Here is a 57671-nt window from a genome sequence, read left to right on the forward strand (position 1 = left end):
GCGCCGCCGCGCCCGCGCGCCCGTACGCCGCGCTGGTGGGCGTCGGCACGGTGACCGTCCTGCTGGCGGGGCGCGGCGAGCCGGAGCCCTGGACCGTGGCTCGCGCCGACCTGCCCTCGGTGACGCCGCAGGCGGCCGACGCCCGCCCCATCGTGGTGGCCGCCGGGACCGTGGATCTCGCCGGCGAGCAGCAGTGCGCCTTCCTGGACCTGGCCGTCGGCCCGCCCGTGCTCTCCGTGACCGGCGACGAGCGTGCCTCCCGTGCCCTGCTCCAAGCGCTCGCCGCCCAGCTCGACGTACGGTTGCCCCGCCCGCTGGTCGTCGTCGCCGAGGGAGTGCACCGGGACCACCCGGGGCAACCGGTCCGCGCCGCCTACCGGATGGCCCGCGAGACCCCGCCGAGGCTCGGCATCGCTCCTGTCCTGGTAGCCGCCGAACTGCCGGACCCCCTGCCCCCGGAGCTGGCCGCCCCGCCCGGTGACACCCCTGCCCTGCGCGTCCTTGTCCGGGGCCCGGGGCGGGGCTATGTACGGACCCTGCTGACCGACCGGCACGGCCGGGTCGCCGTACCCGGCACCCCGCTGCTCGCCCGCTGTGACGCGCTGGGCCGGGCCATTGCCCGGGTGTTGCCCGGCATCCCGCCGGTCCTGCCGCCCGCCCCGTCCTCCGAGGCCGCCACCGGGCTGGGCGAGACGGATCTGTTCGAGGAGGGCGAGGAGCCGGCGCAGGTGTTCCGCGCCGGCCCGCCGAGGCCTGCCGCTGCCGCCGTGGCAACCGCTCCCGCCGTCCGCCCGACCCAGACCGCCGAGCCGAGCCCGGCCGTGAAACGGACCGCCCCGTGAAACTGACCCTCACCACCGCCGACCCCGCCGGGCGCCGGACGGACCATCTGCTGGACCTGCCCGAGGACGCCACTGTCGCCGATCTCGGCCTGGCGCTGGAGAGCCCTCGGCTCTACCTCGGCGAACGGCCTGTCAGCCCCGATGTGCCCGTCGCCGCCAGCGGCATCCGCACCGGGGCGGTTCTGGGCCTTGGCGTTCCCGTCCCTTCGCGCAGCGCCACCCGGTCCTGGGAGCCGCCGTCGACCGACCCGGTGCTGGTGGAGATCCGGCACGTGGGCGGCCCCGGGGCCGGCAGGTCCTGGTGGCTGGGCCCCGGCAGCCACGAGGTCGGCACCGATCGCGGCTGCGCCCTGCGACTGGACGGCGGTGACGCCCCCGAGCAGGGCGTCTGGCTCACCGTGGGCAGCGACGGCGAGGTCACCTTCCGTCTGCCGGAGGACGCCGACCCGGCCCGGCACGGTCTGCGCAGCCTCACCCCGCCGCCCCCCGTCGACCCCGAAACCGGCACCCCGCTCACCGCGGAGGAACCCGCGGGGCCGTACGACGGGGGACCTGGCGGCCACACCCCGCACCCCGCTCCGCCCGGTCCCGACGGCCTGCCGGCCGAGCCCGCGCCGGCCCCGGCCGGACAACTGCCGCCCCCGGACGACGGCTCCGAGCCCTGGCCCGACTACGCCGACCTCTCCCTCGGCGACCATCTCCTGCGCCGCGTCGAGCCCTTCGAGCCGGACGCCGCCGTCAACGCCTCCGCCGACGGTCTCGGTATCGAGTACAACCGGCCTCCGCGCATCGCCCCGCACCTGGACACCGAGTCGATGCGTATGCAGGGCCCGCCGGGTGAACGCCGGGGCAGGCCCTTCCCGTTCATGATGATGATGGCCCCGCTGGTCATGGGCCTGGTCATGATGAGCCTGTTCCGTACCTTCTACTTCGTCGTCTTCATCTTCTTCACGCCGATGATGGCGGTGAGCAACTGGGTCATGGGCCGCCGGTCGGGGCGCAAGGCGCAGGAGGAGGCGCTACGGCTGTACCGGCTGCGCCGCGCCGCCCTGGAATTGGAGATGCGCGACGCCACCGTCGAGGAGCGCGAACTGCGCAACACGACGTTCCCCGACCCGGCCACCGTGCTGCTCACCGCGACCGGCCCCGGCAGCCTGCTGTGGCAGCGCCGCCGCCGCGATCCGGACCACCTCACCCTGCGGCTCGGCACGGTCACCCGCCCCTCCCTCAAGCGCATCGACGACCAGGCCCGTGAGACCAACCACCGCCAGGTCCACTGGCGCCTGGCCGACGCCCCGTTCGGCGTCGAACTCACCGACCTGCGCGTCGTCGGCCTCGCCGGACCCGGGGACACCCCCCGCACGGTGGCCTGCTGGGCCGTCGCCCAGGCCGCTGTCCTGCACAGCCCGCGCGACCTGAGGATCGTCGTCCTGACCGGCGACGAACACGCGGACGCCTGGAGCTGGGTGCGCTGGCTGCCGCACCTCAGGCCCGGCCGCCCCGGCAGCGTCATCGCCCTCGGCAACGACCCCGAGTCCACCGCCCACCGCGTCAACGAACTCGTCGCCGACATCCAGGCCCGCACCGGCGCCCAGGCCTCCTCCGCCCTCGGCCACACCCTGCTCAGCGAACCCGACATCCTGGTCGTGCTCGACGGCGCCCGACGCCTCAGGGACGTGCCCGGCGTGGTCCAACTCCTCACTCAGGGACCGTCGGTACGCATCTTCAGCCTCTGCGTGGACGAACGCGAGCGGCTGCTGCCCGAGGAGTGCTCCACCGTCGTCACGACCGAGGGCAACCGGCTCACCGTACGTACCTCGGGCGCCCCCGTCGTCGAGGACGTCCGCGCCGACCTCGTGGACGCCGACTGGTGCGAGGAGGTCGCCCGGGCGCTGGCCCCCGTACGCGATGTGACCGTCGACAGCGAGTCCGGACTGCCCACCGAGGTACGGCTGCTGCCGCTGCTCGGCCAGGAGCCGCCCAACCCGGCCGCGCTGGCCGCCCAGTGGGCCCGCCGCCCGGCGTCCACCGCGTTCGTGCTCGGCACCGGCTACGAGGGCACGCTCCGTCTCGACCTGGTCAGGGACGGGCCGCACGGACTGGTCGGCGGTACCACCGGATCCGGTAAGTCCGAGCTGCTGCAGACCATGATCGCTTCGCTGGCCGCCGCGAACCGGCCCGACGAACTGACCTTCGTGCTCGTCGACTACAAGGGCGGCAGCGCGTTTCGTGAATGCGCCGAACTCCCGCACACCCTCGGCATGATCACCGACCTCGACGGCCACCTCGTCGAGCGCGCCCTGGCCTCCCTGGACGCCGAACTGCGGCGCCGGGAAAGGGTGCTGGCGGAGGTCGAGGCGAAGGACCACCCCGAGTACCGGGCCAAGCGGGCCCGTGACCCCCAACTGCCGCCGCTACCACGCCTGTTGCTCGTCATCGACGAGTTCGCCACCCTGGTCCGCGAACTCCCGGAGTTCGTACCGGGTCTGATCAGCCTCGCCCAGCGTGGCCGTTCCCTCGGCCTGCATCTGATCCTGGCCACCCAGCGGCCCGGCGGCTCGGTCAGCAACGAGATCCGTGCCAACACCAACCTGCGGATCGCGCTGCGCGTCACGGACCGGGCCGAGAGCCAGGACATCATCAACGCCCCCGACGCGGTCAGCATCTCGCCCGCCAACCCCGGCCGGGCCCTCATCCGGCGAGGCTCCGGAGCGCCCACGCCCTTCCAGAGCGCCTGGGTCGGAGCCGAACGCGGCGGCGGGAGCGGCGCCGAACGCGCCGTGTCCGCCCGGCCCGTGCGCGGCGTCGAACTGACCTGGGCCCGGCTCGGCCGTCCCGCCGAGGTGTCCGCCCACGAGGAGGACGAGCCGGCCATGGCCGTGTTGCCGGGGGAGGAGCCGCTCACCGATCTGCGCGCCCTTGTCGAGGCCATCGGCCGGGCCGCCGACCTGCTCGACGACTACCAGCCGCAGCCCAGCCCCTGGCTCCCCCCGATGGCCGACAGCGTCGGCGTGGGGGACCTGCCGCCGGTCGCGAAGACACCGCCGGGCGCCCTGCCGCTCGTCCCCTACGCCCGGCTCGACATCCCCCAGCTCCAGGAACAGCGGCTCGGCACCATCGACTTCGCCACCTTCGGCCACCTCTACGTCATCGGCTCCCCACGCTCCGGCCGCACCCAGGTGCTGCGTACCGTCGCGGGCGCGGCCGCGCTCGCCATCCCCAGCTCCGACCTGCACATCTACGGCATCGACGCGGCCGGCGGCGGGCTCGGCGCCCTGGAGTCCCTGCCGCACTGCGGGGCTGTCGTCCCGCGCCACGACACCGAGCGGATGGAGCGCCTCATCGCCCGCCTGAGCAGCGAGCTGACGGCACGTCAGCGACTGCTCTCGCAGCACGACTGCGCCGGCCTCGACGACCTGCGGGCCAAGCTGCCCAAGGATCGCCGCCCCGCCCGGCTGCTGCTCCTCATCGACGGCTGGGACGCGCTCGGCGCCCTGCTCGACGACTACGACGGGGGTCGCGTCTACACCGAGATCATCCGCCTGCTCCGGGAGGGCACGGCGGCCGGTGTTCATGTCATCGCCACCTCCGAACGCCTGCTGCTCGGCGGGCGGCTCGCGGCCCACAACGACCAGCGGCTGCTGCTGAGGCAGGCCGACCCCAGCGACTACAACCTCGCCGGCATGAGCCGGCACAAGGTGCCGAAGCACATTCCGGCCGGCCGTGGCTGGCTCGCGCCCAGTGGCATCGAGGCCCAGATCGCGCTCCTGCCGGCCGAGGACGGCGCCGACCAGGGCGACGCGCTGCGTGAGATCGGCCGCCGTACGACGGCCCGGGACGCGACCGTGCCCCAGGCGCGGCGGCCGTTCGGCATCGCGGAACTGCCCGCGCTGATCGGCTTCCAGGAAGCCGTCGACCAGGTCCCCGAGGCCAACCGGCGCCCGCTGTGGGCCCTCCTCGGCGTTGGCGGCGACACCGGCGAGCCGCTCGGCTACGACTTCGCGGCCGGCGGCGGCTCCTTCATGGTCGCGGGCCCGCCGCGCACCGGACGCAGTACGACGCTCGCCTCCATGTGCGTCTCCCTGCTGCTCGGCGGCACCTCACTGGTCGTCATCACGCCCCGCGAGTCCCAGCTGCGCCAGCTCGCCGCGCACGACCTCGCCCAGGTCCTCACCGACCCCGATCCCTCGCCGGATGCCGTCACCGAGGCACTCAAGGCGGTCGAGGGCAAGCCCACCGTGGTCGTCGTGGACGACGCCGACCTCCTGCTGAGCTGCAAGGCCGACAAGGTGCTGCGCCAGGTCGCCGCCGCCGGACGCGACCGCCGCCAGGGGCTGCTGCTGGCCGGACTGCCCGAGTCGATGAGCTCCCTCGGCTGGGTCGGCATGGCCCGCCGCTCCAGGCGCGGCATCCTCCTGGGCCCCAAGAGCATCGCCGAGGGCGACCTCATCGGTGTCCGCATCGCCACCGAACAGGTCCGCATCCCGCTTCCGGCGGGCCGCGGCTGGACGGCGAGCGAGTCGGGCACGCCCATCATGGTCCAGGTGCCGCTGACGGTCCTGGGCGGATAGCCGGGCACACGATGAGGGGTGACGCGACACCGCGTCACCCCTCATCGTCGTTGAACGGCCCGGAGCTAGCCTTCTTGCGCCGCCGCGACGTCGTTCGCGATCGTCTGGTCCGACTCGGCGATGGCCTCGGCGATGTCGTTGAAGCTGTCCGCGTAGGCCTTGATGTTGGCGGCGGACTCGCCCATCTGCTTGCTGAAGTTCTCGTACGCGGACTGCAGTGCCGGGCTTGCCTTCTCGAAGACCAGGCCGTCCTGGAGGAGGTTGCTGACCGTGGTCTGCAGGTTGGTCAACTCCGTGCTGATGTCGGTGAGTTTGGTGCCCATCGTCGTCGCGGTCCGGGCGATCTCGTCGTAGTCGAAGACGACGTCCTGGTTGCCGCTGATGGTGACTGCCATGCTGTGTGCCTCCTGCTGCCCGTGTGCTGCTCAGCCGTTGCTGTTGACCTTGTCGGCGATGTCCTGGTCCATGTCCTGGACGGACTGCATGATCTGGCGGAACTGCTCCGCGAAGCCCTTGATGCTGTCGGTGGCGTCCTTGAGGGACTGGGTGAACTTCTCGTACTGCCCCTGGAGCGCGGGACTGGCCTTGGTGAGGACCAGGCCGTTGTCCAGAAGGGTGTCGACCTCCGTCTTGGCCTCGTCCATGCGCGGGACAAGGGTCTCCTCGACGCTGGTGTCGAGGAGGTTGGAGACGCGTTCGATCTCGGAGTACGACAGGGAGATGTTGGCTGCCATGCCTGACTGACCTTTCTGATGGGTCCTTGGGAGCGGCCCGGCCGGGGGACTACTCCTCGTCCTCCTCGGGTTCGGACCAGTCGTCGTCCGGACCGGGGCGTGTGGAGACGGTCGTGTTGCCGTCCGCGTCGGTGGTGGTCATGGTCCCGGAGCCGTCGTCGTTGATCACGACCTCCGTGGTGGTCTTCGAACCGTCCGCGTAGGTGGTCTCCATCGTGTAGTCGCGGGCGTCGAAGGAGTCGCCGTTCTCCGGCGTGATGAGCTGCGGCGCGGAGTCGTAGGTGGTGACCGACGTGTAGGACTGGCCGTCCGGGGTGGTGATGGTGGACGTTTCCTTCATGACGTTGTAGTCGTCGTCCAGTTCGACGGTGACGTCGACCTTGCCCTGTTCGTCCTCGTAGGTGTACGAGGTCGGCGGGGTGTCCGCTGGCTTCTCCGGGGCAGGACCCGGGTCGGTGGGCGCGTCGTCGTCGTTGATCCACGTGTCGCACCAGCCGGGCGCGTCGTCCGCGTTGCAGACCGTGCCGATGTCGGCGTCCGGGTGCTCGGCGAAGTAGTCGGAGGCGCCGATGTCGTGCAGATAGGCGTCCCAGGCGGTCTTGTCGTTCTGCCAGGCGTCGTAGGCCGCCTTGTCGTTCTTCCACTCGTCCAGGCCGATGCTTCCGCTCATCAGCCCGGCGGCGGAGGAGAGTTGGGCGTCCGCGTTGAAGAAGGCGTCCGCGACCCCGCTGAAGGTGTCCGCGAGCTCCGAGAGACCGTCCTTGGCCTGCTTGGTACGCGAACTGGACCGCGTGTAGAAGAGATTGAAGGCGTAGGACAGGTCGGACGAGCCGAACAGTGCCTTGCGCTCGGAGCTGGTGGCTTCGCCGACCTCCTTGAACACCCCGCTCGCGCCGCCCGAGTCGGCGGCGTCGGCGAGCTCGTGCATCTGCGCCTGCACGTTGTGCAGGGCGCCGTAGTCGATGGAGAAATCGGGCACCACGCCTCCCGCTCGGTCCTGCCCCGGGCGGTCCCGGGATCCCTTCCGTCTCTCCACGCACCAGTGGCCCCGAATGGTTCAACGGCTTCAACGGAAAATGCCGTCCCCTTGGTTGAACCTTTTCACCACCCCCGTGCGTGGACAGGGCGACAGGTCCCCGATCGGAAGGAGTGTTCGACCCGATGGCCCGCCCCGCCGACTGGAGCGCGCTCGGCATGGACAGCGATCCGACGCCCGGCGACCCGGACCGCATCGACGAGCTGATCACCTCCCAGGACGACCTGGTCGAGCTGGCGGACACCATCGACTCGGGTCTGGACAGCATCCTCGACACCACCGACGGGGCGTTCGTCGGAAAGACCGCCGACGCGCTGCGCGATGTGATCGACGGCGATCTGCGCAACTACGTGTCCACCTTCCGGCAGGCGCACGTGGACGTGCAGAGCGCGCTGCGGACGTTCTCCGGTGTGATGCGGGAGCAACAGCGGCGGGCGGACGCCGCGTTGGAGGCGGCGGCAGCACTCGCCGAGGACGACGAGGAGGGCCGCGCGACCCACAAGTCCACCGCCGAGGACGCCAAGGACGCTCTCCAGGACGCGGCGAGCACGGCCGCGGCGGCCATCCGGGACGCGGCCGACAGCATCGCCTCGCCCATCGACGAGTGCGAGGAGTTCTGGAAGGCGCTCGGCTGGCTCGCGCTGATCCTCGTCATCCCGGCGATGATCGTCGGCGGCCCGCTCGCGCTGTTCACCATCGCGCTCAACGTGGCCCTGCTGATCAAGACCGCGGTGGACTTCTCCCAGGGCAAGGCGAGCATCACCGAACTGGTGCTGTCGATCATCGGCGTCATCGCGCCCACCACCAAGGGCATCAACCTCGCCAACGTCTGGAAGGGCCTGAAGGGCGCCGGGGTCGGAGCCTGGGCGGGCGGCAAGAACCTCTTCCTCGGCGGCCCCAACGCGCTCGGGCTCTTCGGCCGCCTCGGCCTCGGCGTCGACGACGCCTTCCGGGCCACCAACATCTGGCTGAGCAACGGGCTGAAGGGCATCGGCGGCCTGCACGTCCCGAACCTGACGTTCATGCCGGGCATCAAGGGCTTCACGATGACCGGCGGTTCCTTCGGCAAGGGCTTCAGCGTCATCCCCGCCTCCGCCGAACTGACCGTGATCAACCTGATGGGCGCGAAGACCTTCTTCGGCCTGCGATCCGTGATCGGCGGCCTCAACGGCATCCGGGGGCTCGGAAGTTCACTCGGCGCGGGCATGATCAACGGCGTGCGCGGCCTGAACGGACTGCGGTTCTTCCTGCCGGTGGCCGCCGACGAGATGGGCAACGGCCTCGCCTTCGCGCTGAAGATCGGCGTCATCGACCGCGGCATCTTCGGCATGTACCGCTACGGCGCCTTCGCCGGCGGCCAGTTCCTCGGCGTGACGAGCAAGGTCAGCGGCGGCATCGCGGCCGGCCTCGACATCCTGCGCCCCGGCGCCGGCCTTGGCTCCCTGCCCAGCATCAGCACCGGACAGTTCACGCCCAACGTCACGGGCGGCGGCATCGCCTCGGGTCTCGGCAACCTCACGCCGACCCAGCTGTCCGGCTCCATCGGCACGATCAACCTCAGCGGCTTTAACGGCCTGGGCGGCAAGCTCTCCGCCTCGATGCCCAGCATCGACGCCCGCGTCGTCGACATCCCGGCAACAGGCGGGACGATCGGCGGCGTCGGCCACCTCGACCTGCCCACGCTGGGCCCGATGTCCTCGGTGACGGCGCCGGGGACGGGCGTCATCAACGTGCCGTCGATGGGCACCGGTGCCGGGGCACTGGACGCCGGGCCCGTCAACGTGCCCAACCTCGGCTCCGTCGGCACCGCAAGCGTGCGCTTCTCACCGCCTTCGGCGGGCGTCGGCCGGCTGGACGGCCTGCCGTCGGTGTCGACACCCTCGGTGGGACACATCAACCTCCCGGCGACCGGGCAGGTCGACGTCCCGTCCGTCGCACAGATCAACGTGCCGAGCCTGGGCTCGGTGTCCTCCGGCTCCCACGCCATCCACATCGACATGCCGAGCGTGGACGCGCGGATCACCGACATCCCGACAGCAGGCTCGATGGCCCACGTCGACATGCCGTCGGCCGGTCACCTGGACCTGCCGGCGGTGAACCTGTCGCGGCTGGACACCCCGTCCGTGCACTCCGGGCGCGTGGACCTGCCGTCCGTGAACATCGGCCGGGCCGACGTGCCGTCGGTCGACGCGCGGGGGGTGAGCGGCGTCAACGTCGACGTCGGCCGCGTGGAGGTGCCTTCCGTGGGCACCGGCGCGGCCAACGGCGCCGACCTGAACATCGCCCACGTCGAGGTTCCGTCCGGGCTGAACGCCACCCACGTGGACGTTCCGTCCGGGCTGAACGCCACCCACGTGGACGTTCCGTCCGGGCCGAACGCCACCCACGTGGACCTCCCCTCCGTCACCGCCGCCGGCGCCCCCGCCGTGAACCTCGCCCACGTCGACGTCCCCGCCCTCGGCACCACCCCCGCCGCGCGCCTCGACGCCCCCMCCCCGGCCCACGTCGCCACCCCGGGCACGGGGCACGCGACCACGCCCGCCGGCGTGAGTCACGTGAGCCCGACCCCGGCACCCACCCCGGCCAACACGGGCGGCTTGAACCCGCCCGGCGCTCACATCGTGGACCTGCCGCGGCTCGGCCAGGTGGACCTGTCCGCGCTGGCCTCCCGGACCATCGAGGTCCGGATGATGACCGGCGTGCGGCTGAACTTCCAGCACACCTTCACCAACATCGACACCTCGCTGCCCGGCGTCAGCGTCCGGGTCACCCCCGGCACGGGCCCCAACGGCACGAACATCCACGTCAACACGGGCGGCGTCCAGGGCGTCACCGCTTGGCACGCCGTACAGAACAGCCAGGACGTCCTCATCGTCCAGCGCGCCCTGCCGAACAACGGCGGCACCGACCAGTGGACCTACTCCCTCAACGCAGCGAACAACTGGGCACCGGTCGGCGGCATGCAGCACTTCCCGCCGGGAACCCTGGCCACCTCCCACGTCCTGGGCCCGATGCCGCCCACGAACGCGGGCCTGACCGGCAACGCAGGCCTCACGGCCGTACACGGCACGGTCAGTCCTCCCCACCTGAACCCCGCCAACCTGCCCGCCCAGGGCCCCGCGGCCCCACCTGTCACGGTGAACGTCCCCGGCGTGACCAACGCCCAGATCCAGGTCCAATTCGGCACCACACCCGGCCGGATCACCGGCGTCACCCCGCTCCAGGCCGCGGGTGCGCCCCCGATCACCACCCAGCACCTGTCCGGCGCGGGCCCGAACGGCACCGACCTGGTCCGCGTCGACCACGCCGTCAGCGCCGTGGAGATCCGCCGGCTCGACCTCACCCTGGGTGCCGCGGGCGGCCCGACCCCCGTCCGCGACGAGCGCCTGATCACCCTGGCCGGCGGCCCCCACGCAGGCACCACGGTCGGTATCGACCTGCTGGGCACCAACGCCGTACGGCACGTGTCCGGGCCTCCGCTGCCGCCCGGGCAGCCTTACTACACTGCCAGCGGCGAGCTGAGCCTTTCGACCCACGGCGGCTTCCAGCTCTACGACCCGGCGACCGGTCTGCCCGGCCGCACCGGCACCCAGCTGACCGGCGGCGGCGCCGGCAACAACCTGTACGTGCTCACCGGCGCCGGCCGTCCCCAGCTCACCGACGCCCTCGCCGTCCCGCACCCCGGCGCCACGGTCACCCCCGTGCAGGGCGTCTACCACGTCCGCACACCCCAGACTCCGGCCGGAGTCGTCGCTGTTCACACCACCAACGGCGCCTTCTCCCACGACGCGATCAGGATCGAGGGCGGCGGCTATCTGAGGGGCCCGGACCTGGTCGACGCCGCGGGCACCCGGATCACCGGCGCCACCGTCACCCCCCAGCACCCGGCCGTCCCGCCCACTCCGCAGCCGCCGTCCGCGTTCCGGATCGAGGACGGCAACCGGCACATCGTGGTCGGTCTCGACGGCGTCCGCACCCATGACGTGCTCGCCCTCCAGGGCACCAACGACCTCGTGCACATCCCCGCCGGACAGGGGCCCCCGGTACGGGTGGACGCGGTCGGCGCGAACCAGGGCGCGATCACCCAGGTCGGCGGCGAGTTCCACGTCCCCGCACCCGGAAACCGCACCACCGTCTTCGACGCGGGCAACGGCAACCACACCCACGACCTGCTGGACATCCAGGGCGGCCCGCTCGCCGGCAGCCGCCTCCACGTCGACCTCACCGGCACCCCCGGCCACGCGCTCGACGGCACCGGGACCCCGACCCACACCGCGGTCCCGCTCCAGGGCACCGGCGACGTGGCCCTCGTACCGAACACACCGGGCGGAGTGCCGGCCCGCACCGACCTGACGGGCGTCGACCAGGGCGCGATCACCCAGGTCGGCAACGAGCTGCACGTACCGGCCCCGAACAACCGCACCACGGTCTACGGCGCCAACGGCACCCACACCCACGACCTGCTCACCCTCCAGGGCGGCCCGCTCGCCGGCGGCGAGATCCGGATCGGCCTCGGTGGCACCCCGCCCCGCCTGGACGGCGCCGTCGTCGTCCCGCAGCAGGGCGGCGGCTTCCGGATCCACCAGGGCGACCACCACATCGCCGTCAACGCCCAGGGTGTGCACACCGACGACATCGCGACCCTCACCCCCGCCCAGGGCAGCGGCCTCGTCCACACCCCGACGACCGGCGCCAACCCGGTCCCGGTGCTGAAGGACATGAACGGCGCCCCGGTACCGCACGCCTCCGTCACCGCCGGTCCCGGCGGCAATTTCACCGTCAGCCGGGGCGTTGTCGACGGCGGCGGCGCCCCCGTCGGCCGCACCCTGCAGATCCACCCGGCAGGCGGCGTCGACCTGCTCGACGCCAACCTGGTCCGAATGGACGACGTACGGGTCGCCGCCAGGCCAGGAGGCGCCGGCTTCCGGATCACCCAGGACGGCGAGATCCTTTTCGTCGACGCGGGCGGCCGGGTCGACCTCGCCGCCGTGGACACGGCGGGCACGGGCGTGTTCCGCGTCCACGACGGCCAGGGCGCCCACCAGTTCGACACCATCCAGCTCACCGACTCGGTCGGCACCCGCTTCATCCGCACCGACACCCACACCCTCCTCGACGGCGAGCTGACCCCGGTTCCCGCGGGTGGCCACACCATCACGCCCCAGCCGGGCGGCGGTTACCGCGTCGACGGCTTTCCGGGCGCGCGGGCGGGCGAGTACAAGCTGTACGACAACCTCGGCAGGATCACCGAGCAGCGGATCAACATCGTCAACAAGGGCACCCTCAAGCCCACCGAGTACCTCAAGGTCACCCACCCGACGGACGGCGTCACCAAGCCGACCTGGGAGCGCGTGCGCCTGGACGGCACCGGAAACCCCCAGGCGGTCACCGGCGCCCGGGGCTGGTACGACGGCGGAACCCTGAACGCGAAGGGCCTCGGCGAGGGACGTGTCCAGCTCGTCAGCCACTCCGGCGTCGAAGTCTTCGAGCGCAGGCCCCTGCCGAACGGGCACGTGCTCGACTCCTACCACTCGCCCGCCGGAGCCGGCGACTTCGGCCGCTTCAACCAGCGCGGCGGCTGGACCGAGTACGACGGGAACGGCGGGGTCGTCCGTTTCGGCACCCGGCACTGGGGCGAGAGCGGCCGCAGCTGGTTCGACGTGACGACGAACCTGGGCGTCGACACCCGGATCCGGCACTTCCAGGCCACCCCCGACGGCGGTCACGTCCTCGCCCAACTGGACAACAAGCCGCTGAGCCAGAGCTTCGCGAAGACGACCTGGACCCGCTACGACAGCGAGTACCGGCCGATCGCGAACGGCACCCGCGACTGGGGCCCCGGCCGGGGCTTCACCGACACGATGGTCCATCCCAAGTCCGGCGCGAACGTCGTCGTCCACGAGAAGTGGGGCCGCTTCACCTGGTCCGCGCACGACGTGCGCCGCTTCCACCAGACGAAGATCGGCGCGGACGGCGTGCCGAAGGCGGAGTACACGTCCTGGTCCGCGCACGGCAAGGAGAACGGCGCCGGACTGACCCTGAAGAACGGCGACTTCCTGGAGATCCGCCGCTTCGCCGAACAGCGGCCCCCGGTCGCCTGGCGCTCGCTGATGAGCAGCGACTACCGGGCCGTGAACCTCGACCACGTGCCCTGGCTGAAGAAGGACGGCAAGCTCCAGGTCCACACCTTCACCCAGACCCCGGCGGGCGGCGGCCCCTCCGCCTACGGTGTACGGCTCGTCAGCGGCGACACCACCACCGACATCCTGCGGGGCGGCATCGTCGTCCGCGAGAGCCGCAAGCTGCTCAACGGAGACACCCTCACCGTCGGCGACGTGAAGATGCCCAACGGGGTGAACCTCCACGACGGCTACCTCCCCTGGTCGCAGGGCACCGGCAAACCACAGGGCCATCGGACCTACAGCGGCGCAGACTTCACCTCGGCCACCATCGACGGCCGTCGGGTGGTCTGGCAGGACCGGGTCGCCGTGAACCCCACCGGCAACGACTGGTACACGCCGAACGTGCCGGGCCGCCAGTGGAACGTCGTGCGGTCCGGACTGGACGACGGCACGGTCGTCGAATACCGCCCGGCCCCCGGCCAGCAGACCCCGGCCCATCTGAACAACGGCGACTGGACCCGCTACGACCACCACGGCCTCGTCGTCGCCCGCCAGGACACCTGGCCCGACCCGGCGGGCACCGGCAACCCGATCCAGGTCACCTCCACGGGCATGCTCGACGGGAACGTGCGCTGGACCGACAGCCTCGGCAACGGCGGCGTCCGCAAGCTCAACCACCACCGCGGTGACGTCACGGCCTGGGGCTGGGACCGGGAGTCCTTCCAGGACTTCGACCGCGCGGGCCAACTGGTCCGCGACCACCGGCTCCTGGCCAAGGGCACCACGATCGACTCCTGGTCCGTCCCCAATCCCACCGGCGGCCGGACCTGGCACTGGAACAAGATCGAGGCGAACGGCACGATCAAGACCTTCGGCACCGGCCCCGGCGACCGCATCCGCCAGTGGATCGACGCCCACGGCAATCCCCTGCCCGACTGGCAGTCCGGCGCCGTCTGGAAGGACCAGGTCACCAGCGTCAACCACACCGTCCAGGAGATCCTGGCCAAGCCCGCCGGCACGTCGTGGCTCACCGACGTGCCCCACCGGGTGCGCGAATACGCCGCCAACCCGGCGGGGCTCACCACCATCGACCGGCACGTGTGGAAGGAGTACGACAACGGCGTCGAGATCGGCCGGAAGATCGAACTCCGGGACGGCACCTACCTGGAGAGCGAGGACTGGCACAAGCAGTGGCGCCGCTACGGCACCGACGGCGTGACGATGATCGACCAGCGGACCGTCTCCGGGTTCGTCTGGCACACCGACACCTTCGGCCGGGTCTCCCTCGCCGGCCGGGAGACCAACTTCACCGGCGCCCTGGCCGACTTCCGCGGCTTCAACCGGACCTGGAAGGAGGCGAACATCTGGCAGTGGGGCGCGAGCATCGACGGCGCCTCCACCGTCAAGCCGTTCGCCTACCGGGCCGGGCGGCAACTCCTCGTGGAATTCGTCCAGGAGTGGATCCTCGACTTCACCATGAACCTGGCGGTCTACGGCATCGTCGCGGCCGCCACCGGCACCCCGTTCACCGTGACCGACGTGGCCAAGGCCGCGTTCGGCGCGACCATCAGCGCCGGAGTCAAGGGCACCTTCTCCGCCGGCCACCTCGCCGCCTACCGCGGTGGCCCGTGGCGGACAGGGCTCGGCCAGGTCGACGAGGGCAACCCGTACAACCGCCGCCCCAACGACAAGAACTGGGGCGACGAATGGGGCGGCAACGAGAAGGTGCTCCGCTGGCGGCTGGGCAGCTACGACTTCGGCGTAGGCCTCACCAGCAGCGTGGTGGCAGGCTTCGTCGGCGGCGCGGCGACGGCGGCGGTCTTCGGCGTGAAGGACAAGGACGGCAACACCGTCAAACTCCACGGCACGGACGCGCTGTTGGCGGGCGCGATCGGCGCGGCGGGCGGCGCGATCGCCGGTGTCAGCACCGGCCTGGGCCGCACCCTCCTCACCAACAACCTCGGCGGGCGCTGGTTCCACCGCGGCGGCTTCCTGGACACCATCGCGATCGGCGCCACCGGCAAGCTGATCGACAAGACCTTCTACCAGCTGTTCCTCATGAAGGACCTCACCGTTTTGATCGGCCCCGGCTACTACACCCACCCGGTCGACGGCTCGAACGGAGGCACCCCCGCATGACGGTGATACGCGTGGCCGCCAAAGGCAGGGGAGCCCACCGGACCATCACGGCCGCGCTGGCCGCCGCCCCCGCCGGCGCGGTCGTCAGCATCGAACCCGGCAAGTACCCGGAGCCGCTCGGGCTCGCCCGCCGGGTCGTCCTGGAACCCGAGGGCGGCGTCGGCTCGGTGGTCGTCTGCCCGCCCGCCGGACCCGCCGTAACCGTCACCGCGCCCAACTGCGCGCTCACCGGACTGGTGCTGCGCGGCACCGACCCAGCCGAGCCGCTGGTCCGGGTCGAGGACGCGGCGGCGCTGACGCTTGAGGAGTGCGAGCTGAACGGCGGCCGCATCGAGGTCGTCGGCTCGGCGACGGGCTCCTCCACGGTGGCCAACGCGAGCCTCTCACCCGACGCCGACCTCGCCGCCGAACTGGCCGACCCCGTCAACGGCGGCGGCGTCCTGCTGCTGCGCCGCACCACGCTCGGCAACGCCCGCAACACCGCCCTGCACCTGACCGGCGACGCCCGCGCGCGGGTCGAGGACACGCTGATCGAGGAGGTCGACGGCATCGGCGCGGTGCTCTCCGGCACCGCCGTACTGCTGGCGGAACGGCTGCGGGTGCGGGGCGTCTCCGGTTCCGCGCTGCGGGTCCGCAGCGCGGCACGGCTGCTGGCCCTCGACTGCGCCCTGACCGGCGCCGGGCGCAACGGCCTCCTGGTCCAGGACGATGCCGAGGCCGTGCTCGCCCAATGCCGGATCGAGGAGGCCGCACGGTCCGGGGTACGCCTGTCCCACGCGGCGCGGGCGGAACTCGTCGACTGCCGGGTCACCGAGCCCGGCGGCAACGGCGTGGAGGCCACCGACACCGCCCGCCTCACCGCCCGCGGCTGCCAGATCGCCACGCCGGGCGGACATGGGGTGCTGGCCGTGGGCAAAGCGACCGTGCTGCTGGAGGAGACGACCGTCGACCACGCGGGCGGCACGGCCCTGCACTTCGGCGGGCATGCGGTCGCCGTGATCAGTGGTGGCCGGGTGCGCCGGAGCGGCGACCACGGCATGGCTGCGGTCGACGGCGCGCAGGTCGAGATGGCCCACAGCACCCTGGACGGCTTCCGTACCTGCGGAGTGCACATCGAGGGCGAGGCGCGGGCGGTCCTGGACGCGGTCCGCGTCACGGGCGGCGAGACCGGCGTCCGTATCCGCTCCACCGCCGAGCGGCCCGCCGAACTGCGCGACTGCACGGCCCTCGGCCAGCGCCGCAGCGGTGTCGAGATTGGCACCGACTCCGCCGCCGTCCTGCGGGGCACCAGGATCGCCGAGGCGGGCGCCGCCGGCGTCACCGTCGACGCGGGCGGCCGCCTCATGATGACCGGCGGCGGCGTCTCGGGTGCCGCCGGGAGCGGCCTGGTGCTGGGCCGGGGAGCCACGGCCGAAGTCAGCGGGGTGCGCGTCGACCGCAGCGGCAAGAACGCCATCCTGGTCGGCGACTCGGTGAGCGGTACCTTCGACCACTGCGACCTCACCGGCTCCGCCTTCCCCGCGCTGCACATCGGCAAGGGCTCCAAGGTGCGCTTCCGGGGCTGCCGCGTCTTCGACTGCGGGCAGGACGTCGGCCTCGCCGACGGGGCCGAGCCGCTCTTCGAGGACTGCGCGGCCATCCGCGTGCGCACGGCCGTACTCCCGACGCTGACCGACCGGCCCGCCACGCCGCCCCCGCCCCGGCCCACGGCCCCCTTCGAGCCCAGCACCCCGAACACCCCGGGCTACCCCACCACACCCGCCGAAGCGGAACTGTGGCAGCAGGGCGAACCCGAACCCGAGCCGGAAACCCTCGAAGACCTGCTCGCCGAACTCGGTGAACTGGTCGGCCTCGACACCGTCAAACGGGATGTCGGCGGCATGGTCAAGCTGATGCAGACCGTGCGGCTGCGCGAGCAGGCGGGACTGCCCGCCCCACCACTCAGCCGGCACCTGGTCTTCGCCGGCAACCCCGGCACCGGCAAGACCACCGTCGCCCGCCTCTACGGCCGCCTCCTCAAGGCCCTCGGCCTGCTCACCCGGGGCCACCTGGTCGAAGTCGACCGCAGCGCCCTCGTCGGCGAGTACGTCGGCCACACCGGCCCCAAGACCACCGAGGCCTTCCTCCGCGCCCGTGGCGGCGTCCTCTTCATCGACGAGGCCTACGCGCTCGTCCCGGCCGGAGCCGCCAACGACTTCGGCACCGAGGCCATCGCCACCCTCGTCAAGCTCATGGAGGACCACCGCGACGAGGTCGTTGTCATCGCCGCCGGATACCCCGACGACATGAACCGCTTCGTCGGCTCCAACCCCGGTCTGTCCTCCCGCTTCACCCGCAGTCTGACCTTCGCCGACTACAGCTCGGCCGAACTCGTCAGCATCGTCGAACACCACGCCCAGCGCCACCAGTACGAACTCACCACCGCCGCCCGCAAGGCACTGGCCGAATACGTCGAACGCATCCCCCGCAACGCCCAGTTCGGCAACGGCCGCACAGCCCGCCAGCTCTTCCAGCACATGACCGAACGCCAGGCCCTGCGGGTGTCCGAACTCACCGCGCCCGACTCCGCCCAGCTGATCCAGCTGGACGAGCAGGACCTGCCGTAACCCACCCCCCCCGGAGCCCGTAGCCATGCCCGAGCCCAGCCCGCACCAGTCACCGCAGCCGCAGCCGTCGAAGTCCGCATCACCGCCCGGCGATCCCGGCTCCGGGAAGGGTTTCGCCGACACCTTCCGGCGTCGGCCGGCCCGCGCGCCACGCGGCCTGACCCCCGGCTCCCGGGTATGGGCCGTCACCGGCTGGACGGCCGTCACGACCGCCACCGCGGTGACCGTCCTCATGACCGTGCCCCCGCTCCTGGCCGACAGGGATGATGACAAGCACGAGACGGGCCAGACCGTGATGGCGGCACCCGAACCCGTCACGCCCTCCCCGTCGCCGAGCCCCAAGGCCTCGAAGAAGACCGCCTCGCCGAGCCCCTCCAAGAAGGAGACCGAGCGCGAGGAGCCCGCGCCCGTGGTCGTGACGACCACCGTCAAGGCCGCCCCCGTCAGCAAGAAACCGGCCGCCAAGCAGACGAAGAAGGCGCCGAAGGCGCCCAGCACACCGGAGTGGACGCAGACGGTCATCGCGGCCACGAACATCCTCTCCACCGGCGAGTCCTGGAAGACCAACCGCATCCGGATGGTCATGCAAGGGGACGGCAACCTCGTCGTCTACAACGAGAACAACAAGGCGACATGGGCGTCCATGGTCTTCGGCGAGGGCCACACGGCCCGCTTCCAGACCGACGGCAACCTCTGCGTCTACAACGGCGACGACAAACCCGTCTGGGCCACGGGCACCTTCGGCCACCCGGGCGCGAAGCTCGTCCTCCGCAAGGACGGCAAGGTGGTGATCGTGGACGGGGGCACCGTGCTGTGGAGCACCTGATCCGGGCCCGCGGCTCGCGCTGCTGCTCCCTGATCGACAGCATCGTCCGCGAGGGACAGCGACGGATGCTTGTCGCTGCTCCGGAGTCCGAAGACGACGCCTCCAATGCCGAGTTGGCCGGCCGCGACGAGCGCGGTCGCCGCTCGCCGCCTGACCGCCGAACGAGGTGGCTCTTGGGTTGACGCGGTGCGAGCCTTGTGCCGGACCGCAGAGGAAGGCTCGCACCGATGAATCTGGTTCGTTGGTGACTGGTCTCCCGCCCTTGGCCGTGGACGTCACGCCAACAGGAACCGACTGGAGATGAGTTCCCCACAGGCCCTCTCGCTCGGCGCGTGCGTCGAGATGATGGCCGCGGATCTCGCCGTACTGCGCACGGCAGCCGAGCAGCCCGATCTGGCACTCGTCGGCCGGGGCCTCGACCCCTACCGTGAACCGCCTCGCGCGCTGGACCACCCCCGCTACCGGCCACGGAGAGCTTCTTCGACCGCGAGGGCCCCTGGGGACGCGACATGATGGGCCGCACCGCATCCGTACAGATCAACCTGGGCTCCGGCGAGGACTCCCGCGGCGTCGGCGGCTACCGCTGCCGCTGGGAACTCGCACACCGTATCGGTCCAGTGCTCGTCGCCGCATTCGCCAACTCCCCGATACAGGGCGGGCCCTCGGCAACTACCGTTTCGCCGGCCTCTACCCGCTCTCCCTCATCGTTGGAGAGAGGAAGCGGACGGAGGAGGCAACGGCGGATCCTGTTGAACGTTCCTCCGCCCCTGCCGGAACCATCCTCCGTATCGGCCATGCCACAAGGCCCTGTCCTCGTGTGCTGGTGCCCACCCGCACGGTCAGCAGGCCTCGTGCAGGACCCGGATGCCGTCCTCGCCCGGGATGGCGGCATACGCCTGCTGCTCATGCTCCACGCGGGCGGTGCGGAGGAGACGCCACCACGACGTCACAGTCGGCCGACGGCGAAGGAGTGCCCGCCGCTCGCGTTCGGTCATCCCGCCCCAGACGCCGTGCTCGACGCGCTGATCCAGGGCATAGGCCAGGCATTCGGTGCGAACAGGGCAGCCGGTACACACGGCCTTCGCCCGGTTTTGCGCGGCTCCCTCAACGAACAGTTCGTCCGGGTCGGCGCTCTTGCACAGCCCCCGGTCGCCCCAGTCAGTATCCGTTATCACCTCGGCACCGTCCCCTCCCCGAATCCGCCAGCAGCTACGCCCGGCCATGCGGCAGGCATGTGACAGTACGCGAGGCCGGTGCTGCGCGTTCAGCAGCGGAAGAGCACCCAACTCCTTCGAGTGACGCGGACTTGCCACAGCGTGGGCCGGGGCGATAATGGCGATCCAAGCGGGGATGTCGTAGGCGAACCCCTCCCTCGCTTTCCGGCCATCGCAAGGCGTGGCGACTTCGGGCATTCTGGGGGCGTGCTCAACGACGGCCACGAACCATCGACTGGCCATTGCTGGCTCGGAACATGTTGTACGGTGGTCCAACCGACGCGGGGTGGAGCAGCTCGGTAGCTCGCTGGGCTCATAACCCAGAGGTCGCAGGTTCAAATCCTGTCCCCGCTACTGGAGTTCGGCCTCCGCCGCAGTGAGCGGCGGAGGCCGACGTCTTTCTCGGGCGCGTCGGCCCCACCGCCGAAATCACTCCTAGATGTCACACACATCTGGGTGGCACCCCCGTAGCGCCGCGAGGTCGTCCGGATCGCCACCTTGGGTAGCAGTTCAGTGCTCGCCCCAGCAGGTCCACGGCACTGGGGTGAGACCGAGCCGGTGGGCGGCCCGATGAGCGACCTCGACAGCACACGGTACGGGGGCCGGAAGGGTGTGGGCCGGGCTCCTGTGATGTCGGCGACGGTGTCGCGGGCGCGGGGGAAGTCGGCGTAGGCCGCGCAGGAGCAGTGGGCGATGCGTTTGGCGGCTGGACACAGGTGGCCTGCACAGCCTCCTGGCGGCAGCAGAAGGCCGTGCGGTGCGCCCGTCGGTCGAGCGCCGTGTCCGACCTGCTCCGGTCGGGGCCGGTCGGACACGGCGACGTACAGGGAACTCGCCCGGGCTACACCTTGCCGTCCGCGAGCTTCCACTCCCGGTGCAACGTGCCCAGGGGGATGGGGTATTGGAGGACGGAGGTGCCAAAGACGGACAGCTGGAGCACCAGGGTGCCGCTCAGGTCGACGCCGCCGTAGAGCGTCCAAGCACCGGTTACTCCGATATGGGGCTTGGTGTGGGAGCCGGCCGGGATGGTTCCGGTGACTGTGCCCGCGGCTTCGGCACGCAGGTAGGGAGCCAGGTCGGCGGAGACACCCACGGCGCCGTACAGGCCGACAGAGGGCTGTACACCGAGGGCCGCCTTCACGCGTCCGGCGGCTGTGACGGACGTACGGACCGGGGTGCTTGCCATGTGGGATTCGCTGACCGGTGTCCAGCCCTTGCCCGTGACGAAGGTGCCGCCCGCCTTGAAGTCGCCCTTGAAGTTCTGCTGGACGTCGACGGTGACGCCGCCGTCCGCACTGACCTCGAAGTAGCAGGTCAGGTCGAGGTTCACCACGACGGGAACGGGGCCCACCTGGATCACGGGGTCGGCGTGCAGCTTGGCGAACGGCACCCGGTACGGCTTCGCGGAGGCGGCGACGCGCCCCTTGAGCGCCCACTGCGAAGACCAGTCACCGGAGACGCCCAGTGAGGCCGCCCCCGGTCCGGAACCGGTGGAGCGGGCCGAGGCCCCTCCGTCGTAGGAGAAGTCAACCTCGGGTGCGACCTGGACGAACCCGGACACCGATGCCGCAGCCGAGGCTGGTGCACCCTCGGCCGTGGCGACCTTCGTGGCGACGTCGACCCGCAGGCTGCCGAGCGGCACCCTCGTGCCCTCGGGACCTGAGTGGATGTCTCTCGTCTTCGCCCAGGAGACCTTCACGTCAGGCAGCAGGCGCTCGACGTCGAAGGAGGCGGGGTCGACGGGGACGGTGCCCTTGGCCTGGCTGTCGCCGAGCAAGGTGTCCAGGGTCGTCGGTGCGGTCTGCACCTCGGTGCCCTCGGCCGTCTCGTCGATCACCTTGGTGACCTTGACGAGGAGCCCGTCCGGTGCGCCGGGCGCGGGTGCGCTGGCGATGACGTCACCGATGGCGGCAGGGCGGGGGGCCGCGGTGCCGCCGGGCGTCACGTTCGGCGACGGCGAGGAACCCCCGCTGCCGGCAGCGGATATGACGGCCCGTCGGGTACGGCTGTCGTACGACCGGACCTTGAGCGAGCTCTTGTGTGCTCTTCCACCGCCCGTGCGGGGCCGCGCGACGGCCGTCGAGGCGGGCGCCGCCGCGGGGGCGGCGGCCACGGCGAGGGGCTGGTCCTTGTCCGCAGTCGCGGTCGCGGAGGTGCCGGCGTCCGGGATCCGTTCGGCGGCGGGGGAGTGGGAGCCGGGGTCTGCGGAGCAGCCGGCTGCGAGGAACAGGGCGGAGGCGGCGAGGGCGGGCACGAGGGCGCGCAGGGGCCGCTTGCGAGGGCGCAAGATCAGTCCTGAGGGGGGGTGGAGGGTATCTGGAGTTACCGGTGAGTAACTGTCGATCGGATGTGAGCATGCCATGAAGGCTGTCGGGTCGCCACTCCATCCGGAGTGACCTGCACCACGGCCGCAGAGACACGAACTCTCGTAACCAGCAAGCAAGTTGAGAACAACGCAGAGTTCGAGACCGCCTACCGCCACGCGTTCGCTCGACCTCGTCGAGGCGGCCGCCCGCGCCGGGCGGACGGCAGAGCGAACCCGCACATGGCCGACATCCACCACTCAGGCGTCGCCGACCTCTCGCCCCGGCTCGCTATCGTCGCGGCCGCCGCAACCGGGAGGACGGCCCCGGCCGCGTCGTTCCGTGAGGCATTCGACTCCGCGCTCGCCACCCCGGCAGCAAGCCGCTGGCCGTTCGCACAGGCGCGGATCCGGCTCGCCTACGCTGAACGCCTACGCCGAGCACAGTCCGCCTCCGAAGCCCGGCACCAACTGAGGAAAGCCCTCGACACCTTCGAACGCCTCCGCGCCGCCCCATAGGCGGCTGGGCGGCACGCGCACCCGCCGAACTCCACGCAAGCGGCACACCCACCACTCACCTGGCCCCCGGGCCGACCGCTCCGCTCACCCCGCAGGAACGCGAGATCGCTGCGCTCGCCGCAGCGGGCCTCACCAATAAGCAGATCGGCGAACGGCTCTATCTCTCCCCCCGCACCGTGAGCACCCACCTGGACAACGCGTTCCCCAAGCTCGGCATCAGCTCACGAGCAGCACTACGCGACGCACTCGCAGAGCAGCCACCCGCCAGCGCCTGAACGGCATGAACACCACGACAGCACCGGGGCGCGATCGCGTAGGCGCAGGTCCAGGAGAAAATCCGACGGCGCGCGGGTGCCCCGGATCGGCGTCGGCGTGCGTCCGCCCCATCCCGGTCAGCTGCGCGACGAGGCTGTCCGCTCCGAGCAGGTCTGGTTGGCCTCGGAGCGCGGGAGCAGCGCTGGCAGGTTGCGCACCGTACGGGGCTGGTCGCTCGACTCGTCCGATAGGGCACCGGAGAGCAGGCTCCTGGTGGTCCGGTCGTCGCACGTCCCGGTGCGTCGGGTTGCTGATGTTCTCTGGCCGGTGTGCCGATCGGACCGGGAGTGTGGCCGGTCGGCCGACGCGGTGTCGCGGTGGGTGCCTCTAGCGTCGTTCGGACCGGGCCACCGCGTTTTCGAGGGGAATGTTCGATGGATCAGCCAGGAACGACCGCACCACACGCCGACGCCACGGCCGTGATCGGGGCGACCATGGAGTTCGAGCCGGATGTCATGGACCTCCTCGTGGGGGCACTGCGCCGTGGGGTCAGGCACGAGTTGCCGGCCGTGGGGACGGACACGCTGCTGGGAGAGCTCGTGATGGGGGACACGGACGCCGGTGCGGCGATCGCCCCAGGGATGCGGAAGGCCGGTTCACTCAGCGGCATGATCTCCGGCCGGGCGGACCGGGGTTGGGTGAGCCACGACGAGACCTACGATGCGCCGGTCGCGGCCTGCGCGGAAGCCGACGGGGTGGAGGTCGATGCCGCCTGGCGTGAGGCGGGATGGCGCTTCGGCCTCGGCTCGCGCGTACCGGCTTCGCAGAGCCCGGTACTGCCCGTGATGACCGGCGCCATGCGCGGATGCCTGCTCCTCGCACTCAGGTCGGCCCGCGCCGAGGGGACGATCTCGGTGCGCTGCCGCCATGTTGCCCGTGCCCTGCTGGATCTGCCGGGCAGCAGGGCACAGGAGGCCCTGCTGCTGCAGAAGCTGGATACGGCCGCTGCGGCAACCAAGCTCGACGCGCTGGACGCGAGCGCCCCGGCACGGACCGAGGGGCCGGAATCCCGCGGTGTCACCCTTCTGCGCCGGGCCGGAACGCTGGGCAGGAGCGGCAACCGCCTGACACGCGCGCTGACTTCGTGGACCTCCGGTACCTTCGTGAACGGCTCACCGCTGCTGTTCGCGGTCTCGGTGGAGGCCGTGCGGCAAGCGGTACGGTGCGGGCGCGCGGCGGCGGAACCGGTGGATCTTCTGCTGGGGATACTGGCCCTGGACCGGGCCCTGTCCGTTGCCGGGCACTCGCTTCCCCGGAGTCTGGCGGACGCCAACGCTGCCGCAACCCTGATGCGCCGGAACGGTGTGCGGCAGATTTCTTTGGTCTCCTCGGCTTCGGCAATCCCGTCCGCCGTCGTTCCCGACGGTGACCGGGTGCGTCTGTCCGCTGCCGCCGACCGGATCATGGCGGCCGCCCGGCTGTCCGCCGCCGAGCACGGATCGCCCACGGTCGGGACGCTCCACCTGTTGTCCGCGCTGCTCGACGAGCCGGCGGCGGACGTGGACGCCGGGGATGGCGGCGCGATCGTACGGCTGCTGGCCGCCGGCCAGGTGGACATGGCCGCACTGCGGGCAGAGCTGAGCCTACGGCTGGGCGCATGACACCCGGGGCCCGCCATGCGGCGACCACGACCACCGCGGCTACCGTTCTGCCCGGGAGATCGACGGTGGCCGGGCAGGGGTGATGATGAGTCAGGTGTCCGAAGACGTACAGCCGCCGCGTCCGTCCGTGCGGCTGGCGCGCACGCTGACCGGCGTGTCGGGGTGGGTGCGCCGGGAGGCGGCCGAGGGCTGGGCCGCTGTACGTACCGCTGAGCGTCGTACGGTCGCCGGCGAGGCGCTGGCTTGTGTTCTGGCGGCAGCTTTCTGCCTGCTGCCGCTGCTGACGGTTCCCGTGGAAAGGCCGCTGTCAGCGATACTTGAGGGCGTGTGGGCGGCGCTGGTCGTCCCCGCTCGACGCGGTCGGCCGGCCGCCGCCGTTGTGTCCGCCTCCTTGCTGCTCGTGGGTGCCAACATATGGACGCTGGCGGTGGTACCGCTGATCGTGCTCTCCGCCACCCGTCGAATCGCGCCGCCGCGACGCGCGTGGCAGGTCGCGGCGCTGGCCTGTGCCACCGTCGGCGTTCTGACCGTCGCCTCCGCCCCGGTCCACTCCGAGTCCCTGCTGTTGCAACTGGCCGGCAACGCGGTCTCAGCGCTGCTGCTCGTACTGCTCCCCACCCTGGCCGGAACCCTGCTGGGGCAGCGGCGGCCCCTGGTCAGCCTGCTGCGGGAACGCAACGCCTATCTGGAACAGACCCGCACGCTGGCCGCCGCTGCCGCCCGAACCCAGGAACGGACCCGGATCGCGGGAGAGATGCACGATCTCCTGGGCCACCGCCTGAGCCTGATCTCGGTGCACGCCGGGGCCCTTGAACTCACCGCCGCGCGACAGGCACCCGCCCTCGTGGAACAGGCCGAGCTGTTGCGTACAACCGCCGGAACGGCCATGGGGGAACTTCGCGAAATCCTCGGTGTCCTGCGGCACTCGGACCTCACGGACCCGACGGACAGCACCGGGGAAGAGAAGGGAACGCGTGAGGACATCACCGCTCTGGTGACGGAATCCCGGCGGACAGGCAGCACCGTCGAGCTCGACTGGTCCGTCCCCGACCTGCCCGAACTCGACCTCCGTACGCGTCAGGCGATCCACCGGATGGTCCGCGAAGGACTGACGAACGTGCTGAAACACGCAGCCGGCGCCCCCACCAGGGTAGAGGTGAAAAGCACCGACAAGGGGATCGAGGTGTCCGTCAGCAACGAGGCACCGCGGGCGGCGAACCACTCCCAGGGCGGAAGCCGCAGCGGGCTGGCCGGCTGCCAGGAACGGATCGCCTTACTCGGCGGCACATTCTCAGCGGGCACCCTGACGAACGGCGGCTTCCGTATGGCGGCTTGGCTACCCAACCACGGCAGGATCCCTCAACCCACCGCGCATGAGGGGGCCTTCGTCGAAACTCCTCCAGACACGGTCCGCCTACCCCCCGCAGGCATCGGGCAGGAAGGCGCCCGTGCCCCGTTGTCGGACGAGATCCTGACCTGGCCGAGGGTCCTGGGATCGGGTTGTGTGGCGCTGCTCGTGGTCCTGCCGACGGTGGGCTTCCTCGTCGTACTGCTGACGACTGCGGCCCTAAGATGAGCTGATGATCCGAGTCCTGATCGCCGATGACGAGGCACTGATGCGTGCGGGAATCCGGCTGATCCTGCAGAACGCCGAGGACATCGAGGTGGTCGCGGAAGCAGGCGACGGTCGCGAAGCCGTTGCGGCGTGCCGGGCCCAGGACATCGACGTCGCCCTCCTCGACATTCAGATGCCCACCCGGGACGGAATCTCGGCTGCCGAGGACATCGCCCGTCTTTCGCCCCGCACCTGTGTCGTGATGCTGACGGCGTTCGGCGAGGAAGCGAGTGTGACGCGAGCCCTGCGGGCCGGGGCGAGCGGCTTTCTCCTCAAGGACACCGGTCCCGCCGATTTGATCCGCGCCGTGCAACTGGCCGCGAAGGGCGAACCGGTCCTGGCACCCAGGATCACCCGGCAGTTGCTGGAACGCCACGTACGGTCCGGCCGGGACACCGAGGCAGCTGTGCGCAGGACCCAAGAGCTGACCCCGGCCGAACGGGATGTCCTGCGGCTGCTCGGCGCGGGCTTGTCCAACGCGGAGATCGCCGATCAGCTCTACCTGAGCGCCGGCACGGTCAAGGCGCACATCAGCCGGATCCTCACCCGCACCGGCTGCGCCAACCGCGTACAGGCCGCCGTCCTCGCGCACGACGCGGGGCTGCTCGCTGGGTGATCGGCACGGGCGGACCGGCCCCGGCGTAACCGGGGCCGGCGGAGCGTGGCGGCTGTCAACCGCCGTAGGTGGCTCAGCGGTTGGGAAGGATGACCGCCCGGCCGTTGACCTTCCCGGTGTGCAGGCGCTCGTAGGCGAGTGGGGCCTCGTCGAGGAAGTACGTCTCGGTGTGTACGGACACGGCTCCCGAGCGGGCCAGGTTCAGCACCTCGATGAGTTCGCTCCGGCTGCCCCAGTAGGGCGCGGCGACCGACACCTCGAAGGGCAGGGACCCGAAGCCGACGGGCAGGGCGCCGCCGCCGATGCCGACGATGGTGACGTCGCCCTCCACGGCGGCCAGGGCGCCCGCGGTTCGCAAGGTGGGCTCCGCGCCGACGAAGTCGAAGACGGCCTCGGCGCCGAGACCGCCGGTCAAGGTGCGTACGGCGGCGGCCGCGCCGGCATCGGAGAGCACCGTCTCGTGGGCGCCGACCTCCTTCGCCAGCCGCAGCTTGTCCTCGCTGACGTCGAGGGCGATCACGCGGGCCGGCGTGAGCGCGCGCAGCAGTTGGATGGCGACGTGGCCGAGGCCGCCGGTGCCGATGACCACGGCCGTCGAGCCGGGGACCAGCTTCGGCATCGATCGCTTGATCGCGTGGTACGGGGTGAGGCCCGCGTCGGTCAGCGGGGCGGCGGCGACCGGGTCCAGGCCATCGAGCGGTACGAGGTGGCGCGGGTCGTCCACGAGCAAGTACTCGGCGATGGCGCCCGGCCTGCCGAGCCCCGGCGGCCGGATGCCCAGGGCGTCCGCACGCAGGCAGTAGTTCTCCTTGCCCTGCGCGCACTTGGCGCAGGTGCCACAGCCCCAGGGCCCGTACACCGCGACCGCGTCGCCCTCGCGTACACCGCTGACGCCCGCGCCCAGCGCGGCGACCGTGCCGACACCTTCGTGGCCGAGGGTGAGCGGAAACTCGTAGGGGAAGTTCTCGGCGGGCCAGCTCATCACCGCGATGTCGGAGTGGCAGACGCCGGCGGCGGTGACCTTCAACAGGACCTGGCCGGGGCCGGGCTCGGGGTCGGGGACCGCGACCACCTCGGGGGCGGCGCCGATCGTGCGGTACTGCAGTGCCTTCATGGTGCGAAATCCTTTCTGTGCCCGCGGCTCAGAGGGCGGTGTAGGCGCCGTCGACCAGGTGGTAGCTGCCGGCCACGAAGGAGGCGCGGTCGGAGAGCAGGAAGGCGATCAGCTCGGCCACCTCCTCGGGGCGGCCGAGGCGGGCGATCGGGTGGAGGCCGACCAGGCCGTCGTACGCCTCCTGGTCCATGTCCTTCAGCAGCGGGGTCTCGATGAAGCCGGGGCCGACGACGTTGACGCGGATGTTCTTCGCGGCGTACTCGGCGGCGGCGCTCTTGGTCAGGCCGACCACTCCGTGCTTGGCGGCGACGTAGGCGGAGGAGCCGGCGAAGCCGACCGAGCCGAGGATGGACGCCACGTTGACGATCGCGCCGCCCTGCCCGGCCGCTTCGATGGCGGGGAGCTCGTAGCGCAGGGAGTAGAAGACTCCGTCCAGGTTGGTGCGGATGACCCGGCTGTAGGCGTCGAGGTCGTACTCGCCGGTCGGGGCACTCGGGCCACCGATGCCGGCGTTGTTGACGGCGAGGTGCAGTGCGCCGAAGGTGTCCACGGCAAAGGCGACGGCGGCGGCAACGGACTCGGGATCGGTCACGTCGAGCTTCACGGCGGCGGCCTTGATGCCCTCGGCCTTGAGGTCCTCGGCGGCCTGCGCCGCGCCCTCGGCGTTGTAGTCGGCGATGACGACGTTCGCGCCGCCGGCTCCGAGACGGCGGGCGGTGGCCAGGCCGATGCCGGAGGCGGCGCCGGTGACCAGGGCGGTACGACCGGCGAACTCACTGTTGTAGGTGAACTCACTGCTGGGGGTGGTGCTCATGTGCTGTTCTCACTCTTCGGAAGGGGGTTCGGTGGCCGCGGAGGCGGCCTCCGAGATCAGGGCGTCGTAGGCCTGCTCCACCAGGGCGGCCAGGTCTGCGCCCGAGTCGTGGCTTTCACTGCCGCGCGCCCAGGCGCGCAGCGCTGCGGTGAGGACTCCGGCGGCGGCGTCCACGACAACGGCTGGGCGCATGTCCCGTACGTCGTCCGTGTCGAGCCGTTCGGCGATGATGCGGATCGACTCCTCCTGGGCGTCGACCCGGATGCGTTCGTAGGCGGCGAACAGGGCGGGCTCGGCGTCCACCAGGGTCAGCAGCCGCCGCATCCGGGGCCGCAGATGATGCGCCGGGTTCTCCTGGTCGGTGAGCCACGCGCGCACCGCCCGCCGGTATGCGAGCAGCGGCGGTTCCCCGGCGGGCCGGACGCGCAGCAGGTCGTTGATGCGGTCGCCGTCACCCCGGACGAAGTCCAGGGCCGCGTCCTCCTTGCCGGTGAAGTGCCGGCTGAAGGTGCGGCGGGTGACGTCGGCCTCCTCCACGATGGCCTCCACGGTCGTGGCCGCCAGCCCGCGCTCCAGGATCAGCTCCACAGCGGCGCTGGCCAGTGCGTTCCGTGTCTGCTGCGCCTTGCGCCGCCGTCGGTCCTGCGTCGGGTGGACTGGCTCCGTAGCCTTCATGGTTGCCAGCATACGCCTTGATGTCCCATTGGGACACATGTCCCACCGGGACACTGAGGCGGGCACCGTCCCGGCGGCCTCCACCGACTGCGCGCCGATGATCCCCGCAGCGGGCTCGGCCTCGCGGACCTCGCGCTCACGGACAGTCCCGCCCAGCCGGCCGTGGAACTCGGCGATCAGCCCGTGCTCGCGCCAAGCGCCAGAAGAAGGCGTTGACCCAGGCCCATGTGGGGAAGTCCGCGGGCATCGCCCGCCACGACATTCCGCCCGCGACCAGGTAGCGGACCGCGTCCAGCAGATGCCGGCGGCAGTGGTCCTCCGGCCGTCCGCCCCGCTCCTAAAACCAGGCCGCACCGACAGCAACGGCCGGAGGGCCGCCCACTCCGCGTCTGTCATGTCCGACGGGTACCGGCGCACCCGGTCCGGATGGTCGGCCGCGTTGTCGTATACGTGCGCGAGGCAATCACACAGTTGAAGTCAACGTGCTGGGCACGTACAACAAAGGCAACGGGGCCTCCGGGAACCACCCGGAACGGGATTGCACCCCCGCGATCTACCAAGAGGCCCTGCTTTCACGCGCGGAAACCGCCGCCGTCGCCCGATCGAGACTCCCGTTCGATCGACAGCCTTCGAGATCGGTACGGGCAACAACCACCTACGTGTCGGGATGCTCCGGCAGGGCGAGCCAGCCCGACCAGGAGATCTCACGGCCGAGGAAGCGCGGCTGCTCGAACGGCCAGTCGGCGGCGATCCACTGCGGCACCAGCGCGTCGAGGGCCCGCTCGACCTTGCTGCCCACCAGCTCGTCCACCACCCACCAGGAGATCTCACCGTCCGCGCCGGCCCTGTCCGGTGGGTCGACGTAGACACAGCCCAGCTGTCTCCGCCGCGTCGAACAGCCCGTGGTTGAAAGACTGGTGGGCGGCGATCTCCTTCTCGTGCCGCAACAGGCCGGCCTGGTCTGCCTCGTAGGTCATGGTGGTCACAGCCGGATAGTCGAGCGGGGTGTCCGCCTCCCGGATCGGCCGCAGGTGATGACCACTGCCCGGCAGCGGTACCAGGACGGGGTGGACGAAGTCATCGGGAAGCCAGACGGGCAGTCGCCCGCCACGATTCATTTGCAACGAGGCAGAATGCTTGACGCCAGGCAGCCGACGAGGAGTCACTCACGCTACCCTCCCGCACCGAACTCCCGGGCTCGTGACCCGGGTCATGGTCCGCCGAGTGACACCTTGGCCGCCTTGGTCCACCCCAGATCCACCAAGGACACCGAGCCGCCGGTGCAGGCGCCCCGGGTGGAGGACCCGTATGCCGAGGTGTACTGGTACCGGCCGCCTCCCAGGGCATTGGCCGCGGGCTGAGTGAAGTACGCGACCGACAGCGGGACCCTATTGCAGGGGACGGCGTCGCCGTAGTACTCGCTGAAGTTGGACGGTGTGCCCAGCAGCCGCTGACCGCCCGGCACGCGGAGACTTCCGATGGGCGTGTCGACGCCGGTCTTCAGGTTGCGCACCCAGGCGCCCCACCACTGGCCCCCGGAGTCGGCCGTCAGTCGCCATACGCGCAGGCGGTAGTCGGTCTGCCGGTCGATGGCGTACGGGATCCTGCAGCTGAGGCCGGTCCCCTCGCCGCCGAAGGATCCGCAGTGACCTCCCCTGCTGCCGTTGGCGTTCCACAGCGAGAAGATCGCCGTCTCGCCGGTCGTGTGGTTGAAGCGCGTGCCGTTGGTCTGCAAGCCCATGTAGCCGCCCTTGCCCGGCGTGGCCGTGAAGTCCCACAGCATGGCCCAGTACGAGTGGTGGGCCTTGCGCGTGATCTGCACGCGCTGGTCGATGTTCCAGAACCCATTGGCACCGTGGAAGTCCCACAGCGCGTATTCGTTGGCGTCTTGGTGCTGGGCCGCCTGTGCCGGCGCGGTACTCATGACGACCACCGTGCAGACGGCGGCGACCAGGCCCAGCAGCCTGTCGCAGAGACGAGCCCGCCGACCGCGCAGATGTCCTCTTGTGTGGTGCATCCGTCCCCCCATCGCGGCCACCTGCGGTGGCCGATGCCTCAGAGTGGAGGTGGAGGGCGGTATCCAGAAGGGGCGTGAAGGAGCGTTGCCCGGCGCTGGGGCGCCACTTCCCGCTTTCCCACTGTGAGCGTCCATGAGGGAAGTTTGTGGGGGACCCATCGGCCCATGACCACCGGGCGTACAGACCCCGCCTTCCACCCGGGCCGGTCCGACGAGCCAGGCGGCGCAGGTGCCCCCGATCGGGTCCTTGCGCCGCGCGGCGTTCAGTCGCGGTTCAGTCGTGGGAGAAACGCACGTCGGGCAGGATCCGGCGCAGCCAGGCCGGGGCCCACCAGGCGGCGCGGCCGGTCAGGCGAAGCAGGACCGGCAGCAGGACCAGTCTGATGAGGAAGGCGTCGAGCAGGACCGCGACGCCGAGCACGATGCCCATCTCCTTGGGTGGCAGCGGGTCGGCGAGGGCGAATGTGAAGAATACGGCGACCATGACCGCGGCGGCGGCGAAGATGACGCGACCGGAATGGGCGAGCGCGCCGACAACCGCATGCTTGGGCTCACCGGTGTGCTCGTAGTGCTCCTTGGCCGAGGACAGCAGGAAGACGGTGTAGTCCATGGCGATGGCGAAGATCATCGCGAAGAAGAACACCGGTCCCCAACCGTCGAGAAAGCTTTGTGGTTCGAAGCCGAGCAGGCCGGAGAGGTGCCCGTCCTGGAAGATCAGCTTGGCGACTCCGAAGGCGGCGGCGGTGGCCAGGAGGTTCGTCAGGACGGCCAGGGCGGAGATCAGTGGGGCCTGCAGGGCGATGAGCAGCAGGATGAAGCCTAGGGTCAGGATGACTCCGATGACCAGCGGGGCCTTGTCGTCGAGGGCCTGTTTGAGGTCCAGGTTCTCCACGGCCGCACCTCCGACCAGGGCATGGGGAGGGAGTTCGGCGCGCAGGTCGGCGACGGTGTGCGCGAGTTGGCCGTCGGACGGATCGACGGACGGCATGGCCTGGATCATGGTCCAGCGAGAACCGTCGACGGCCGGCTGGGCCGGCGCGGCGGCGGCGATGCCGTCGGTGGACGTGAGTACCTTGACCGTGGCGTCGGCATCAGCGGAGGGGACGACCACCTGGAGCATGCCCGGGGCGCCCTTGCCAAGGGCTGTCGAGACGAGTTCGTACCCCTGACGGGAGCTGTCGTTCTCCGGTACGACCTTGATGGAGGGCATCGCGGTTTTCAGGCCGAGGACGGGCACGGCCAGGGCGATCAGCACGGCGAGGGCGAGCGCGCCGAAGCGCAGCGGCTGACGCCACAGACGCTCGCCCCAGGCCGCGAAGCGCGGTGAGGACGGCCGGTCGGCCCGGGTTCGGGGCAGCGCGAACTTGTTGACGCGCGGGCCGAGTTTGCCGAGGACGGCCGGGAGAAGCGTAAGCGTGGCGGCCAGGATGAAGACGACCGAGAGCATGATGCCGATCGCCATGGTGCGTACAGCGGGGGCGGGTACCAGGGTCACCGCGGACAGGCTGACCAGGACGGTGAGGCCGGACAGCAGGACGGCCTTCCCGGCCGTGTCCATCGTCTGGATGACCGCGCGGCGACGGTCGCCGGTCTCTGCCAGGGCCGCGCGGAAACGGACGACCAGGAAGAGCGCGTAGTCGATGCCCAGCGCCAGCGCGAACATCAGGGCGAAGTCCATCGCCCAGATCGAGATGGGCATGACGTGGCTGAGCAGTACCAGCGAGCCGACCGAGGCGGCCAGGCCCGCCATCGTGAGGAGCAGGGGGAGGCCGGCGGCCACCAGTGAGCCGAACGCGATGGCCAGCACGACGAGCACGACCGGCCAGGACAGGATCTCGGCGTGGATCATCGCGTCGAGGTTGGCGGTGTTGAAGTCGCTCCACATCGTCGAGGCGCCGGTCGCGCGCACGGTGATGTCGTCGGTCGACAGCTTCCGCAGGGGGTCCTTGAGGTCGTCGGCGGCGCGCACCATGTCGTCTGGGTTCGCGTTGGCGCCGCCGAGGACGACCGCGGTCTGCCCGTCCTGGCTGATGCTGACCCCCGGCTGGGGTGCGATGACCTCGCCGATCCGGTGGTCGGCCTTCAGCTCGCGGGTGACCTCGGCGATCACTTTTCGCACGGGCGCGTCGGTGACCCTGTCGTTCTTCGAGCTGACGACCACCTGGATCGCGGACGAGGCGTTGCCGCCGAAGTGCTCCTGGGCCAGTTCGCGCACCCGCACCGACTCCGAGCCGTTGCTCTGCCAGCCCGCCCCGGACAGAACCGACGTGACCTGCGGCGCGAAGGCGCCGAGCCCGGCCACCACGACCAGCCAGCCGATCAGTACGTGTTTGAAGTGCCCCGCGGTCCAGCCACCGAGCCGCCCCAACGGCCCGGACCGTCCTGGCCGCGGTGGCTCCGGCTCATGCCCCGTCACCTGGGGGAACGTCGTGCTGGTCACATGTCCTCCTCGCATTGAGTACCCCGGGGGGTATTGGTGAGGGTAGCAGGTATACCCAGGGGGGTATTGGAGGAGTGCGCCGCTCGGCTTCAGGCACCTCGGGCAGTACGGGGAAGGGCGGGTTCCCCGATCGGTTCGGGGAGAGGAGGAGCTTCTTCAGCCGGGCTTGTGCCCGTTGGAGAGGACCGCGCTGACGGTCACGCCTGCCATGCGTCCGGGAGCCTTGCGTGCACCATGTGCCGGTGCCGCCGGGCCTGTTCGTGAGCAGCGTTCACGACTCGTCGACCTTGTGCTGAGTGGAGTGCATCACCCGGGGGGTATGGCGAGTGATGATGGAGCTCGAACTCGCGGGCGCAGAACTCCGAGCGGTCCTGAACCGGCTGCGGCGGGCGCAGGGGCGGCTTTCCGGGGTGATCCGGATGATCGAGGAGGGCCGTGACTGCGAGGACGTCGTCACGCAGGTCGCCGCTGCCTCCCGCGCGCTGGACCGCGCCGGCTTCGCCATCATCGCCACCGGCCTGCAACAGTGCCGCGCGGAACAGTGCCTGCCACAGCAGATACCTCACCGCGCGGCTGGCCAATCCGCCTGGCTCGCTGGATGCCATCGCCTCCATCGCCGCCACGAGCGCAAAGCCGTGGGGGTCTCCGAGGTGTTGACGTCTAAAGGTGATCCGAACCCAGGTTCGGCGACCGCCGACAGTCGTGCCGGGGCCCAGGCGTGCGCCGACCCCGCTCCAGTGGCGAGGTGGCGCGGGCCCCGCTCGCAGGCGCTGGTTGAGTTCCAGCCCGGAGCCGGCCCCGGCCGACTCACAGCACCGGTTCTGCGCGGCGAAGAACGCCAGGGTGTTGTTCCTTTCGCCGCTCTGCGGGACGAGTTGGTGAATCATCCGCGAGCTGGTCCGTCCAGGCGGCTTCGGTGCAGCGGCCGCTGCGGCCTCGGAGCCGGCGTGTACGTCGGTCGACGCACTGGACATGTGCCCTGTTTCAGGCGTTCTGCAATCCGTAGACCCGGTCGTAGTGGTGCGCCACCAGATGTCCGTCTCGGTCACAGGAGATCTGCCAGCCGTTGACGCCTGTGTCGCGGCCGTCCGTGAAGTTCCACTTCAGGCGCCCAGAGGCAGCCTCGATGGCGAAGAAGCCGTTCTTGTTCTCGAGGGCGGCAGCGTAGACGGCCTGCGGTCCCACGGCGATGGGATGGTCGCCGTCGAGGCGGGGCGTCTCGCAGAACCAGCGCTGGGAGCCGTTCGCCGCGTTGAAAGCGTAGACGCCGTGGGGGTCGTTGCCGATGGCGTAGACGGTGTTGCCACCCACTCCCAGGGAGGCGAACAAGCCGTGTTTGGGCTTTGCCCGCCAGCGGAGCCTGCCGGTGCTCAGATCCAGGGCGATGAGCTCGGAGCCGATGGCGAACACGGTCTGGCCGAGTACGGCGAGGCCTGGCCGGAGGTCGTAGCCGACCGGGTGCCGCCACCGCAGGGCACCGGCGTCGCGGGTGCTGCGCACCGAGACGTTGCGCAGACCGTCGGCGTAGACGAAGTAGTCGGACGTGACGACCGGCTGGAGACGGATGCCGACGTCTTCCGGGCTGATCGGTATGACCCGGGCTTGGCGGGCCTGGAGGTCCACGCCGAAGACGGCGTCGGTGGATGTCGCGACTCCCTGTTCGGCCGACTGGCGCTCCAGTCGAGCGCCGAGCACGGAAAGGCTGAAGCCCTCGTAGGCGCCCAGCAGTTGGTCGAATTGGAAGTCCGCGCCGAAATCGAGGGTGAATCGCTCCGACCCGCTGGCCGGGTCGACGCCGATCACCGTGGCGCCCGTACCTAGTGCGACGGCCGCACCGTCGGTCAACAGGACAGGAGTGGGCGAGAGACTGATGCCCTGGTAGATCCACTTGGGGCGGGAGCCGTTGTCGAGGTCGAGGCAGATCATGGTGCCCGGCCGGGCCTTGAGCAGGGCGGTGCTGTTGCTGAAGACCGCCGGAGCCTGCAGCAACGGGTCGCTGAGGTAGACCCAGCTCGGCTCGGGCGCCGGGACCAGTGAGGACGCAGGGTGGGCGCGAGGCTTTTTGAGCGCGGCGACGAGAGAGGCGACACCTCCGACGACCGCCACTCCCGTACCGGCGGCCAGGATCGAGCGCCGGGAGGGACCGGAGTGTGCGGGGGAGCGGCGGTGCATGCGCGGAACCGAAGTCTCCGGGTCGGACTTCCCGAACTTCTCGGACTTCTCCGGATCCGTCGGGCCGAGGAAGTTGGCCTCTGCCCGGGGTCCATGGCCGCCGTCCGCCCCGGCCCTGCTGTCGGCGGTGTCGGCGGTGTCGGGGGCGTCGGGGGTGTCGGGGGCGATCGGAACGACGGTCGGATATGACACGAGATCCATGACGGCGCCCTGATAGCGAGCGACGGTCGCCGCCACCGGAGCGGGCAGCCAGGACTCGGTCAGCAACTGTTCGACGCCGCCCGGAGCGCATGCCGCGGACAGCCGGTCGGGGCTGATGCGCAAGGCGGGGTCTTTGGCCAGACAGAGACTGATGAGCTTGTCCAGTGGCTCAGGCACCCCGGCCAGGTCGGGCCAGCCGTGGGCCACCTGGTAGAGGAGAGTGGCTGCCGCGGCACCATCGAAGGGCGGGTGCCCGCAGGCGGCGAACGTCAGCACCGAGCCGAGGCAGAAGACGTCCCCTTCCGCTCCCATTGGCTCGCCTGTGGCCTGTTCCGGGCACATGTATTCCAGGGAGCCGAACACGCCGCCTGTGGTGGTGAGTTGATAGCCGTCGCGGGCGCGGACGATGCCGAAGTCGATGACGCGTGGTCCGTCGGCGGCGAGCAGTACGTTGGAGGGTTTCAGGTCACGGTGCACGAGCCCCTGGGCGTGCACCGCGGTGAGCGCCTCGGCCATGCCCGCGCCGAGGGCGAGAACCGACTGCACCGGCAGCGGCCCATGTTCGGCGACAGCCTCGGCCAAGGTGGGACCCGGAATATACGTGGTGGCGAGCCACGGTGTTTCCGCGTCGGGGTCAGCGTCCACCACGGATGCGGTGTAGGTGCCGCCGACGGCCGCCGCGGCCGCTACTTCGCGTCGGAAGCGGATGCGGAAGTTCTTGTCCTCCGCCATCTCGGGACGGATGACCTTGACCGCGACGGTTTGGCCCGCCGGTGAGGTGGCCAGGTACACCCGGCCCATACCGCCTGCTCCGAGTTCGGCCACGAGGCGGTAGGGGCCCAGGTGTCCGGGATCTTCTGGACGCAATGGCTTCATACCCGCGGCTGCCTGTTCTGAGTGGTGGCAGACGGGAGTCCCGCCCGCTGAGTGGGGGAGGGGCCCGGCAGGGGTCTGGCAACACAGTAGGGGCTGGAGTGTCCACTGAGGTTCATCTCAAGAGGTGCTCCACGCTACCCGGAAGTAGCTGACCAGCCCTTCTCCCTTTCAAACGAGCTCATTTGACAGGGCGTCAAGATATTGGTGACACGTGCCTGTACAGCGGGAATAGTGCACGATACGCAACAGCGGTGGTACGGAATGCCTGTATGCGCCAAAGACCTCCGATGTGTTCAAGCTCACCCGTTCCGTCCGCGACTGCTGGCCACGTCGACGGAAACGAGGTGCCGGCAAGCGGCGCCGTCATCGCCGTGGTGTACGACCTCACCGCCGGCAGGCGAGCATGCGCAGATGGTCACCGACCAGACGAAGAGCCTTCTCGTCCTCGGCAGTCAGATGCCTGAGCGGGGTCGCGGACCGCCGCACCGGACGGCCCCAGGGCGACGAACGGCGCCGCCATCTCTCGCAGCCTGCCCATATGCCTCCACCCTCTCCGCCCGGCGCACCTCTGACTGGCGGGGGAGGGGGAACACGTCCTCGACCGATTCCTCGGCGAGGGTCGGGCCACCGGCGGCGATCCGGCCGACGAGCGGGACGTACGACGTGCCGGGCTTGCCCGCGGTGTCGGTGGGCTGCACGGAGGCGCCCTGGGCCGCTGTCGTGACGCTCATCCATGCAGTCGGCTACGGAGCTTCCTTACGGAAGAGAGACAGCAGGGTCCGGGCCGGCAGGGCGCACGGGTCGAAGAACTGCGTGGCCAGAGCGGGCGGCACCGCCGTTCCCTGCATGCGGACCTCGTGGCAGGTGAAGCAGAACGCCGCCTCGAACAGCGCCGGATCGAGAGAGTCGTCGTAGGCCCGGACGCTCCAGCCCGGCGAGAAGCCGCAGCGGTGCTGTTCACTGCCGGGCAGGCTCTCGATCAAGGCCAGGGCGGCTGCGGCCTCACTCCCGGCCCAGTGGGCAACCGCCGTGCCGGAGTAGGGGACGTCCCGCCTGGTGGGAAGGGCGGAGATCCGTACGACCTCGATCAGCACAGTGGCGGTAAAGGCTTCTGCGGGCAGCTGCATGAGCGCAGTCTGCCCGTCAGGCTCGCGGGTGGGTAACGGGCACAGACGCCTTCGGCAGGCGCAGGCCGGTGTCGGTTCGGTCGGCCCGATGCCATCCACGGCGGAAGTCGCACCGGCGCCGAGACTACAGAGGACGCCGTCATTTGCTCATTGACCAGCGAACGCTGCCGGGTAGGGGCGTCGGTCGCGGGCCTTTCCACAGGCGGGGAGCTCCCTTGTCACGCTGGTCGATCACCGGTACAACAGGGCCGTGACCGACCCTTTCGCGCCACCTCCGGACGGCCAACCCACCCGGCCGGCCACGCCCGCCCCGGCAGGCAGGAGGAGGTGGACCAAGGAGTCGGCCGGAGGCGCGTTCGCGGGCTTCGCGGCCTTCTGGGGCACCCAAATGCTGGTCTTCGAGCCAGTCAGCCAGATGCTTCCCGAGTACGAGCACACAGTCACCGCCCTGGCGGGATGCCTTGCCGCAGCGGCTGCCTATCCGCTCGCCAGGTGGTGGCTCAAACGCCTGCCGCCCTCGGACTCATCCGAGGGGTAGCCTGGCTAAGGATTTGCAGGGAATCAAGGTGTTGCTTCCCGTTCTGAGGCTCGTTGGTGTAGTACGCGCATCCCCGATGAGGCTCGTGACCAACTCGCCGTGAAGTTCGCGGGGTTGTTCCCACATCTGGACGAGCGGCAGCGGCGGCTGCTGATGGCTGCGGAGGCCCGCAGTCTGGGACACGGCGGTGTCCGAGCCGTGGCACAGGCCGCTGCGGTCAGCGAGGCGACGGTCCGCAAGGGCGTGTTCGAACTCGAGGCCGGTGAGGAGCCTCTGGGGCGGGTGCGTCTTCCGGGCGGGGGCCGCAAGCGGGTCGCGGATCTTGATCCGGGGCTGCGGCCGGCACGGTTGGCGCTGGTTGAGCCGGATGTGCGAGGTGACCCGATGTCGCCGCTGCGGTGGACGGTGAAGTCCACCCGCACTCTTGCGCGGGAGCTGACCCGGGCCGGGCACCGCGTCAGCGCCGACACCGTCGCCGGCCTGCGCCGGGAGGAAGGGTTCAGCCTGCAGGCCAATGCCAAGACCATCGAGGGCAGCCAGCATCCGGACCGGGATCTCCAGTTCCGCTATCTCAACGAGCAGGCCCGCGAGCACCGGGGCCTGCCGCCGGCCAGCCGGTCATCAGCGTGGACACCAAGAAGAAGGAACTCGTCGGCGAGTTCAAGAACAACGGCCGCCAATGGCGGCCGACGGGTGAGCCGGTGCCGGTGAACGTTCATGACTTCGCCGACCCGCAGCTGGGCAAGGCCGTCCCCTACGGCATCTACAATCTGGCGGCGGACACCGGCTGGGTCAACGTCAGTACCGATCACGACACCGCCGCGTTCGCGGTCGAGTCGATCCGCCGCTGGTGGCACGGCCAGGGCCGGGCTGCCTACCCGCAGGCGGCACGACTGCTGATCACCGCCGACGCAGGCGGCTCCAACGGCTACCGCACCCGAGCCTGGAAACTCGAACTGGCCCAGCTCGCCGCCGAAACGGGACTGACCATCACCGTGTGTCATCTGCCGCCCGGCCCATCGAAGTGGAACGTCCCGATGGCCCGGGCTCCGCAGGAGCCGGCCCCGCAGTGGGACCAGGCCTGGTGTCCGATCCCGCCCTGACCGGCATGTCCCGGCGGCAACTGGACGCCCTGACAGGGACTTTGGCCCTCGAAGGCGATACCCGGCGCGGCCGTCCGCCCAGGCTCGCCTTCCCTGAACAGGTCCTGGCCACGGTTGCTCCATCTGCGGCTCGCCCTCGCCGCGGAACCTCTCGCCGTGCTGTTCGGCAGCAGCCGGACGGCGATGCACCGCACCCTCCTGAAGAACAGGAAACTCCTCGAAGCACACGGCATCACCCTCCCACCCGCGACGACGCCACCCATCGTCCTCGCCGCCCTCAAGGCTCGAGTCCTCGCCCGCCCGGCGAGCCCCACACCAAGATCAAGACGACGTGTCAAATGATCTGCAAGCCCTTAGTGTCATGGCGACGTGCCGGGCTTGAGGAGTTCAGGTCGACGGGTCCTTGTCCGTGAATGGCGCCGACGTAGCCCGATTACGGATTAGGCTGCGCTACCCCGACCTAACAAAGAGGATGTTGCCATGGTTCAGCGCACCGTAACGGTCTATACCGATGACCTGACCGGAACCGAGGGTGAGGACATCGCCACCCATATCTTTAGCCTCGATGGTGTCAACTACGAAGTCGACCTGAACCCTGACAGCTATCAGAAGTTGCTGGATGCCCTTGGGCCGTTCGTCCAGGTGGGCCGCAAGGCAGGTGGCAGCTCACGTCGTGGGGGCGGAAGGAAGCCGGCTACGGGGCCGGACGCCGTGAAGGTGCGTGAGTGGGCCCAGAGTCAAGGCATCGAGGTCAATTCCCGTGGGCGAGTACCCCGGGACGTCATCGAGAAGTATGAGGCCGCTCACTGATCTATTGGCGTTCTGTTCGACCGGAATGAGGAGGCGTTGGAGATGCGTGGCGCCAGGCGCGTCCCGAGCTGACTGAACCACTCCGAGATTGGTGGAGGCTCTCCTTGAATCCGTTGGTTCGTCGGGTGATTGGTCAGTAGCGTGAAGGTCTTGATGACGGAGACCTGGGACACGATGGCTGATTGGTATGCCGAGCGGGTGCGGACCGGCTCGGCGCTGCACGAATTCGTCCGCGACGCGCTCCTCGACGGGCTTCCTGCTGACCTTCATGGTCGGCGCCTTCTGGATCTGGGGTGTGGGGAAGGGCTCATCACACGCGTCCTGGCCCTGCGAGGTGGGTCCGTTGTCGGTATCGACCCGTCCCCTCGCATGATCGGCTATGCCCGGGCCGCCGAGGAGGCCACCCCGAGTGGCGCTCGGGAGCGGGAACTGCTGCTGCGCAGGGCGGCCGACTGAGGCTCTCCCCAGGGGGTGTCACCAGCCGCCGTCGCTGTCAGAATCAACAGAGGTACATAGGGGACACAGAGGGGCAGGGGGGCCTGTGTCGCTGTCGTGTTCGTGGCGGGCTTCGGGGGAGTACCTCGCACTGGACGGCGCGTCGGTCGTCACGGCGCTGGGTGGGCTGTTGGTCGCGATGATCGCGGCGACCGTGGCGTTGTTCCAGGTGCAGCGGGCGCAGAATCTGGAGCGGGAGAAGATCCGGCTGGAGACGGCTGCCCAGATGCGCCTGAAGGAGCAGGAGTGGGAGCACGAACGGCACCTGACGGAGCGTGAACGTCGGCGTGCGGACCGGGAGGCGGAGCAGGAACGGGAGAGGGCGGCCGAGCGGGTGGCCGCCCGGCGTTCCACGCTGGACGCGGGGGCTGCGGCGTATTGCGGGCGCATGGTGCAGGAGTTGTCGACGCTGCGGATTCTGGACATGTCCCGGCCGCTCCGGCTGGAACGGCTGTATGTGCAGGTAGGGGTGCAGGAGCAGCAGCCCCTGCGGTTCCTGTCCGCGGACGAGGTGGACCGGCGGACCCGGCGCCTGGCCCCCGACCTGACCCGCCCGTACCGCGAGGCATCGGCGGAGCAGGAGCACAAACGCCGACGTGCCGAGGCGCGGGAAGCGGCGGCCGAGGCACAGGCGGCAACCGTCCACACCTACGCCCCGATCGACGCCCTGCAGCGCTACCGGCGGATCGTGGTCGTCGGTGACCCGGGCGCCGGCAAGACGACGATGCTCCGGCATCTGGCCCTGCGCATGGCCACCCAGGCCGAGCACGAGACGCTTCCGGAACTTCCGGCCTACGTCGAGCTGTTCCGGTTCGTCGAGAGTGGTCACGAATCGCTGCTGGACCACCTCGCCGAGCAGTGGGCCGAGCAGTACGGGTTCGAGGATGCGCGCGACTACATAGTGGAGAGGCTCACCGACGGCAGCGCGGCACTGCTGCTGGACGGTCTGGACGAGGTTCTCGGTGGGGAGAGCGCGCAGGAGGCGGAGAGCGCCTACCGCAGGGTCACCGCCGAACTCGCCCGCCTGGCCAGCCGCTTCCCCCGGGCGCCGATTGCCGCGACCTGCCGTCGGCAGGGCTGGCGGGGCGGGTTGCCGCAGTTCCAGGTGCTGGAGGCACTGGACTTCGAGTGGCCGCAGATCGAGACGTTCGTCGCCAACTGGTTCGGTGCCGCCGACCGCCGTAGAGCCGGGCTGGTACGGGCTCTGTCTGCGAACGGCCGCCTCCAGACGCTCGCCGCCAACCCCCTGCTGCTCAGCCTGATCGCGATTGTGTACGAACGGGACCTCGAACTCCCCGAGCGGCGGGCTGCGTTGTATCAGCGGTGTGTGGAGGTGTTGCTGAGGGAGTGGGACGCGCACCGGAAGATCTCGCGGTACAGCCGTTTCACCACCGACCGCAAACAGGACCTGCTGAAGGAGATCGCCTGCCACTACCACCAGCGCGGACTGCGCTACTTCCCCGAGGACGACCTCCTCGACCAGATCGCCCGCTTCCTGCCGACCATCGACCTCGCGCCCGAGGACAGCCGCGCGATCCTCGACGAGATCGCCGCCCAGTACGGCCTGCTCAAGCCCCAGGCGCACGGCTGGTTCGGCTTCCTCCACCTCACCCTCCAGGAGCACTTCACTGCAGCCGCGCTGCTGGAGCGGGGCGCGGAGGGGGTCCGGCAGGCCACCGCGGCGCGGGACGATCCGTGGTGGGAGGAGGTTATCCTGCTGCTCGCGGGGGTGCTGCCGGACGCGACGCCGTTGCTGGCGGGGCTCCTGCAGCCCGACAACGACACCGGTGACCTCCTCCACCTGGCCGGGGACGACCTCTTCCACACGGACCTCCTGCTCGCGGCACGCTGTCTGACCGGCAGCCCGCGTATCGCGGACGTCGTGCTACGGCGACGGATCGTGGCAGCCGTATGGGATCTGCTGGACCGGTCACCGCACACGGACGAGAAACGCCGGGCGGCGGAGGTACTGGTGAGCGTGTTGCGCTCCGACGAACAGACGGACGAGATCATCGCCTACGTCTGTGACGCCCGGCGTGCCGACGACGCGCGGCTGGCGCTGGTCGAGGCGCTGGAGGCGCACGGCGGCCGGCGCGTGGGGGAGCGGCTACTAGGGGCTTTCGCGCTGTGCCGGGGAGAGGTGCGGCAGGCGCTGGTCACCGCGCTGGGCACGCTGCGGGTGGAAGCGGCGGTGCCGATGCTGTGCGACGAGCTGGATCGCGAGCTGGAGTCAGTGACCCCTGGAGTCGGTGACGAGTGGGCGCAGGGCCGGCGCATCGGTCTGCTCGTGCGCGCTCTCGGTCCGGCGGGTGCTCCCACCGACCTGTTTCTGCGCGTTCTGGAGGAGTGCGTGGGCCTGCGTGACCATACGCACGCACTGCTCGAGGACCTGCGCGACCAGGTCGAGGCGGCGGTGCGAGACGCACTCAAGGACCGCAGAGAGCCGGGGCTCGCCGAGCGTCTGCTGGCCCACCTCGACCGGCACCCGGCCACCAGGGCAGCCGCGCGGGCATATCTGAACGCGGCCGACGACGCGGGCATCGGGACGCTGATCGACCGAAGCCGGGCCCCGGACAGCGGCATCGAACTGCTTGCGGCAGTCCGCGACCACATCGCCGACGGCCACGGGCATGGTCACCGTGAGGACCTGCTGGCGCTCGCCCACAACCGGACCGCGAACCCCCGGGTCCGCACTCTGGCACTCGGGTGTCTGGACTACAGCCCCGGCACTCCCGACGAGCTCACCGGACTGTTGACCGCGAGCGACGGGCGCGTACAGGTCTCCGCCGCGGTGACCCTCGCCGCGTGGGGTATCCCCGTGGGCCTCGACGTGATTCGCCGAGCGGTCTTGGAGGGCCGGGTGGAGCCGGGCCAGCGATGGGGCGGCCTCGCCGAAGCCCGGGACGCCGACCGGCTCGTCGCCGTGCTGGTGCCGTACGGTGTCGAGGGCATCGTCACGAGCCTGCGCGCGCAGGCCGAGGAGCCGGGGCGTCAGGGCTACGTCTCCCGGGCCTGGTTGAACGTCTTCTCCCCCGAGGACGCGGTGGACCACTGCCTGCGCCGGCTGGAAAGCGGGGAGCGCCTGCGGCCGTACGAGGTCCCCGACCGGGTTCCGTCGTCACGGGTCCAAGCGGTCTTCCGGTACTTCGAGCTGACCCCGAGCGCCCGCTTCACCCCGCGCGGGGACTACGAGAAACTTCTGGCCGCCGCAGCGGCCGCGGTCGAGAACGCCGACGAACTCGCGTGTCTGATCCGCTTCCTGCCCGGCGGTGACCTCGCGGGCGCCCACTTTCCCCAGGCCCATCACCACGTCCACCAGGCGAGTCGCCGCGCCCAGGTCCGTGTCCTGCGCGACGGCACACTCCACCCCCTCACTCTCGGGCGGGATGTCCGACCAGCATCACCGGCGCCCCCGCCGCCCGAGTGAGGAACACGGTCGCCGCGTTCGGCCCCTGCGTGTTCACCTTCTTGCGCAGTTCCTTCGGCTCCACCGCCGACCCAGCGTGGCTCCTTGACCGGAGTCAAGCAGCTGGTCGATCACCTCCCGGCAGGCATCGCCGACTGCGAGGGTTAGCCGCGGCACCAGATCGGCGTTCTCATCTGGAAGGCGATCTTTTCGGGCGGGTAGTCGTTCTTGTGCGTTTGCCCTGCTCCAGGGCGGCGTGGGTCTTGACCAGCATGCCCTCGTGAAAGATCTGCACCATGGTGGCGGTGGAGCGGACAGCGACCCGGCGGCCAATGAGCTTCCAGGGCGCCGAGTAGAGCGTGCGAATGACCTTGACGTGTTCTCTGAACTTGGCGGCGACGGGATCCGGTGAGCTCAGGCGTGGTTGTGCTCAAGGAAGAGGCGGGCCAGTCCGGGGAAACGGGCCTGCATTTCCAAGGCGCCGTTGAAATCGAAGCTCTCGCCCATTTCGGCCCGTGCCTGGTCGGTGCGGGGTCCGCAGAACTGGTCGTAGTCGTCGTAGAAAGGTGCAGTCGTCGTCGTCGCCGTTGATGCGCTCGTAGGCGTGGGAGGCCGCATAGTTGACGGTTTCGTTGAACAGCGCCTCGTCGGTGCCTTCGACCGCCGCAGCGATGACGTCTGGATGCTGGGCGAGAACATCGGGTGCGGTGGCGGCCCGCTCGTACCACTGTCGGCCCCGCGCAATCAGTCCGGCGCGGAAGTCCATGAAAGCGTCGTCGGAGCATCCTCCACCGATCAGATGGCCAGCAGCCCACATGTCTCGTCAGTAGATCGCCCCGTGCAACTGATCGAAGCACTGCTGGTATTCGAGGATCGTCTGCTTCCAGGTCGCCGCAAGCCGCTCGACCAGGGCCGATGCGAACGCTTGGCTCGGGTCTCCGGAGGCCGAAGCGGCGTCGGTGCGTGCTGTTTCGATGACGGTCCAGAAGTCGTCGATGTTCATCCAAGCGCCGTCGCATCCCGAGCTGAGAGCGCGAGTTCGATCCTCACCATGCGAACCCCAGGCCGGCGGCCCGGACTTCGCAAGCGGTCACGTCCCTGCGGCCGGGCCTGACCGAAGCTGGACCGGGCGGCCCAGTTCTGGCCGCGGCCCCGTGCCGGTGGGCGTCGGTCGGCAGGCCGTGGGCGGGCTCGCGCAGGTCCGGTTGGGACCGCGACCGGTGTCGGGGCTCTTGCCCGGCCCGTGAGTTCGACGTACTTCACGCCACGCTCCTCGCGTTCCGGACGAGGGGCACCCTGGCCGCGACGAAGTCGTACAACCGCGTTCCAGGACCCGGGACACCGCGCCTATGGGTGCGGGAATCCACGGATCGGCACCACCGGCTCCTCGTTGTGGAGGACAGTGAGGCCGTGGTAGCCGCGGTGGCGAGGTCCACCGGTGGCATGTCAGGTCGGCGCGGCACCGCGTCGGCCCTTCTGCAGCAGTGTGCGCCGTTTCACGTATCGCACAGGCTCCCAAGTTGCCCAGATCACAGCGCAAACGCCCCTGTGGCATCCATGCTCGAAACGGACATGGACTCCCTAACCGGAGCGCACTGCCATGGACTTGGGTGAATAGCTCACAAGTGATCTATGGCACAGCCCCCGTGACAATTCATCTCGTTCTCTGCAGAAAGGCGCCAAACGTGACCGCTTACCTGTGCCCGCCCGCCGTGATACACGGCAAGCACGCCGTGCCGACCAGTCAGATTGTGGACGAAGTGCGTGGTCGGCACCCGAACGCGGCGTGGGCGCCGCGGATCGACGGCATCGCGGCCAGTACGGGCATCGAAACCCGTGGCTGGATGCTGCCGTTGGAGGCCGCCGTCGCGCCCGGCAGCGGAAGCGGCCTGCCGGCCGCCGGCATCGGGCCGGCCCGAGAGGCGCTGGCCGGTGACGGGTTCAGCGAACAGGATGTGGATCGCGTGATCGCTGCCCTTGAGGCGATACCCGCGCCGCAGACCGTCCAGGAACGCACTGCGCCGGCCTGGTCGGCAGTGCAGTCCTACGGTGAGCGTGCGGCGCGCGGGGCCCTGCAGATCGCCGGGCTGGACGCCGCGGATGTCGACTGTCTGATCACCAGTCACTCCACCACCCCGGCGCTGCCGGGGCTGGACGTCTCCCTCGCCAACAGACTCCCGCTCCGGCCCGACGTGCTGCTGCTGCCCGCCACGCAGTGGGCGTGCATAGCCGGGACCCGCTCCCTGGCGCTGGCGGCGGATCTCGTGGCCGCGGACCCCGACCGGGTGGTCCTGGTCGTGATCGCGGAGGCACTGAGCACGACCTACCAGCCCGCGGACGACACTCTTGAATCCCTGATCGTCCGGTTGCTGTTCGCGGACACTGCGGTTGCCACGGTGGTCACGGGCCGCCCGAGGCCCGAGTCGACGCTGCGGCTGGACACCGCCTGGCACCACACTCTGCCCGGCACCCAGGACCTGCACCGCCTGGAGACACGGGAGGACGGCACGCACTTCGTGATGGACCGGCGCGGGCCGCGCGCCGTGCAGGAGACGGTCACCGCTATGTGGGAGTGGTTGCGCCTGCGATACCAGGACGACCCCGGCTCCTGGCACCCTGACGTTCTGCTCGCCCATCCCGGCGGGACGCGTGTGCTGGAGTACATGGAGCAGACGATGCCCGACGGGTGGCCGTCGGGGCTCCTGCGCTACAGCCGGGACAGCTACACCAGCGGCAACCGCGGAGGCGCCGCCGTGTTCGACATCATGCGGAGGGCGTACGACGCCGGGCAGAAGGCGGGCAGCCGTGCCGTCCTGTACGCGGCTGCCCCGGGCCTCACTGCCACCGCCCTGGAAGGGGAGTGGCTGTAGTGCGGACTCGCGCCCCTCGTCACGCAGGTGCCGCCGCCTGACGAACAGCTCCCGCGCCGCCCGGCCGGCGCCCCGTCACCACCCGGCCGAAGCCCTGTCACCGCCCGGCCGGGGTCTCGCCGCCAGCCCGCTGACGCCTCATCACCGCCGAGCCGACACACCGTCACCGCTCGACCGAAGCCCACACCACCTTCCCGGTGTCCGTCCATCGCACCCCCCACCGGGTGGTGAGCCCGTGCACTACGTGCAGGCCACGGCCGGCGTCGTCGAGGAGCCCGCTCGGGCCCAGCCGCGGCCTGCCGTTGCCGGTGTCGCCCACCTCGCACAGCAGCCCGTGGCCGGTCCTGATCAGCCGTACCGTGATGGGTCCGCCGGCGAAGCGGACCGCGTTGGCGACCAGTTCGTCGACCACCAGCAGCACGCTGTCCCTGGTGTGCTCCCTGGCGCTCCACTGCCCCAGCAGCTTGGAGACCAGTGTGCGGGCCCGGGCGGCCGCATCGCCGCGGGCGGGCAGACGCCACGTCGCGGTGTCCTCCTTGCGGTAACCGATCATGCGGGCGATCAGCAGAGTCACGTCGTCGCGCCGACGCGTCGGCGCCACCGCCGAGACCACGCGCCGCGCGGCCTGGTCCAGGGCGTCCCACGGGTGCACCGAGGACACGGCGTCCGTCAGCCTGTCGATGCCCTCGTCGATCGACAGGCGGGGATCCTCCACCAGGCCGTCGGTGTAGAGGACGAGCAGCGAGCCCGGGGGCGCACGGAACGCGTGCACGTCGTACGGCTCCCGCAGCGCGAACTCGGCGCCCAGTCCGGGGTGGGGACGTATCGCGACCGGGCCGGCGGGTCCGTCCGGGGGTACCAGGACCGGGGGGAGGTGACCGGCGCTGGCCACCGCCACCTGGTGGCTGACCGGGTCGTACACGGCGATGCAGCAGGTCGACCCGAGGGCGCTGTAACCGGCCGCCAGCCCGGAATCCGCGTCGTCCAGCAGCGCCACTGTCTCGTCCAGGTGCTCCAGCACCTCGTCGGGCGCCAGCCCCGCCGACAACAGCGCGCGGGCCTCCATGCTCAGCTGTCCCATGGTCGCCGCGGCGCCCAGCCCGTGCCCGACGACGTCTCCGACCACCAGCGCGGTACGGCCGTCCGGCAGCGGAAAGCTGTTCACCCAGTCGCCGCCGACACCCGCACTGTCGGGGGTGGCGGGCTGGTAGACGCTCGCCGTCTGGATCGTGTCGCCGCCGGACCGTGGCAGCAGTCGGCGCTGCAAGGCCAGTACCTGTGTGTGCTCGCGCTGGTGCTGACGGGCCAGGTCCACGTGGTGGGAGGTCCTGGCCACCAGTTCCTGCAGGTCGAAAAGCTCGCTGTCCGCGAAGGGGCGGTCCGCCCGCCGCCAGACCTCCGCGACACCCAGGACGACGGGCGGCGTGCCGTCCAGGACCAGCGGTATGCACACCACGGCCGCCGCCTGGTCGCCGGGCACCAGAGCACGTACCAGCCGAGGACTTTCGAGCACCCGTTCGATCGCCGTTCGGTCGGGTATGACGATGGCCTGCGCGGCATCGTCACGCCGTATGGCCTGGGACAGCAGTCGACTCGCATCGCCGGGAAGATCGTCGCCCGGGGTCACGTAGCCGTCGGGCCACGCCCGGTCCGGCACCAGGGCCGCCCGCCGCAGCCGGAGGCGCCCCTGCGGCTGCTCGGTGACCGCCTCACCCGTCCACACGGCGAAGTCGAGGTCGACGGCCGTCACGTCACCCCAGGCCAGCAGGGACTCCGCCAGCGACTGCGCGGTCTCGCCGATGTCCAACGAGGTGCCGATCGCGGTCTCGGCGGCGTACAGGTGCAGCCTCCTGGCCATGGCGATCAGTGAGACGGTCAGGCCCTCCTGAGGCGCCGCGGCGGCCAGGATGCTCATCGAGACCACCAGCTCCGACCCGTCGCCGCGTCGCAGGCGCTGGACCCGGGCGACGTGCGGCTCACCGGTCTCGAGGACCTGCCGCAGGCGCCGGGTGACCGTCGGTACGTCCGAGGGAGGCAGGAGATCGACGAAAGGGCTCCCGGCCACGGCCTCCACCCCCGCGAAGACCGGGGCGTCCAGATTGGAGCGGGTGATTCTCAGATCCCGGTCCAGATTGACCGCGCCGAGGATTTGCTCCTGACCGGCAGCAGTCGGGTTGTCGGATACGTCTCGACGGGCGGCGTCGTCCCCCTGCGGGTCGGCGGAACCGGCGGCCGCTGCCGCTCCATCGACTGGCATGTACTGCCCCAAAGCGCTGCTGACCATGTCGAACGGTGACGCAGACGAGGGGGGTGGGGTGGAGTCCATGCGACTCTCTCAGCTTGCTCGCCGACCCCGGCACCACGTCGGAGCCGTACCAGAACCCGGGCGACAGAGTCCCGGGATTCTTGACCGCAAACCTCATTCAATAACACCCGGGGCCGCTACGCCCACACCAGCGGGCCGCACGGTGACGCGGTGCCAGCCGACGACCGGTCGACGACCGGTGTTCCTTCGTAGTGGTTCCATGGTCGTCGCCGCGCTGTACCGGCCGGTTTCGGCCGATCCGCGTCCGGTTGGCCTTCTGGTCCGCCCGTTCGGGGATGACGGCTCGGATGCCCCGGCGCCGCAGCGTCTGGCGGATCGCCCGTGACGAATACGCTCTGTCGGCGATGACCGCGTCGGGCCTGCGGCGCGGCCGACCGACGCCGGCCCGGGGCACTCTCACCGCCTCCAGGACCGCGTCGAAGGCGGTGGAGTCGTTGACGTTGCCCGGCGTGACGAGGACGGCCAGGGGCAGGCCCCGGCCGTCACAGGCGAGGTGGACCTTGGTGGTCGGTCCGCAGCGGGACCGGCCGAGCGCCTGACGCTCCGCCGCGCGTTCCGCGGCAGCCGCGGCGGGCGTGCTTTGACGGTAGATCTGCCGGTCGAACGCTGGTGGCACGCCCTGACCGCACGTGCTGTGGGGGAGACCGTCCCCGAGGACCAGCAGCTGGCACTCGCCACACGCAAGGTCGGGATGGGGCTGGTCGACCTCGGGCCACAGCTCCCAAAGAGCATCAGCGGCCGCACATCGTCGAACGCTGCTTCAGCCGCCTCAAAGGCTTCCGCGGCATCGCCAAACGATACGAGCAGACCGCCACCTCCTACGAAGGAGCGGTCACACTCGCGTCATTCCTGCTCTGGGCAAGATCCGTTTGAAGACGGACCCTAGTTCCCACCGGAGGCGGTCATGCGCACATCGTCGACATCGATGTCGTGCTCCCCGGGTGCGCCCCGCCGATTGGAGGAGCAGCGCCCACCCGATCGGTCACCGTCTGTGCGCCCCACCGTGCCGGCTCCCCGTATAGCCCGGGGGCGACGGAGATGCTCACCAATCTCTGGAACAACCGTTCCTCAGGGCGAATAGGTATCGGAGGCGACCATGCCGCAACTCACCCTCGTCGACCACAAGGTCAAGCACAAATCATCTATCCCGGCGAACGCCGGCGAGGACGTCGAGCTCTTCGTGCGGGAATACAAGACTGCCGGATCCAGCGGTACACCCAAGCCGGTTCTCATGCTCCACGGCAGGAGTGTTCCGGCTCTGCCCGGCTTCGATCTCGTGCTCCCGCCGAAGGGCGGCTCCACGCACCCGGACACCAGCTACAGCTGGGCGCAGTTCCTGGCGGGCAAGGGCTACGACGTGTACATCATGGACCTCCAGGGCTCCGGGCTTTCCCCCCGCCCGAAGATGGAGGACCCGTGCAACGCCAACCCGGCCCAGCGGGGCCTTTTGGAGACCAACCCCGGCACGGGGACCTGCTCCCCGACAGCGCCCTACCCGCACCAGCTGGGCAACTCGCAGAGCGAGTGGGACGAGCTGGCCACCGTCGTCAAGTTCATCAGGGCGCGGTGCGGCAACGAGAAGGTCTCCTTCATCGGCTGGTCCGCGGCCTCGTTCGTCATGGGCCCGTACGCGCTGCAGAACCCCGGGGACGTGGCGAGAATGTTCCTTCTCGCGCCCATCTTTCCTCCGGCAGGCCGGTGGTCGACGCACCCCGAGGCACCCTTCGCTCCGCCTCCCGGTACGGGCCTGCCCACGCAGCCCGAGTCCAAGCCGCCCGCGGGCTTCGGCTTCCCGATGAACCTGACCAGCAAGGCGGGCCTGCAGGCCACCATCAGTGACAAGGACCTGGCCGGCCACGTGTGGCAGTCCATCATGGACTGCGACAGCGTCGGCCAGAAGTGGGGCGGTACCACCGCGGGGGCGCCGGAAGGCGTCATGCGGTGGCGCAACTCCTACTGGTGGGGCTGGAACACAAGCACTGTGCCGTACGGCTCCACGCTCGGCACTTCTGTGCCGGTGTGCATCGTCTACGGAGACCAAGACACGACGGCCAACACCGCAGTGGAGCTGGGACCGGTGCTGCACTTCTCCGTTCCGGACCTCTACCAGGCGATTCCGGGCGCCGACAAGCTGATGATCCGGGTCGAGGGCTGGGACCACCAGCCTGTCTGGGACCGCCGGCCCAACCAGATCCTGCAGCAGATGTCCTGGAAGTGGCTCGACGACAAGAAGGTCTACGGCGTCGAGGGTGGAAGCTGGGTCATGGACGCGGACGGCGTGGTAACTGAAGTGGAGTGAGCCCTCCCAGGGCCGCAGATGGCATGTGGGGCGAGCCGGGGTCGGTCCGCGCAGTGATGAGGAGCGCGGCCCGGTCCCGGCGGCCAGGGCCGATGATTAGGGGTTGTCCGGCGGATCATGTGACCGTCGTGGCTTCGGGTCGTTGCCATGAGCATGGGGCGGGGAGATTTAACGTATGAGGAGTGGGCCCGGCTGAAGCCGCATCTGCCGAAGTCCGCTAAGCGGGGCGGCCGTTGGGCCAGCCACCGCAGGGTCATCGACGGGGTCCTGTACCGACTGCGCACTGGAGTGCCATGGCGGGATCTACTTGCGCGTTTCGGTCCGTGGAAGACGGTGTACGAACGGCACAGACGTTGGTCGGCGGACGGCAACTGGGACGGGATGTTCGCGGCCGTCCTGGCCGACGCCGATGTGGACGGCCGGATCGACTGGTCGATGATGAGCGTCGATTCGACGTACTGCCGGGCCCATCAGGACGCCGTCGGGGCTCGTAGGAATCGCCACGAGTGCCAGGAAAGGAGGCACGCCCCGGCAGCGCCGCCCCGACGAGGGGCGGGGCCTGGTGGCCTTCTCTGCGGTTGCGATGTCGGGGAAGTCGTAGAGCGGGCGGCCGTGTCCGTCGAGGGCGGCCGACCGCGGTTGACCCAGTTGCAGATGGCGGGGCGGGTAACGCGGGCCGCGTTGGCGCTGATGAGGCGTCGCCATGAGGTGGCGAGGGCTGCGGCTTCGGCGCCGTTGTAGAGGCGGTTGTCCATGTGCGGCACCTCTTCGGGACGTGCCACAGCCCCGGGCCGGGGTGGGCTGGCTAGGGCGGCATCATTTGGCTCCACCCAGGGCAACTCCAACTGGCCACAGTTCGCGGGTGATTCGTAAACATCAGGCGTCGTGCGGTAGCCCCGGAGGGCAGCTTGATTTTGGGGCCACTGAGCGGCGAGGGAGGAGTGACGGCCGCGCGAGGGCGTCGGCATAATGGCCGCATGGCGGATCGGACATCTCTGCAAACTGAGCTCGCCGCGTTCATCGGCGAGTACGAACGGGCCAACAACATTCACGACATCTCACGTGTGGTGCCGTTCATCGCCGAGGACGCCGTGTACTGGTTCTCGGACGGTTCGCATCGGGGCATCGAGGAGATCCGATCCGCGATCGAGAAGACGTTCGCGGGGATCCTCGACGAGGTGTATGAGGTGCGTGAACTGGAGTGGCCTGTGCTCACCGCTGATGTCGCGGTGTGTCGTTATCTGTTCGCCTGGACCGGCGTCGTGAACGGCGAACTCCGCTCTGGCCAGGGCCGGGGCACTAACGTCATCGTGCGGCGGGACGGCAAGTTGAAGATGCTGCATGAGCATCTCAGCTCCTGATCCTTGGCAGGCGCTCACCTCAGGACGTTCGGTTGACCGTGAGCCGGTCCACGATGGCCGCGCAGCGCCGCGGATCGGTGAACGTCGTTGACCAGCCGGTGAACGCCTCGTTGGAGGCGATGGCGATGCTGTTCTTCTCCTCGCGCTCTGTCAGAACCTGGAAGAGCATCTCCGCGAGGGCCATGCGGTGCTCCAGCTGACGGCCGACGGGCTCTGAGGACCTGTCACCCAGCCGGTGCCGGGCCTGAAACTCCCGCACGGATGTCAGTGGCGGTGGCAACACTTGATCCATGACGCTCGACCGTGCCGATGCGGCACCGCCTCTGCTGATCCCCTCCGGGTCGGCGTTCAACCCGATGGGGGTGACCGGCGGATGCTGCTGCCCGTCCTCGACACCAACGCGCTGCTGGTCGAAGCCTGCGCCCTGGCCAAGAGCGGCGGTCGGCAGGACCGGGTCACCGCGCTGGCCGTCACCGGCCGTGCCACTCCGTACATCGCCGCGCACGTCCCCGGCGAAGTCGACGAACACCTGGCCAAAGTGGCCGCCGGCCTCGAAGCGTCGGAACGGCAGGCACGCCGGGTACTCAATGAGCAGATCCTGCCCGCCCTTCGAGTGGTCGACCTGGAGATCCGCGACCACTTGGCCCCGCAGACCGAGCACATTCTGCGGGTCGACCGGGAGATGCTGAAGCGGCACCGGGGCGACCCGGACGACGCGCCCACGATGGCGCTCGCGGAGTTCCTGGGACGGTGCGTCATCGTCTCCAGGGACAGCGTCTTCTCCCGCTTCGGGTTCGCCGTCATTGACTGGATCCCCGTCGCGGAGAGCGTGCTGCGCCTGGAGGCCACCGCCGCGAACGCGCTGGTACTCATCGACATCGCGTTCCAGCTGTTCGGTGCTGGCGTTCACCGCCTGGTGGTCCTCGCCGCGAAGAACCCGCTGGCTGCGACGGCCGCCGTGGGCGGGCTGCCGTGGTGGTGCCATTCTGAAAACGCTCAGTGATCCCACCGGGTTGGGTTTCCTTAGCGGAGTGGGAAAGGTATTCGACGCCTACGACTACGGCAACCTGGGCGCAAGTCTCATCAAGGGCGATTGGAAAGGAGCTGCGTCGACAGCCGTCGGCATATGGGCGGGGCAGTCACCCAGGTCGTATGTGAAGCCGTTCTTGCTGGTCTTTCTGTCCCGACCGCCGGAGTCGCCGAGGTCGCCGGCCAGGGAGTCTGCCTCGGAGCCTCATACGGTGTGGGCACCTGGGCACAGGGCCAACCAGAAGAATCGCTGTAACAGCGGCTAACACAATGAGGCGGATGGCTGCTGATCGGAGCATTGGTGGAGCGAGTTGTGCGTTCGGCTGGGAGTGGGGGTCCCGTCTGTCGGGAGGGATTGCTACCTCTCCTGTGTGCTCCGCGCTCTACCCTGCTCAGCACGGAACTCGTCCAAGAGGGAGAAGAACATCTCCATCGGTGGCGTGCCCGCCGACTCGGCTGCCCGTTCGATCTCGACAGCCCAGCCCAGGTTGCTGGGGTGCGCCATGTTCGTCCGCTTCCACAGCCACTGGGAGAAGGGGCCGCCGTTCCAGAAGTCAAAACTCTCGTCGTTGTCGTGGATCTCGCAGGCGACCGCGTAGCCGACAAGCATGGAGTCCAGATGCTGAAGAGAGCCGCGGCGAACCCACATTCCCGGGCGCAGCCTCACCTGATCCAGGAACTCGTGGACATCACGCAGTTCTCGCGGCTTGCGTGGCCCGGGCCTGCTGGCCGCCAACTCGGTCATACCTGCAGCCTACTGACAACAGCTAACACAGGAAGCGAATCTGTCGTTGGGTGATGAGGCAGCAGGCGAGTTGGAGGAACGCTTCGTGGATGTCGGCTCTGCGTTCCCAGCGGATACGCAGGCGGCGGAAGCCATGCAACCAGGCGAAGGTCCGCTCCACCACCCACCGGTAGGTGCCATGCCGGGTGCCGGGGCGGGCGATGGCGGGCACGATGCCGCAGGCGCGGACCTGGTCGCGGTAGATGTCGTGGTCGTAGCCGCGGTCGGCAAAGAGGGAGTCGGGTCTGCGGCGGGGGCGACCGACTCGGCCGCGGACCGGTGGGATCGCGTCGAGGAGGGGCAGGAGCTGGGTGACGTCGTTGCGGTTGCCGCCGGTCAGCAGGACTGCGAGCGGGGTGCCGTGGCCGTCGGTGATCACATGGTGTTTCGAGCCGGCTCGCCCCCGGTCGACCGGCGACGGGCCCGTGTGCTGCCCCCTTTTAGAACTCCTAACGAAATGATCTTCGAGGTGGTTGGATCACTCTGAGACTGGTGATCTGGAGGTGCGGGTGGCCCGGCCGAAGCCGTGGGAAGTCGATGACGAACTGTGGGCGGTGATCGAGCCCTTGCTGCCGAAGGTTGAACGTCGGATGCGGCATCCGGGTCGCAAGCGACATCCAGACCGGCTGGTGTTCCAGGGCATCCTGTTCGTCCTGCACACCGGAATCGCCTGGGAACACCTGCCACAGGAACTCGGCTTCGGCTCGGGCATGACCTGCTGGCGCCGCCTGTCCGAGTGGACCGAGGCTGGCGTGTGGCCCCGGCTACACGAGGTCCTCCTCGCCGAGCTCCGGGGCGCGAACGCCCTGGACTTCTCCCGGGCGGCGGTCGACGGCTCACATATCCGGGCGTTAAAGGGGGAGCCAAGACCGGACGAAGCCCCGTTGACCGGGGCAGGACGGGCAGCAAGCATCATCTGATCACCGACGCCACGGGCATTCCGCTCGCCGCGACCCTGACCGGCGGCAACCGCAACGACGTCACCCAGCTGATCCCTCTCCTCCGGGCCGTACCGCCCGTGCGAGGCAAGCGCGGCCGGCCTCGACGCCGCCCTGATGTGGTGCTGGCCGACCGCGGCTACGACCACGACAAGTACCGCCGCATGGTCTGGGACCTCGGCGTGAAGCCGCAGATCGCTCGTCGCGGCACCGAGCACGGCTCCGGCCTGGGCACCCAACGCTGGGTAGTCGAGCGAGCGTTCGCCCACCTGCACTGGTTCCGCCGCCTGCGCATCCGCTGGGAGATACGCGATGACATCCACGAAGCCTTCCTCAGCCTCGCCTGCAGCATCCTCTGCTGGCGACGGCTGAAGAAGCTCCGTCCGCGTTAACTTTCGTTGTCCTGAGCAGCCATGAAGCCGCGATCCTGGATCACCGGGAAGACTTGCTGTGTGGTGGCGATCCAGGCGTCGATGTCGGCATGGGATGACCTGATGGCGCTGATCAGCGCCTCGATCACGTCCAGCTTCGGCTTGCCGACGTTCAGGCTGAGCTCGTCCATCGACACCTCTTGGTACGACATGACCAGCTGCCACCAGAACCGCATGAGGAAGCGGCATTCCTGCGGGTCACGGTCGTCTGCGAGGCGATCATGAATGACCCTCTGCACGCGCCGCCGCTGCTCATCGTCACGAAAGCCGTTGTTGAGGTCAGTCAGGGTCACGTCCGGACAGTAGCAACCGCGTTCGTTCACCGCCCCCGAGTTAGCTCCCAAGTCCACGTAGAGCATTCCGTTAGGGGTTCTTAGCGACCTGACGTGGGAGGAGTCGACCACGCAGCGGGACCAGTCCAGGCGCGAGGCCGCATTGAGCTCGGCGAGCAGGACCTCGTGCAGCCGTTGCCAGACGCCGGCCTCGTTCCAGTCCCTCAGCCTGCGCCAGCACGTCATGCCCGACCCGAACCCCAACTCTTGCGGCAGGTACTCCCACTGGATGCCGGTGTGCAGCACGTACAGGATCCCGCACAGCACCTCGCGGTCCGGCAATGCCTTGCGGCCGGGATACCGGAACCTGCGCGCACGCTGCGGCAGCAACGGTTCCAGACGGTCCCACAGCTCATCCGACACGATCCACGGCGATGTCCCCACGTCCAGCCGAACGCTCAACTCCCGCCTCGGACACGGCCATCAGGACCGAGCCACCTCATTGTGTTAGCCGT

General features: G+C 70.1%; 36 protein-coding genes, 1 tRNA gene and 12 pseudogenes. 25 read left to right on the plus strand and 24 right to left on the minus strand.

Features of this window, described 5'->3' with window-relative positions; genetic code table 11:
- The coding region (locus BFN33_RS53565) for a hypothetical protein (protein WP_069766303.1) at positions 1 to 842 on the plus strand (842 nt) is incomplete at its 5' end.
- Positions 839 to 5413, plus strand: coding sequence for an FtsK/SpoIIIE domain-containing protein (locus BFN33_RS46650; protein ID WP_069766304.1), 4575 nt, complete (start codon positions 839 to 841; stop codon positions 5411 to 5413). The genes BFN33_RS53565 and BFN33_RS46650, both read left to right, overlap by 4 nt.
- Positions 5414 to 5478: 65 nt before the next feature.
- Here the strand turns inward: BFN33_RS46650 and BFN33_RS46655 are convergent, their stop codons facing one another.
- From BFN33_RS46655 to BFN33_RS46665, 3 genes are read right to left on the minus strand one after another with little or no spacing between them, the layout of a single operon-like run.
- The gene (locus BFN33_RS46655) at positions 5479 to 5808 is read right to left on the minus strand and encodes a hypothetical protein (protein WP_069766305.1); all 330 of its coding nucleotides are present in this window, start codon (positions 5806 to 5808) and stop codon (positions 5479 to 5481) included.
- Positions 5809 to 5838: 30 nt separating this feature from the next.
- Complete coding sequence (locus tag BFN33_RS46660; RefSeq protein ID WP_069766306.1) at positions 5839 to 6147, minus strand: hypothetical protein; 309 nt, start codon at positions 6145 to 6147, stop codon at positions 5839 to 5841.
- Between the two features lie 49 nt (positions 6148 to 6196).
- On the minus strand, positions 6197 to 7126 hold the full coding sequence (locus tag BFN33_RS46665; RefSeq protein ID WP_069766341.1) for a serine/arginine repetitive matrix protein 2: 930 nt from the start codon (positions 7124 to 7126) through the stop codon (positions 6197 to 6199).
- A 182-nt stretch (positions 7127 to 7308) separates the two neighbouring features.
- Here BFN33_RS46665 and BFN33_RS46670 point away from each other — a divergent pair, with 182 nt between their 5' ends.
- The 4 genes and pseudogenes from BFN33_RS46670 to BFN33_RS50980 form a co-directional block, all read left to right on the plus strand.
- Complete coding sequence (locus BFN33_RS46670; RefSeq protein WP_069766307.1) at positions 7309 to 15444, plus strand: hypothetical protein; 8136 nt, start codon at positions 7309 to 7311, stop codon at positions 15442 to 15444.
- Positions 15441 to 18050 carry a right-handed parallel beta-helix repeat-containing protein gene (locus BFN33_RS46675; protein ID WP_069766308.1) on the plus strand — a complete coding sequence of 870 codons (2610 nt, stop codon included), beginning with the start codon at positions 15441 to 15443 and terminating at the stop codon, positions 18048 to 18050. The genes BFN33_RS46670 and BFN33_RS46675 overlap by 4 nt, the downstream gene beginning before the upstream one ends.
- 25 nt (positions 18051 to 18075) lie before the next feature.
- Entirely contained in the window at positions 18076 to 18876 is an 801-nt protein-coding gene (locus BFN33_RS46680; RefSeq protein WP_069766309.1) for a hypothetical protein, read from the plus strand.
- Between the two features lie 342 nt (positions 18877 to 19218).
- Positions 19219 to 19478, plus strand: a pseudogene (locus BFN33_RS50980) (glutamate-cysteine ligase family protein); the annotation flags it as partial.
- A gap of 237 nt (positions 19479 to 19715) precedes the next feature.
- On the opposite strand, the gene BFN33_RS46690 reads toward BFN33_RS50980, so the two are convergent.
- Positions 19716 to 20099 carry a WhiB family transcriptional regulator gene (locus BFN33_RS46690; RefSeq protein ID WP_069766342.1) on the minus strand — a complete coding sequence of 128 codons (384 nt, stop codon included), beginning with the start codon at positions 20097 to 20099 and terminating at the stop codon, positions 19716 to 19718.
- Between the two features lie 271 nt (positions 20100 to 20370).
- On the opposite strand from BFN33_RS46690, the gene BFN33_RS46695 reads away from it, so the two are divergent.
- A tRNA-Met gene (locus BFN33_RS46695) sits at positions 20371 to 20444 on the plus strand.
- Positions 20445 to 20931: 487 nt separating this feature from the next.
- Here the strand turns inward: BFN33_RS46695 and BFN33_RS46700 are convergent.
- Positions 20932 to 22377 (minus strand): hypothetical protein, encoded by a 1446-nt coding sequence (locus BFN33_RS46700; protein WP_256123059.1) that lies wholly within the window; start codon positions 22375 to 22377, stop codon positions 20932 to 20934.
- A gap of 258 nt (positions 22378 to 22635) precedes the next feature.
- Here BFN33_RS46700 and BFN33_RS55040 point away from each other — a divergent pair, with 258 nt between their 5' ends.
- The 5 genes from BFN33_RS55040 (at position 22636) to BFN33_RS46720 (ending at position 27058) form a co-directional block, all read left to right on the plus strand.
- Positions 22636 to 22911: a hypothetical protein gene (locus BFN33_RS55040; RefSeq protein ID WP_069766311.1), complete on the plus strand. Its 276-nt coding sequence runs from the start codon at positions 22636 to 22638 to the stop codon at positions 22909 to 22911.
- A gap of 59 nt (positions 22912 to 22970) precedes the next feature.
- The gene (locus BFN33_RS55045; protein WP_370743391.1) at positions 22971 to 23186 is read left to right on the plus strand and encodes a helix-turn-helix transcriptional regulator; all 216 of its coding nucleotides are present in this window, start codon (positions 22971 to 22973) and stop codon (positions 23184 to 23186) included.
- A 414-nt stretch (positions 23187 to 23600) separates the two neighbouring features.
- Complete coding sequence (locus BFN33_RS46710) at positions 23601 to 24827, plus strand: Clp protease N-terminal domain-containing protein (RefSeq protein WP_069766312.1); 1227 nt, start codon at positions 23601 to 23603, stop codon at positions 24825 to 24827.
- 94 nt (positions 24828 to 24921) lie between these two features.
- Complete coding sequence (locus tag BFN33_RS46715; RefSeq protein WP_256123060.1) at positions 24922 to 26403, plus strand: histidine kinase; 1482 nt, start codon at positions 24922 to 24924, stop codon at positions 26401 to 26403.
- Positions 26404 to 26407: 4 nt separating this feature from the next.
- Positions 26408 to 27058 (plus strand): response regulator transcription factor, encoded by a 651-nt coding sequence (locus BFN33_RS46720; RefSeq protein WP_069766313.1) that lies wholly within the window; start codon positions 26408 to 26410, stop codon positions 27056 to 27058.
- A gap of 73 nt (positions 27059 to 27131) precedes the next feature.
- Here the strand turns inward: BFN33_RS46720 and BFN33_RS46725 are convergent, their stop codons facing one another.
- The 7 genes and pseudogenes from BFN33_RS46725 to BFN33_RS46750 form a co-directional block, all read right to left on the minus strand.
- Positions 27132 to 28172 (minus strand): NAD(P)-dependent alcohol dehydrogenase, encoded by a 1041-nt coding sequence (locus tag BFN33_RS46725; RefSeq protein WP_069766314.1) that lies wholly within the window; start codon positions 28170 to 28172, stop codon positions 27132 to 27134.
- A gap of 28 nt (positions 28173 to 28200) precedes the next feature.
- The gene (locus tag BFN33_RS46730) at positions 28201 to 28986 is read right to left on the minus strand and encodes an SDR family NAD(P)-dependent oxidoreductase (protein ID WP_069766315.1); all 786 of its coding nucleotides are present in this window, start codon (positions 28984 to 28986) and stop codon (positions 28201 to 28203) included.
- 9 nt (positions 28987 to 28995) lie between these two features.
- Entirely contained in the window at positions 28996 to 29661 is a 666-nt protein-coding gene (locus BFN33_RS46735) for a TetR/AcrR family transcriptional regulator (protein WP_069766345.1), read from the minus strand.
- A gap of 136 nt (positions 29662 to 29797) precedes the next feature.
- Positions 29798 to 29959 carry a hypothetical protein gene (locus tag BFN33_RS55050; protein WP_370743392.1) on the minus strand — a complete coding sequence of 54 codons (162 nt, stop codon included), beginning with the start codon at positions 29957 to 29959 and terminating at the stop codon, positions 29798 to 29800.
- Positions 29960 to 30316: 357 nt separating this feature from the next.
- A pseudogene (locus BFN33_RS46740) lies at positions 30317 to 30779 on the minus strand (N-acetyltransferase).
- 92 nt (positions 30780 to 30871) lie between these two features.
- Positions 30872 to 31678: a DUF3472 domain-containing protein gene (locus BFN33_RS46745; protein WP_176742651.1), complete on the minus strand. Its 807-nt coding sequence runs from the start codon at positions 31676 to 31678 to the stop codon at positions 30872 to 30874.
- 274 nt (positions 31679 to 31952) lie between these two features.
- A complete protein-coding gene (locus BFN33_RS46750) occupies positions 31953 to 34118 on the minus strand; it encodes an MMPL family transporter (RefSeq protein WP_256123061.1) in 2166 nt (721 codons plus the stop codon).
- A gap of 332 nt (positions 34119 to 34450) precedes the next feature.
- On the opposite strand from BFN33_RS46750, the pseudogene BFN33_RS50995 reads away from it, so the two are divergent.
- A pseudogene (locus BFN33_RS50995) lies at positions 34451 to 34657 on the plus strand (metal-sensitive transcriptional regulator); the annotation flags it as partial.
- Positions 34658 to 35102: 445 nt separating this feature from the next.
- On the opposite strand, the gene BFN33_RS46755 reads toward BFN33_RS50995, so the two are convergent.
- The 3 genes and pseudogenes from BFN33_RS46755 to BFN33_RS46765 form a co-directional block, all read right to left on the minus strand.
- Complete coding sequence (locus BFN33_RS46755; RefSeq protein WP_069766318.1) at positions 35103 to 37367, minus strand: protein kinase; 2265 nt, start codon at positions 37365 to 37367, stop codon at positions 35103 to 35105.
- A 572-nt stretch (positions 37368 to 37939) separates the two neighbouring features.
- A pseudogene (locus BFN33_RS51000) lies at positions 37940 to 38077 on the minus strand (LexA family protein); the annotation flags it as partial.
- A gap of 33 nt (positions 38078 to 38110) precedes the next feature.
- Positions 38111 to 38494 (minus strand): hypothetical protein, encoded by a 384-nt coding sequence (locus tag BFN33_RS46765; RefSeq protein WP_069766320.1) that lies wholly within the window; start codon positions 38492 to 38494, stop codon positions 38111 to 38113.
- 250 nt (positions 38495 to 38744) lie between these two features.
- On the opposite strand from BFN33_RS46765, the gene BFN33_RS52895 reads away from it, so the two are divergent.
- From BFN33_RS52895 to BFN33_RS46785, 6 genes and pseudogenes are all read left to right on the plus strand, one after another.
- Entirely contained in the window at positions 38745 to 39032 is a 288-nt protein-coding gene (locus tag BFN33_RS52895; RefSeq protein ID WP_141758078.1) for a hypothetical protein, read from the plus strand.
- A 153-nt stretch (positions 39033 to 39185) separates the two neighbouring features.
- A pseudogene (locus BFN33_RS46770) lies at positions 39186 to 40063 on the plus strand (ISAzo13 family transposase); the annotation flags it as partial.
- A gap of 186 nt (positions 40064 to 40249) precedes the next feature.
- A complete protein-coding gene (locus BFN33_RS52900; protein WP_141758079.1) occupies positions 40250 to 40477 on the plus strand; it encodes a hypothetical protein in 228 nt (75 codons plus the stop codon).
- A gap of 138 nt (positions 40478 to 40615) precedes the next feature.
- Positions 40616 to 40945, plus strand: coding sequence for an Lsr2 family protein (locus BFN33_RS46775; protein WP_069766321.1), 330 nt, complete (start codon positions 40616 to 40618; stop codon positions 40943 to 40945).
- 174 nt (positions 40946 to 41119) lie between these two features.
- On the plus strand, positions 41120 to 41401 hold the full coding sequence (locus BFN33_RS46780; RefSeq protein ID WP_088245542.1) for a bifunctional 2-polyprenyl-6-hydroxyphenol methylase/3-demethylubiquinol 3-O-methyltransferase UbiG: 282 nt from the start codon (positions 41120 to 41122) through the stop codon (positions 41399 to 41401).
- A gap of 85 nt (positions 41402 to 41486) precedes the next feature.
- Complete coding sequence (locus BFN33_RS46785) at positions 41487 to 44867, plus strand: NACHT domain-containing NTPase (RefSeq protein WP_069766323.1); 3381 nt, start codon at positions 41487 to 41489, stop codon at positions 44865 to 44867.
- Here BFN33_RS46785 and BFN33_RS52455 read toward each other — a convergent pair.
- From BFN33_RS52455 to BFN33_RS46790, 3 genes and pseudogenes are all read right to left on the minus strand, one after another.
- Positions 44812 to 44940 (minus strand): annotated as a pseudogene (locus BFN33_RS52455) (SAM-dependent methyltransferase); the annotation flags it as partial. The gene BFN33_RS46785 and the pseudogene BFN33_RS52455 overlap by 56 nt on opposite strands.
- Positions 44941 to 45036: 96 nt before the next feature.
- Entirely contained in the window at positions 45037 to 45264 is a 228-nt protein-coding gene (locus BFN33_RS55755; RefSeq protein ID WP_370743393.1) for a hypothetical protein, read from the minus strand.
- A gap of 12 nt (positions 45265 to 45276) precedes the next feature.
- A pseudogene (locus BFN33_RS46790) lies at positions 45277 to 45849 on the minus strand (DUF4240 domain-containing protein).
- Positions 45850 to 46531: 682 nt separating this feature from the next.
- Here BFN33_RS46790 and BFN33_RS46795 point away from each other — a divergent pair.
- The gene (locus BFN33_RS46795) at positions 46532 to 47716 is read left to right on the plus strand and encodes a polyketide synthase (RefSeq protein ID WP_088245539.1); all 1185 of its coding nucleotides are present in this window, start codon (positions 46532 to 46534) and stop codon (positions 47714 to 47716) included.
- 163 nt (positions 47717 to 47879) lie between these two features.
- On the opposite strand, the gene BFN33_RS46800 is transcribed toward BFN33_RS46795, so the two are convergent.
- Together BFN33_RS46800 and BFN33_RS46805 are read right to left on the minus strand one after the other, a co-directional pair.
- Positions 47880 to 50042: a SpoIIE family protein phosphatase gene (locus BFN33_RS46800; RefSeq protein ID WP_069766325.1), complete on the minus strand. Its 2163-nt coding sequence runs from the start codon at positions 50040 to 50042 to the stop codon at positions 47880 to 47882.
- A gap of 97 nt (positions 50043 to 50139) precedes the next feature.
- Positions 50140 to 50595, minus strand: a pseudogene (locus BFN33_RS46805) (transposase); the annotation flags it as partial.
- Between the two features lie 543 nt (positions 50596 to 51138).
- Here BFN33_RS46805 and BFN33_RS46810 point away from each other — a divergent pair.
- From BFN33_RS46810 to BFN33_RS46820, 3 genes and pseudogenes are all read left to right on the plus strand, one after another.
- Positions 51139 to 52341 carry an alpha/beta fold hydrolase gene (locus BFN33_RS46810; protein ID WP_079141406.1) on the plus strand — a complete coding sequence of 401 codons (1203 nt, stop codon included), beginning with the start codon at positions 51139 to 51141 and terminating at the stop codon, positions 52339 to 52341.
- A gap of 153 nt (positions 52342 to 52494) precedes the next feature.
- A pseudogene (locus BFN33_RS53570) lies at positions 52495 to 52900 on the plus strand (IS5 family transposase); the annotation flags it as partial.
- Between the two features lie 418 nt (positions 52901 to 53318).
- Positions 53319 to 53702 carry a nuclear transport factor 2 family protein gene (locus BFN33_RS46820; RefSeq protein ID WP_069766326.1) on the plus strand — a complete coding sequence of 128 codons (384 nt, stop codon included), beginning with the start codon at positions 53319 to 53321 and terminating at the stop codon, positions 53700 to 53702.
- Between the two features lie 25 nt (positions 53703 to 53727).
- On the opposite strand, the pseudogene BFN33_RS51025 reads toward BFN33_RS46820, so the two are convergent.
- Positions 53728 to 53877 (minus strand): annotated as a pseudogene (locus BFN33_RS51025) (ATP-binding protein); the annotation flags it as partial.
- 198 nt (positions 53878 to 54075) lie between these two features.
- Here BFN33_RS51025 and BFN33_RS46825 point away from each other — a divergent pair.
- Positions 54076 to 54705 (plus strand): hypothetical protein, encoded by a 630-nt coding sequence (locus BFN33_RS46825; protein ID WP_069766327.1) that lies wholly within the window; start codon positions 54076 to 54078, stop codon positions 54703 to 54705.
- A gap of 384 nt (positions 54706 to 55089) precedes the next feature.
- Here BFN33_RS46825 and BFN33_RS46830 read toward each other — a convergent pair whose 3' ends face one another.
- Both BFN33_RS46830 and BFN33_RS46835 read right to left on the minus strand, forming a co-directional pair.
- Positions 55090 to 55476 (minus strand): hypothetical protein, encoded by a 387-nt coding sequence (locus tag BFN33_RS46830; RefSeq protein WP_079141408.1) that lies wholly within the window; start codon positions 55474 to 55476, stop codon positions 55090 to 55092.
- Positions 55477 to 55498: 22 nt separating this feature from the next.
- A pseudogene (locus BFN33_RS46835) lies at positions 55499 to 55969 on the minus strand (IS5 family transposase); the annotation flags it as partial.
- Between the two features lie 55 nt (positions 55970 to 56024).
- On the opposite strand from BFN33_RS46835, the gene BFN33_RS51030 reads away from it, so the two are divergent.
- Positions 56025 to 56845 (plus strand): IS5 family transposase gene (locus BFN33_RS51030; RefSeq protein ID WP_370743390.1). Its coding sequence is split into 2 segments (ribosomal slippage): positions 56025 to 56367 and positions 56367 to 56845, totalling 822 coding nucleotides; the frame shifts between segments, so codons are not numbered across the junction.
- 413 nt (positions 56846 to 57258) lie between these two features.
- Here BFN33_RS51030 and BFN33_RS46850 read toward each other — a convergent pair.
- Positions 57259 to 57600, minus strand: a pseudogene (locus BFN33_RS46850) (transposase); the annotation flags it as partial.
- Between the last annotated feature and the right edge of the window lie 71 nt (positions 57601 to 57671).

Source organism: Streptomyces sp. LUP47B, from assembly GCF_001746295.1.
Classification (GTDB): Bacteria; Actinomycetota; Actinomycetes; order Streptomycetales; family Streptomycetaceae; genus Streptomyces.

Coding starts and splice junctions, on each gene's coding strand:
- BFN33_RS46655 (WP_069766305.1), bottom strand. CDS start 5,808: ATGGCAGTCACCATCAGCGGCAACCAGGACGTCGTCTTCGACTACGAC.
- BFN33_RS46660 (WP_069766306.1), bottom strand. CDS start 6,147: ATGGCAGCCAACATCTCCCTGTCGTACTCCGAGATCGAACGCGTCTCC.
- BFN33_RS46675 (WP_069766308.1), top strand. CDS start 15,441: ATGACGGTGATACGCGTGGCCGCCAAAGGCAGGGGAGCCCACCGGACC.
- BFN33_RS46680 (WP_069766309.1), top strand. CDS start 18,076: ATGCCCGAGCCCAGCCCGCACCAGTCACCGCAGCCGCAGCCGTCGAAG.
- BFN33_RS46690 (WP_069766342.1), bottom strand. CDS start 20,099: ATGGCCGGGCGTAGCTGCTGGCGGATTCGGGGAGGGGACGGTGCCGAG.
- BFN33_RS55040 (WP_069766311.1), top strand. CDS start 22,636: ATGGCCGACATCCACCACTCAGGCGTCGCCGACCTCTCGCCCCGGCTC.
- BFN33_RS46710 (WP_069766312.1), top strand. CDS start 23,601: ATGGATCAGCCAGGAACGACCGCACCACACGCCGACGCCACGGCCGTG.
- BFN33_RS46720 (WP_069766313.1), top strand. CDS start 26,408: ATGATCCGAGTCCTGATCGCCGATGACGAGGCACTGATGCGTGCGGGA.
- BFN33_RS46725 (WP_069766314.1), bottom strand. CDS start 28,172: ATGAAGGCACTGCAGTACCGCACGATCGGCGCCGCCCCCGAGGTGGTC.
- BFN33_RS46730 (WP_069766315.1), bottom strand. CDS start 28,986: ATGAGCACCACCCCCAGCAGTGAGTTCACCTACAACAGTGAGTTCGCC.
- BFN33_RS46735 (WP_069766345.1), bottom strand. CDS start 29,661: ATGAAGGCTACGGAGCCAGTCCACCCGACGCAGGACCGACGGCGGCGC.
- BFN33_RS46745 (WP_176742651.1), bottom strand. CDS start 31,678: ATGCACCACACAAGAGGACATCTGCGCGGTCGGCGGGCTCGTCTCTGC.
- BFN33_RS46755 (WP_069766318.1), bottom strand. CDS start 37,367: ATGAAGCCATTGCGTCCAGAAGATCCCGGACACCTGGGCCCCTACCGC.
- BFN33_RS46765 (WP_069766320.1), bottom strand. CDS start 38,494: ATGCAGCTGCCCGCAGAAGCCTTTACCGCCACTGTGCTGATCGAGGTC.
- BFN33_RS46775 (WP_069766321.1), top strand. CDS start 40,616: ATGGTTCAGCGCACCGTAACGGTCTATACCGATGACCTGACCGGAACC.
- BFN33_RS46780 (WP_088245542.1), top strand. CDS start 41,120: ATGGCTGATTGGTATGCCGAGCGGGTGCGGACCGGCTCGGCGCTGCAC.
- BFN33_RS46800 (WP_069766325.1), bottom strand. CDS start 50,042: ATGGACTCCACCCCACCCCCCTCGTCTGCGTCACCGTTCGACATGGTC.
- BFN33_RS46810 (WP_079141406.1), top strand. CDS start 51,139: ATGCCGCAACTCACCCTCGTCGACCACAAGGTCAAGCACAAATCATCT.
- BFN33_RS46820 (WP_069766326.1), top strand. CDS start 53,319: ATGGCGGATCGGACATCTCTGCAAACTGAGCTCGCCGCGTTCATCGGC.
- BFN33_RS46825 (WP_069766327.1), top strand. CDS start 54,076: ATGCTGCTGCCCGTCCTCGACACCAACGCGCTGCTGGTCGAAGCCTGC.
- BFN33_RS46830 (WP_079141408.1), bottom strand. CDS start 55,476: ATGACCGAGTTGGCGGCCAGCAGGCCCGGGCCACGCAAGCCGCGAGAA.